General features: G+C 71.0%; 47 protein-coding genes and 2 pseudogenes (2 of these 49 only partly in view). 18 read left to right on the forward strand and 31 right to left on the reverse strand.

Annotated features, from left to right (window positions below):
- Positions 1 to 169, forward strand: partial view of an NAD-dependent malic enzyme gene (locus tag BM290_RS33030; protein ID WP_093619843.1) — the 3' end only. 1292 nt of this gene lie to the left of the window's left edge; 169 of the gene's 1461 nt are visible here — the last part of the coding sequence; its start codon lies beyond the left edge, outside the window; its stop codon occupies positions 167 to 169.
- Positions 170 to 485: 316 nt separating this feature from the next.
- On the opposite strand, the gene BM290_RS33035 is transcribed toward BM290_RS33030, so the two are convergent.
- From BM290_RS33035 to miaA, 3 genes are read right to left on the reverse strand one after another with little or no spacing between them, the layout of a single operon-like run.
- Complete coding sequence (locus BM290_RS33035) at positions 486 to 1208, reverse strand: glycerophosphodiester phosphodiesterase (RefSeq protein WP_093619844.1); 723 nt, start codon at positions 1206 to 1208, stop codon at positions 486 to 488.
- Entirely contained in the window at positions 1208 to 2053 is an 846-nt protein-coding gene (gene dapF, locus BM290_RS33040) for a diaminopimelate epimerase (RefSeq protein ID WP_093619983.1), read from the reverse strand. The genes BM290_RS33035 and dapF overlap by 1 nt, the downstream gene beginning before the upstream one ends.
- 8 nt (positions 2054 to 2061) lie before the next feature.
- Positions 2062 to 2967, reverse strand: a complete 906-nt coding sequence (gene miaA / locus BM290_RS33045; protein WP_373871100.1) for a tRNA (adenosine(37)-N6)-dimethylallyltransferase MiaA — start codon at positions 2965 to 2967, stop codon at positions 2062 to 2064.
- A 180-nt stretch (positions 2968 to 3147) separates the two neighbouring features.
- Between miaA and BM290_RS33050 the strand changes: the two genes are divergently transcribed.
- A complete protein-coding gene (locus BM290_RS33050) occupies positions 3148 to 4356 on the forward strand; it encodes a DUF349 domain-containing protein (protein ID WP_093619845.1) in 1209 nt (402 codons plus the stop codon).
- A gap of 15 nt (positions 4357 to 4371) precedes the next feature.
- Here BM290_RS33050 and BM290_RS33055 read toward each other — a convergent pair whose 3' ends face one another.
- On the reverse strand, positions 4372 to 5310 hold the full coding sequence (locus BM290_RS33055) for a threonine ammonia-lyase (protein WP_093619984.1): 939 nt from the start codon (positions 5308 to 5310) through the stop codon (positions 4372 to 4374).
- 83 nt (positions 5311 to 5393) lie between these two features.
- On the opposite strand from BM290_RS33055, the gene BM290_RS33060 reads away from it, so the two are divergent.
- The gene (locus BM290_RS33060; RefSeq protein ID WP_093619846.1) at positions 5394 to 6305 is read left to right on the forward strand and encodes a LysR family transcriptional regulator; all 912 of its coding nucleotides are present in this window, start codon (positions 5394 to 5396) and stop codon (positions 6303 to 6305) included.
- 162 nt (positions 6306 to 6467) lie between these two features.
- On the opposite strand, the gene miaB is transcribed toward BM290_RS33060, so the two are convergent.
- Together miaB and BM290_RS33070 are read right to left on the reverse strand one after the other, a co-directional pair.
- Positions 6468 to 7967: a tRNA (N6-isopentenyl adenosine(37)-C2)-methylthiotransferase MiaB gene (gene miaB, locus BM290_RS33065; RefSeq protein WP_093619847.1), complete on the reverse strand. Its 1500-nt coding sequence runs from the start codon at positions 7965 to 7967 to the stop codon at positions 6468 to 6470.
- Positions 7968 to 7988: 21 nt separating this feature from the next.
- Positions 7989 to 8462, reverse strand: coding sequence for a hypothetical protein (locus BM290_RS33070; protein WP_093619848.1), 474 nt, complete (start codon positions 8460 to 8462; stop codon positions 7989 to 7991).
- 129 nt (positions 8463 to 8591) lie between these two features.
- On the opposite strand from BM290_RS33070, the gene BM290_RS33075 reads away from it, so the two are divergent.
- Genes BM290_RS33075 through BM290_RS33090 form a run of 4 tightly spaced genes read left to right on the forward strand, consistent with a single transcriptional unit; the run spans position 8592 to position 11955 of the window.
- A complete protein-coding gene (locus tag BM290_RS33075) occupies positions 8592 to 9335 on the forward strand; it encodes an amino acid ABC transporter ATP-binding protein (RefSeq protein ID WP_093619849.1) in 744 nt (247 codons plus the stop codon).
- A 55-nt stretch (positions 9336 to 9390) separates the two neighbouring features.
- Complete coding sequence (locus BM290_RS33080) at positions 9391 to 10269, forward strand: glutamate ABC transporter substrate-binding protein (protein WP_093619850.1); 879 nt, start codon at positions 9391 to 9393, stop codon at positions 10267 to 10269.
- Positions 10270 to 10300: 31 nt separating this feature from the next.
- Positions 10301 to 11011 (forward strand): amino acid ABC transporter permease, encoded by a 711-nt coding sequence (locus BM290_RS33085; RefSeq protein WP_093619851.1) that lies wholly within the window; start codon positions 10301 to 10303, stop codon positions 11009 to 11011.
- A complete protein-coding gene (locus BM290_RS33090) occupies positions 11008 to 11955 on the forward strand; it encodes an amino acid ABC transporter permease (protein ID WP_093619852.1) in 948 nt (315 codons plus the stop codon). The genes BM290_RS33085 and BM290_RS33090 overlap by 4 nt, the downstream gene beginning before the upstream one ends.
- Positions 11956 to 11959: 4 nt before the next feature.
- Here the strand turns inward: BM290_RS33090 and rny are convergent, their stop codons facing one another.
- The 6 genes from rny to BM290_RS33120 form a co-directional block, all read right to left on the reverse strand.
- Positions 11960 to 13684, reverse strand: a complete 1725-nt coding sequence (rny, locus tag BM290_RS33095) for a ribonuclease Y (protein ID WP_093619853.1) — start codon at positions 13682 to 13684, stop codon at positions 11960 to 11962.
- Positions 13685 to 16037: 2353 nt separating this feature from the next.
- Positions 16038 to 16739: a regulatory protein RecX gene (locus tag BM290_RS33100; RefSeq protein WP_093619854.1), complete on the reverse strand. Its 702-nt coding sequence runs from the start codon at positions 16737 to 16739 to the stop codon at positions 16038 to 16040.
- Between the two features lie 14 nt (positions 16740 to 16753).
- Positions 16754 to 17806 (reverse strand): recombinase RecA, encoded by a 1053-nt coding sequence (recA, locus tag BM290_RS33105; RefSeq protein WP_093619855.1) that lies wholly within the window; start codon positions 17804 to 17806, stop codon positions 16754 to 16756.
- A gap of 196 nt (positions 17807 to 18002) precedes the next feature.
- The gene (locus BM290_RS33110; protein WP_093619856.1) at positions 18003 to 18203 is read right to left on the reverse strand and encodes a DUF3046 domain-containing protein; all 201 of its coding nucleotides are present in this window, start codon (positions 18201 to 18203) and stop codon (positions 18003 to 18005) included.
- A gap of 35 nt (positions 18204 to 18238) precedes the next feature.
- Entirely contained in the window at positions 18239 to 18901 is a 663-nt protein-coding gene (locus BM290_RS33115; protein WP_093619857.1) for a UdgX family uracil-DNA binding protein, read from the reverse strand.
- A gap of 138 nt (positions 18902 to 19039) precedes the next feature.
- Positions 19040 to 20386, reverse strand: coding sequence for an aminotransferase class I/II-fold pyridoxal phosphate-dependent enzyme (locus BM290_RS33120; RefSeq protein ID WP_093619858.1), 1347 nt, complete (start codon positions 20384 to 20386; stop codon positions 19040 to 19042).
- Between the two features lie 60 nt (positions 20387 to 20446).
- On the opposite strand from BM290_RS33120, the gene BM290_RS33125 reads away from it, so the two are divergent.
- Together BM290_RS33125 and leuE are read left to right on the forward strand one after the other, a co-directional pair.
- Positions 20447 to 21688 carry a bifunctional pyridoxamine 5'-phosphate oxidase family protein/GNAT family N-acetyltransferase gene (locus BM290_RS33125; RefSeq protein WP_093619859.1) on the forward strand — a complete coding sequence of 414 codons (1242 nt, stop codon included), beginning with the start codon at positions 20447 to 20449 and terminating at the stop codon, positions 21686 to 21688.
- A gap of 26 nt (positions 21689 to 21714) precedes the next feature.
- Positions 21715 to 22368 carry a leucine efflux protein LeuE gene (leuE, locus tag BM290_RS33130; RefSeq protein ID WP_093619860.1) on the forward strand — a complete coding sequence of 218 codons (654 nt, stop codon included), beginning with the start codon at positions 21715 to 21717 and terminating at the stop codon, positions 22366 to 22368.
- Positions 22369 to 22999: 631 nt separating this feature from the next.
- Here leuE and BM290_RS50205 read toward each other — a convergent pair.
- Together BM290_RS50205 and BM290_RS50210 are read right to left on the reverse strand one after the other, a co-directional pair.
- On the reverse strand, positions 23000 to 23758 hold the full coding sequence (locus BM290_RS50205; RefSeq protein WP_239143831.1) for a RodZ family helix-turn-helix domain-containing protein: 759 nt from the start codon (positions 23756 to 23758) through the stop codon (positions 23000 to 23002).
- 1575 nt (positions 23759 to 25333) lie between these two features.
- Positions 25334 to 26314 (reverse strand): annotated as a pseudogene (locus BM290_RS50210) (serine/threonine-protein kinase); the annotation flags it as partial.
- A 317-nt stretch (positions 26315 to 26631) separates the two neighbouring features.
- Here BM290_RS50210 and BM290_RS33140 point away from each other — a divergent pair.
- Positions 26632 to 31167, forward strand: a complete 4536-nt coding sequence (locus BM290_RS33140) for an ATP-dependent helicase (protein WP_093619862.1) — start codon at positions 26632 to 26634, stop codon at positions 31165 to 31167.
- Positions 31168 to 32324: 1157 nt separating this feature from the next.
- On the opposite strand, the gene BM290_RS33145 is transcribed toward BM290_RS33140, so the two are convergent.
- The gene (locus tag BM290_RS33145) at positions 32325 to 33254 is read right to left on the reverse strand and encodes an LLM class F420-dependent oxidoreductase (RefSeq protein ID WP_093619863.1); all 930 of its coding nucleotides are present in this window, start codon (positions 33252 to 33254) and stop codon (positions 32325 to 32327) included.
- Positions 33255 to 33327: 73 nt separating this feature from the next.
- Here BM290_RS33145 and BM290_RS33150 point away from each other — a divergent pair, with 73 nt between their 5' ends.
- The gene (locus tag BM290_RS33150; protein WP_093619864.1) at positions 33328 to 34116 is read left to right on the forward strand and encodes an SAM hydrolase/SAM-dependent halogenase family protein; all 789 of its coding nucleotides are present in this window, start codon (positions 33328 to 33330) and stop codon (positions 34114 to 34116) included.
- Positions 34117 to 34222: 106 nt separating this feature from the next.
- Here the strand turns inward: BM290_RS33150 and BM290_RS33155 are convergent, their stop codons facing one another.
- Positions 34223 to 34960 carry an N-acetyltransferase gene (locus BM290_RS33155; RefSeq protein ID WP_093619865.1) on the reverse strand — a complete coding sequence of 246 codons (738 nt, stop codon included), beginning with the start codon at positions 34958 to 34960 and terminating at the stop codon, positions 34223 to 34225.
- 164 nt (positions 34961 to 35124) lie between these two features.
- On the opposite strand from BM290_RS33155, the gene BM290_RS33160 reads away from it, so the two are divergent.
- Entirely contained in the window at positions 35125 to 35913 is a 789-nt protein-coding gene (locus tag BM290_RS33160) for a DNA-formamidopyrimidine glycosylase family protein (RefSeq protein WP_093619866.1), read from the forward strand.
- Positions 35914 to 36409: 496 nt separating this feature from the next.
- Here the strand turns inward: BM290_RS33160 and pspM are convergent.
- Both pspM and BM290_RS33170 read right to left on the reverse strand, forming a co-directional pair.
- A pseudogene (pspM, locus tag BM290_RS33165) lies at positions 36410 to 37150 on the reverse strand (phage shock envelope stress response protein PspM); the annotation flags it as partial.
- A 30-nt stretch (positions 37151 to 37180) separates the two neighbouring features.
- Positions 37181 to 38041 (reverse strand): PspA/IM30 family protein, encoded by an 861-nt coding sequence (locus BM290_RS33170; RefSeq protein ID WP_093619867.1) that lies wholly within the window; start codon positions 38039 to 38041, stop codon positions 37181 to 37183.
- 494 nt (positions 38042 to 38535) lie between these two features.
- On the opposite strand from BM290_RS33170, the gene BM290_RS48720 reads away from it, so the two are divergent.
- The gene (locus tag BM290_RS48720; RefSeq protein ID WP_177319999.1) at positions 38536 to 38700 is read left to right on the forward strand and encodes a hypothetical protein; all 165 of its coding nucleotides are present in this window, start codon (positions 38536 to 38538) and stop codon (positions 38698 to 38700) included.
- Positions 38701 to 38750: 50 nt separating this feature from the next.
- On the opposite strand, the gene BM290_RS33175 is transcribed toward BM290_RS48720, so the two are convergent.
- The 4 genes from BM290_RS33175 to rimO form a co-directional block, all read right to left on the reverse strand.
- Positions 38751 to 39125 (reverse strand): helix-turn-helix domain-containing protein, encoded by a 375-nt coding sequence (locus tag BM290_RS33175; protein WP_093619868.1) that lies wholly within the window; start codon positions 39123 to 39125, stop codon positions 38751 to 38753.
- A 159-nt stretch (positions 39126 to 39284) separates the two neighbouring features.
- The gene (locus tag BM290_RS33180) at positions 39285 to 39776 is read right to left on the reverse strand and encodes a CinA family protein (RefSeq protein WP_093619869.1); all 492 of its coding nucleotides are present in this window, start codon (positions 39774 to 39776) and stop codon (positions 39285 to 39287) included.
- 44 nt (positions 39777 to 39820) lie between these two features.
- Positions 39821 to 40405: a CDP-diacylglycerol--glycerol-3-phosphate 3-phosphatidyltransferase gene (gene pgsA / locus BM290_RS33185; protein WP_093619870.1), complete on the reverse strand. Its 585-nt coding sequence runs from the start codon at positions 40403 to 40405 to the stop codon at positions 39821 to 39823.
- Positions 40402 to 41859, reverse strand: coding sequence for a 30S ribosomal protein S12 methylthiotransferase RimO (rimO, locus tag BM290_RS33190; RefSeq protein WP_093619871.1), 1458 nt, complete (start codon positions 41857 to 41859; stop codon positions 40402 to 40404). The genes pgsA and rimO overlap by 4 nt, the downstream gene beginning before the upstream one ends.
- Before the next feature lie 88 nt (positions 41860 to 41947).
- Here rimO and BM290_RS33195 point away from each other — a divergent pair, with 88 nt between their 5' ends.
- From BM290_RS33195 to BM290_RS33205, 3 genes are read left to right on the forward strand one after another with little or no spacing between them, the layout of a single operon-like run.
- The gene (locus BM290_RS33195) at positions 41948 to 43141 is read left to right on the forward strand and encodes a glycosyltransferase 87 family protein (RefSeq protein WP_143134023.1); all 1194 of its coding nucleotides are present in this window, start codon (positions 41948 to 41950) and stop codon (positions 43139 to 43141) included.
- Positions 43138 to 43797, forward strand: coding sequence for a helix-turn-helix transcriptional regulator (locus tag BM290_RS33200; protein ID WP_093619873.1), 660 nt, complete (start codon positions 43138 to 43140; stop codon positions 43795 to 43797). Before BM290_RS33195 ends, BM290_RS33200 begins: the two co-directional genes overlap by 4 nt.
- A 32-nt stretch (positions 43798 to 43829) precedes the next feature.
- A complete protein-coding gene (locus BM290_RS33205; protein WP_093619874.1) occupies positions 43830 to 44291 on the forward strand; it encodes a DUF3291 domain-containing protein in 462 nt (153 codons plus the stop codon).
- On the opposite strand, the gene BM290_RS33210 is transcribed toward BM290_RS33205, so the two are convergent.
- Entirely contained in the window at positions 44278 to 46812 is a 2535-nt protein-coding gene (locus BM290_RS33210; protein ID WP_093619875.1) for a DNA translocase FtsK, read from the reverse strand. The genes BM290_RS33205 and BM290_RS33210 overlap by 14 nt on opposite strands.
- Before the next feature lie 86 nt (positions 46813 to 46898).
- Between BM290_RS33210 and BM290_RS33215 the strand changes: the two genes are divergently transcribed.
- A complete protein-coding gene (locus BM290_RS33215) occupies positions 46899 to 47318 on the forward strand; it encodes a YbjN domain-containing protein (RefSeq protein ID WP_239143827.1) in 420 nt (139 codons plus the stop codon).
- Positions 47319 to 47439: 121 nt separating this feature from the next.
- Here the strand turns inward: BM290_RS33215 and BM290_RS33220 are convergent, their stop codons facing one another.
- The 5 genes from BM290_RS33220 to BM290_RS33240 all read right to left on the reverse strand — a co-directional run bounded on the left by BM290_RS33220 (position 47440) and on the right by BM290_RS33240 (position 53708).
- Positions 47440 to 48978 carry a S1 family peptidase gene (locus BM290_RS33220; RefSeq protein ID WP_093619985.1) on the reverse strand — a complete coding sequence of 513 codons (1539 nt, stop codon included), beginning with the start codon at positions 48976 to 48978 and terminating at the stop codon, positions 47440 to 47442.
- A 115-nt stretch (positions 48979 to 49093) separates the two neighbouring features.
- Positions 49094 to 50782, reverse strand: a complete 1689-nt coding sequence (locus tag BM290_RS33225) for a ribonuclease J (RefSeq protein WP_093619877.1) — start codon at positions 50780 to 50782, stop codon at positions 49094 to 49096.
- Positions 50783 to 50795: 13 nt separating this feature from the next.
- On the reverse strand, positions 50796 to 51689 hold the full coding sequence (gene dapA, locus BM290_RS33230; protein ID WP_093619878.1) for a 4-hydroxy-tetrahydrodipicolinate synthase: 894 nt from the start codon (positions 51687 to 51689) through the stop codon (positions 50796 to 50798).
- Positions 51690 to 51715: 26 nt separating this feature from the next.
- Positions 51716 to 52258: a DUF2752 domain-containing protein gene (locus BM290_RS33235; protein ID WP_093619986.1), complete on the reverse strand. Its 543-nt coding sequence runs from the start codon at positions 52256 to 52258 to the stop codon at positions 51716 to 51718.
- A 208-nt stretch (positions 52259 to 52466) separates the two neighbouring features.
- Complete coding sequence (locus BM290_RS33240) at positions 52467 to 53708, reverse strand: winged helix-turn-helix domain-containing protein (protein WP_093619879.1); 1242 nt, start codon at positions 53706 to 53708, stop codon at positions 52467 to 52469.
- 39 nt (positions 53709 to 53747) lie between these two features.
- On the opposite strand from BM290_RS33240, the gene BM290_RS33245 reads away from it, so the two are divergent.
- Positions 53748 to 54332: a GNAT family N-acetyltransferase gene (locus tag BM290_RS33245; RefSeq protein ID WP_093619880.1), complete on the forward strand. Its 585-nt coding sequence runs from the start codon at positions 53748 to 53750 to the stop codon at positions 54330 to 54332.
- Between the two features lie 7 nt (positions 54333 to 54339).
- Here BM290_RS33245 and dapB read toward each other — a convergent pair whose 3' ends face one another.
- The 3 genes in view from dapB to BM290_RS33260 are tightly spaced (at most 32 nt apart) and all read right to left on the reverse strand, a layout consistent with a single transcriptional unit that may run on beyond the window.
- Positions 54340 to 55101, reverse strand: coding sequence for a 4-hydroxy-tetrahydrodipicolinate reductase (dapB, locus tag BM290_RS33250; RefSeq protein ID WP_093619881.1), 762 nt, complete (start codon positions 55099 to 55101; stop codon positions 54340 to 54342).
- A 32-nt stretch (positions 55102 to 55133) separates the two neighbouring features.
- Positions 55134 to 56462 carry a M16 family metallopeptidase gene (locus BM290_RS33255; protein WP_093619882.1) on the reverse strand — a complete coding sequence of 443 codons (1329 nt, stop codon included), beginning with the start codon at positions 56460 to 56462 and terminating at the stop codon, positions 55134 to 55136.
- A 6-nt stretch (positions 56463 to 56468) separates the two neighbouring features.
- A protein-coding gene (locus BM290_RS33260) for a polyribonucleotide nucleotidyltransferase (protein ID WP_093619883.1) crosses the window boundary here: on the reverse strand, positions 56469 to 57671 show its 3' portion. It continues 1122 nt past the right edge of the window; 1203 of the gene's 2325 nt are visible here — the last part of the coding sequence; the start codon falls outside the window, past its right edge; its stop codon occupies positions 56469 to 56471.

The raw sequence follows: 57671 nt of genomic DNA on the forward strand, positions 1-57671 counted from the left end.
CGAGGACAAGATCAACCCCACCGTGATCATCCCGAGCGTCTTCGATCCCAAGGTCACCCCCGCGGTGGCGGCGGCGATCCGGGCGGTCGTCCGAGGCGTGCCCGCCCCGGCCAACCCGGCGGCGGTCCCGGAGAGCGAACTCGACAAGGCCCCGGAGACAACCTTCTAAACCCTTCAGCGGTACGGCTGTCGCGCGCCCGGCCCACACGGATCCCGGGCGCGCCGCCCCCGTATCCCAAGCGAAGCACCGCCCTGTCCCCCTCCGGCCACGCACCGCCGGCCGCAGACCGGGAACCGTCGCCGCGTGCCCATCCGACCACGCACCGGCGTGCCGTAGGCCGGGCGTGCCGTAGGCCGGGCGTGCCGTAGGCCCGTCCAACCAGAGGCCGGCGAACCGTGGGCCGGGCCAACCGTAGGCCGGGCCAACCGTAGGCCGGGCCAACCGTAGGCCGGGGACATGAGCCCGCGACTCGGGGTCGCGGGGTCTAGGCGTTGGCCCAGCCGGTCAGTTCGCCGACCAGGTCGGTGATCAGGCCGGCGACGCCCGCGTCGACCAGTGGGCGCCACTGGGCGATGTCGTTGGGGGTCCACGGCATCACGCCGACCCCGGCCGCGGCGAGGGCGGCCATCGTCTCCGGCCCGGCCAGCACGTCGTCCACCGACGGATTGCAGTAGGCGACGCCCAGCTCCCGCGCCAGCTCGACGGTCTCCGCGTCGAAACGGAACAGCAGCAGGCCCCGCCGCACCTCCGGCGTCACGTCCCGGACCTTGCGCACCACGTCGGCGTCGAAGCTCTGCACCACGGACCGGCCGAGCAGGTCACGCTCGGCCAGCGCGGCGAGGATCGACTTCACCTCGTCCAGCGTGGCGGGCGGCTTGATCTCGACGAGCAGGTCCACCGGGGCGGGCGCAAGCAGGTCGAGCGTCTCGGCCAGGGTCGGCACCCGCAGACCGCTGAACCCGGCGCCGAACCAGGACCCGGCGTCCAGAGCGGCGACCTCGTCATACGTCAGGTCCCACACCCGGCCACGGCCGTCGGTGGTGCGGTTGACCGTCCGGTCGTGGATCACCACCGGCACGCCGTCACGGGTGGCCCGGACGTCGAACTCGACGACCGTGGCGCCGGCGCGGACCGCGGCGGCGAAGGCGGGCAGCGTGTTCTCGGGGGCGACCGTCGAGTAGCCCCGGTGCGCGACACGGGCCAGCATCAGAGCACGGCCGCCGGGTCGACGTCACCGTCGGCGACCAGCACCGCCGGGCCCTCCAGCCACCAGGCGCCGTCCGCGTCGCAGGTCACCCGCACCCGGCCGCCGAGCACGTCGACCGCCACCGAGCCGGTCGTCAGGCCCGCCTCACGCAGCGCGACCGCGCCGACCGCGAGCGCGCCGGTGCCGCACGACTGGGTCTCGCCGGAGCCGCGCTCGTGCACCCGCATCCGGACGTGCCGGTCGACCCCGGCCAGCGGCTCGGCGGGCTCGACGAACTCCACATTCACCCCGGCCGGGAAGACCGCCGGATCGTGCAGCGGGGCGCGGGTCAGATCGAGGGCGGACAGCTCCACCCCGTCGTGCAGGCCGCAGACCAGGTGCGGGTTGCCGCAGTCCACCGCGAGCCCGGGGACGGTCAGGGAGCCGAGAGTGGCGGTGCTCCCCGCGTACACCCTGGGGGTTTTCATCCGCGCGCTGATCGTGCCGTCACCGACGACGGTGACCAGCACCCCCGCCCTGGTCGCCACCGGAAGGCCCGAAGGGCCGGGTGTGGCCAGGCCCTTCTCCAGCAGATAGCGGACGAAGACGCGCAGGCCGTTGCCGCACATCTCGGCGATCGAGCCGTCGCTGTTGTGATAGTCCATGAACCACTCGGCCTCGCCGGCGAAATCGGCGGCCTCGGGGTGCTTGGCGCTGCGCACCACCCGGATCACGCCGTCGCCACCGATCCCCCGGCGGCGGTCGCAGAGCGCCGCGACCAGCGCGGGTGTCAGCTCCAGCTCGCCGTCGGGGTCGGGGAGGAGGACGAAGTCGTTGCTTGTTCCATGGCCCTTGGTGAAACGCACGCGGCCCATCATCGCGCAACGGCCAGGGCATCCGCCAACAGCGTCGGAGCGGCGGCGTCGAGCCAGGTGATCGAGGAGTCGCGGCGGAACCAGGAGCGCTGGCGGCGCACGAAACGCCGGGTGCCCTGGACCGTGTCCGCCTTCGCGGCGGCCTCGGTGAGCTCGCCGTCGATCTGTGCCAGAGCCTGCTGGTAGCCCAGCGCTCGCGAGGCGGTCCGGCCGTCGCGGATGCCGGTCAGGCCGCGGACCTCGTCGACCAGGCCGGCCGCCCACATCAGGTCGACGCGCAGCGCGATCCGCTCGTCGAGCTCGGTGGTGTCGCGGTCCACGCCGATCTGCACGGCGTCGTAGACCGGCCGCGGATCGGGCAGGCTGGCGGTGAACGGGCGGCCGGTCAGCTCGATCACCTCGAGCGCGCGGACGATCCGGCGGCCGTTGCTCGGCAGGATCTTGGCGGCCGCCTCCGGGTCGCGCTCGCCCAGGCGGGTGTGCAGCACGCCCGCGCCGGCCGCGGCCAGCTCCTCCTCCAGCCGGGCCCGGACGGCCGGGTCGGTGCCGGGGAACTCGAAGTCCTCCAGGACGGCCCGCACATAGAGGCCGGACCCGCCGACCAGCAGCGGCACCCGGCCCCGGGCCAGGATGTCGTCGATCGCGGCCCGGGCGAGCCGCTGATACTCCGCGACGGCGGCCGGCTCGGTCACGTCCCAGATGTCGAGCAGATGGTGCGGAACGCCCTCGCGCTCGGCCGGGGTGAGCTTGGCCGTGCCGATGTCCATCCCGCGGTAGAGCTGCATGGAGTCGGCGTTGACCACTTCACCGCCCAGCTCGTGGGCGAGCGCGATGCTCAGGGCCGACTTGCCGGCCGCTGTCGGGCCGACGACGGTGACCACTCGTTGACCTGTCCGGAACGGCACGAACCAACCGTAGGACACCGTTGTGTCACGGTCGTCAGCGGGAGCTTTCCCCTGACCGGGTTGGACCTGTGACAATGCGCGAGAAAGAATGCCGGTGAGAAGTCGGCATTCAGACTGCGCTGTGGCGGTGGCCACGACCCCGATGCGGGCCGTTGACGCCGGGAGAACGAGGATGAGCTCATGAACGACTGGACGGCCTTCGGGCGCGTGGATGCCGACGGCACCGTGTACGTGAAGACCGCTGAGGGCGACCGGGTGGTCGGCTCCTGGCAGGCGGGCACCCCTGAAGAGGGTCTTGCCCACTTCGCCCGGCGATTCGCCGACCTGGTGACCGAGGTCGAGCTCGTCGAGGCTCGCCTCAAGTCGGGCGCGGCGGACGCGGCCCACTCACTCAGCAGCGTGAAGCGGCTGCGCACCCAGCTGGACGAGGCGCACGTCGTCGGCGACATCGACGGCCTGACCACCCGCCTGGAGAAGCTGGCGACGCTCGCCGAGGAGAAGGCCGGCGAGGCCAGGGCCGCCCGCGAGGTGGCCCGGACGGAGGCGCTCGCCCGTAAGACGGCGCTGGTCGAGGAGGCGGAGAAGATCGCCGCCGACGCCACCGGCTGGAAGACGGCGGGCGATCGCCTCAAGGAGATCCTCGACGAGTGGAAGACGATCCGCGGCGTCGACAAGAAGACCGACGGCGAGCTGTGGAAGCGGTTCGCCGCGGCGCGGGACGGCTTCACCCGCCGCCGGGGCGCCCACTTCGCCACCCTCGACGGTCAGCGCAAGCAGGCGCAGACCGCCAAGGAGGACCTGGTCAAGGAGGCCGAGAGCCTGGCCTCGTCGACCGAGTGGTCGAGCACGGCCAACCGGCTCAAGGACCTGATGACCGAGTGGAAGGCCGCGCCCCGCGCCGCCAAGGAGGCCGAGCAGCGCCTCTGGGAGCGTTTCCGGGCCGCCCAGGACGCGTTCTTCACCAAGCGCAGCGAGGTCTTCTCCGCCCGCGACGCGGAGTACCAGGGCAACCTGGAGAAGAAGCAGGCCATCCTGGCCGAGCTGGAGGCCGTCGACGTCGACGCGGACGCCCGCGCCGCGCAGAACAAGCTGCGTGACGCCCAGGCCGCGTGGCACGAGGCCGGCCGGGTGCCGCGGGAGGCGTCCGCCTCGCTGGACCGTCGCTGGCGGGCCGCCGAGGAGCGCATCCGGGTCGCGATGGACTCGGCGTGGCGCAAGACCAGCCCGCAGGACAACCCGCTGCTGCGCCAGATGCGCGACCAGGTCGCCGAGGCCGAGCAGCGGCTGGAGCGGGCCAAGGCGGCCGGCGACAACCGGCGGATCAAGGAGGCCGAGCAGGCGCTCGCCTCGAAGAAGCAGTTCCTCGCCCTGGCCGAGCAGGCCAACTGAGGCCGGCCGGGTTTCTCAACCGCGCCTGAGGGTCGCCAGTTCGTCCGCGTCGGCGTTGCCGCCGGTGCAGACGATGGCGACCCTCTTGCCGTTGAAGAGGTCGGGGCGGCTCAGGACTCCGGCGAGCGCGGCGGCCCCGGCGCCCTCGGCGAGGGTGTGCGCCGTGGTGGCGAGCAGCCGCCGGGCGTGGGTGATCTCGTCGTCGCCGACCAGCAGGAAATCCGCCAGCCGGTCCCGCATGATCCGCTGCGGCAGTGCGAAGCCGCGGCCGGTGGCCAGCCCGGCGGCCGCGGTGCCGTTGGGCCGGGTCACCAGCTCTCCGGCCCGCCAGGAGTCATGCGCGGCGGGTGATGCCGCGGACTGGACGGCGATCACCGGGCAGCCGGCCACCAGGCACGCCGACGCCGCTCCGGTGCCGCTGCCCACCGGCACGACGATCGCGTCCAGGTCCGGCCGGGCCTCGACGATCTCCAGGTAGACGGTCCCGACACCGGCCAGCAGCTCGGGGGTGTCGCCGGGGCTGATCAGCCGGGCACCGCTGCGTTCGGCGTGCTCGCGGGCGTGCCGCTCGGCGGCCTCCAGGCTGTCGCCGTGCCGGATCGCCTGGGCGCCCCACCCCTCGACCGCCCGCGCCTTGGTCCCCGGCGTGCCGGCCGGCATGACGACAGTGCATGCGGCGCCGAAGACGTGGCTCGCGTAGGCGAGTGACTGCGCGTGGTTGCCGGTGGACCAGGTGACCGTGCCGCGCTCGCGTTCGATGTCGCTCATCCCGGCCAGCAGCGTCACGCCGCCCCGCACCTTGAACGCGCCGACCGGCTGGGTGTTCTCGTGCTTGACCAGCACGGTCGCCCCGGCCGCCCGGTCCAGGAGGGGGTAGGACCACATCGGCGTGGGCGGCAGGTGGTCGCGGAGGAGATCACGGGCGGCGTGGATGTCGGCGAGAGTGGGTTCCATGTCCTGATCGTCGGCCGCCACGACCCATAGGTCCAATGTCAATCGTCTCGGAAACCCATAGGCAGGATTGATACGTTGGCCGGATGCTCGACGTCACCCGGCTGACCGTCCTGGCCGCCGTCGCGAAACACGGTTCGGTCACCGCTGCCGCCCGCGCCCTGCACTACGCGCAGCCGTCGGTCAGCCACCACCTGGCCCGGCTCGAGGCGGAGACCGGCAGCCGGCTCCTGCAGCGGGTGGGCCGGGGCGTGCGCCTGACCGAGGCGGGGCGGCTGCTCGCCGATCGTGCCGAGGAGATCCTGGGCCGGCTCGCCGCCGCCGAGGCCGAGCTGGCCGAGCTCGCCGGAGTGCGGGCCGGCCGGGTCCGGCTGGCCGCGTTCCCGTCCGCGCTCGGCACGTTCGTCCCGGTCGCGGCGGCCGGGTTCACCACCGCTCATCCCGGTGTGGACCTGCGGTTCGCCGAGGCCGAGCCGCCCGCCGCGGTCCGGCTGCTGCGCGGTGGCGAGGTGGAGGCGGCGCTGATCTTCACCCATCCCGGCGAGTCCGCACCCGATCTGGACGGCCTGCGGGCCGAGACGCTGCTGGACGAGCCGTCCCATCTGGTCGTCCCGGTGGACTGGCCCGGCGATCGGCTGGCCGATCACCGGGACCGGCCGTGGATCGGCGGCTGCGAGCGGTGCCGCAGCCGTCTGATCGCCGCGTGTGCGGCCGAGGGGTTCGTTCCGGACATCCGGTTCACCACGGACGACTACGTGGCCGTACAGGCGCTGGTGGCCGCCGGCATGGGGGCCACGACGCTGCCGGCGCTCGCGCTCGCCGCCCACCGCCATCCACGGGTACGGACGGTGCCGCTGCCCGGGCCGGGGCGCCGGGTGTTGATCGCGGTGCTCGGCGAGCCGCCCGATCCCCCGGCGACGGCGGCGCTGCTGGCCCAGATCCGCGCCGCGGCCGCCGAGGTCCCGGTAGTGCTCTCACCGGTGTCTCAGACGCGCTGAGACACCGGTGACGACCATAAGGACGTGACGGCGGCGCCGCGATGCCGGTGCGGGCCACCACACGGACCTGGCCCGGCGCCGAGACCGCCGGTGTGGGTCACACGGACGTGACGCGGCGCGGTGACGCCGGGCAGGGGCGCGCGGACGTGACCCGGGGTGGGGTCAGACGGCGCAGCCGTCGGCGGCCGGGGGCAGCGGGGCCGGGACGCCGATCGTCGGCAGGCCCAGCGAGACGCCCTTCAGCTTCGGGGTACGCCCGGCCTCGAAGGCGTCGCCGGCGCGGGTCCGGCGGTGGCTCAGCGGGGCGCCGTCGGCGTTGAGGTGGTGCGGGGCGGCGTAGGTGATCACCGTCTCGACGATGTCGCCGGGGCGCGGGGCGAGGTCGCCGGTCAGCTCGCCGGTCGCGAAGTGCACCAGTCGGCCGTCCCGGGCGCGCCCGCTCATCCGGCCGGTGCGCTCGTCCTTACGGCCCTCGCCGACCGCGACCAGGACCTCCACCTTCTCGCCGACGAGCTTCTTGTTCTCGGCCCAGGTGATCTCCTCGAGCGTGGCGATCAGCCGGTTGTAGCGCTCCTGGACGACCGCTTTCGGGACCTGCTCCTCCATGGTCGCGGCCGGGGTGCCGGGCCGCTTCGAGTACTGGAAGGTGAAGGCGCTGGAGAACCGGGCCCGGCGGACCACCTCGAGGGTCTGCTCGAAGTCCTCGTCGGTCTCGCCGGGGAAGCCGACGATGATGTCGGTGGTGATCGCGGCGTCCGGCATGGCGGCCCGGACCTTCTCGATGATCCCCAGATACTTCTCTTGACGGTAGCTGCGGCGCATCGCCTTGAGCACGGTGTCCGAGCCGGACTGCAGCGGCATGTGCAGTGAGTGGCACACATTCGGCGTCTCGGCCATCGCGGCGATCACGTCGTCGGTGAAGTCCTTCGGGTGCGGGCTGGTGAACCGGACCCGCTCCAGGCCCTCCACCTCGCCGCAGGCGCGCAGCAGCTTGCCGAACGCGAGCCGGTCGCCGAACTCGACACCGTAGGAATTCACGTTCTGCCCGAGCAGGGTCACCTCGAGGACGCCCTCGGCGACCAGGGCGCGCACCTCGGCCAGGATGTCGCCGGGGCGGCGGTCCTTCTCCTTGCCGCGCAGGCTCGGGACGATGCAGAACGTGCAGGTGTTGTTGCAGCCGACCGAGATGGAAACCCACCCCGCATACGTCGACTCGCGCTTGGTCGGCAGGGTGGAGGGGAAGACCTCGAGCGACTCGAGGATCTCGACCTGCGCCTCCTCGTTGTGCCGGGCGCGCTCCAGCATCGCCGGCAGGGAGCCGATGTTGTGGGTGCCGAAGACGACGTCGACCCAGGGCGCCTTCTTGACGATGTCGCCCTTGTCCTTCTGGGCGAGGCAGCCGCCGACGGCGATCTGCATGCCGGGGTTCTTCAGCTTGGTCGGGCGCAGGTGGCCGAGGTTGCCGTAGAGACGGTTGTCGGCATTTTCCCGGACCGCGCAGGTGTTGAAGACGACCACGTCCGCCGCGTCGGCCTCGGTGGCGCGCACATAGCCGGCGTCCTCCATCAGGCCGGAGATCCGCTCGCTGTCGTGCACGTTCATCTGGCAGCCGTACGTACGCACGTCGTAGGTGCGCGGGGCGCCGGTCATCTCGGTAGTCATGGCAATTGACCAGGCTACCCCTCACGCCGCGGCGGGCCGCTCCGGCGTCGGGTCCGGTTTCCACCGCGAACGGTCACAGCCGGCCGGGGCCGCGCACGCCGGATCATGGCCGGTGCAGGGGCGGACGTGCCGCCGCTCGGCGCCGTCGTCGGTCTCCCGCTCGTCGACGTGCACGGGCCGGACCGTGCCGTCGGGCTCGCACAACACGTACCGCGAAGGGTTGAGGGTGTCGTCGGGAAGCAGGACCGCGGCACGCAGCCGGACCGCGACGGCGCTCGCGACGGTCTCCTCGGCGACGCCGGCCGGCGTCAAGTAGATGTCGACCACGGTCGGGAAGTCTCCGCCGACGTGATAGACGTCGCAGAGCAGATCCGCGCCGGCGACCATGCCATGCACGGGACGTTCCAGAACGCCGGCCAGCGCGCCCATGACCCGGTCCGGGCCGACCCGGTCGGCGATGCACCAGTTCCACGGGCCGTCCGCCATGAAGTCCATGGTCCTGACCCCTCTCTCAGCGCAGCGGCTGTGTTACCGCTCCGTGACCATTCTCGACACATTCCGATACGGACGGGCCCATAGGGTGTGTCCATTCGAGTGAACCGAGAACGAGCGGATGGACCAGGGGTGACAGGCGAGGCTCTCATCGTCCTTGAGAACGTCAACAAGTGGTTCGGGCCCTTGCACGTGCTGCAGGACGTCGACCTGTCTGTCGCGCGCGGCGAGGTCGTGGTCGTCATCGGACCGTCCGGGTCCGGCAAGTCCACGCCGTGCCGTGCCATCAACCGGCTGGAGCCGATCGACTCCGGCACGATCACTTTCGACGGGCGGCCACTTCCGGCCGAGGGCCGGGCGCTGGCACGGCTGCGCAGCGAGGTCGGCATGGTGTTCCAGTCGTTCAACCTCTTCGCGCACAAGACCATCCTGCAGAACGTGATGCTGGGCCCGGTCAAGGTGCGCAAGGAGAAGCCCGCGGTGGTGCGTGACCGCGCCATGGGCCTGCTGGAGCGCGTCGGCATCGCCAACCAGGCCGACAAGTATCCTGCTCAGCTCTCCGGCGGCCAGCAGCAGCGCGTCGCGATCGCGCGGGCGCTCGCCATGCAGCCCAAGGCGCTGCTCTTCGACGAGCCGACCAGCGCGCTCGACCCGGAGATGGTCGGCGAGGTGCTGGATGTGATGACCTCACTGGCCCGCGACGGCATGACCATGGTGGTCGTCACCCACGAGATGGGTTTCGCCCGGCACGCGGCCGACCGGGTCGTGTTCATGGCCGACGGCCAGCTCGTCGAGCAGGCGGTGCCGGAGGAGTTCTTCGCGAACCCGCGGAGCGACCGGGCCAAGGACTTCCTTTCCAAGATCCTCACGCACTGAGTGCCTCGGGTCCGCCCCACAACGGTGGGCCCGATCCAACGAAGGAGTACGAAATATGCGTTTCACTCGTGCAGCCGTTGTGGCCACCGCCGCGGCTCTGACTTTGGGCCTGACCGCGTGTGGCGGCGACAAGACCGAGTCGGGTGGCACCGGCACCGCCAAGTCGTTCGCCGCCGGCAGCACCATGGAGAAGCTCAACAAGGCTCAGGCGATCAAGGTCGGCACCAAGTTCGACCAGCCCGGCTTCGGCCTCAAGGGCCTGTCCGGCAAGCCGGAGGGCTTCGACGTCGAGGTCGCGAAGATCATCGTCAAGGAGCTCGGCATCCCCACGGACAAGATCGAGTTCGTCGAGACGACCTCGAAGATCCGCGAGGACGCCATCGTGAACAACAACGTCGACTTCATCGTCGCGACGTACACGATCAACGACAAGCGCAAGGAGCGCATCGCGTTCGCCGGGCCGTACTACGAGGCCGGCCAGAACATCCTGGTCAAGGCTGACGACGCGACAATCACCGGTCCGGACGCCTTCAAGGCCGGCGACAAGAAGGTCTGCTCGGTCACCGGCTCGACTCCGGCCGAGAACATCAAGACGTACGTCAAGGACGTCGCCACCCAGCTGGTGCTCTTCGACACCTACGACAAGTGCATCAGCGCCCTGGACGGCGGCCAGGTCAACGCCGTGACCACCGACAACGTCATCCTGCTCGGCTACGTCGCCAAGAACGAGGGCAAGTACAAGCTGGCCGGCGACAACTTCACCAAGGAGCCGTACGGCATCGGCGTGAAGATCGACGACAAGGACTTCCGGTCGTTCATCAACGACACGCTGGAGAAGGCCTACAAGGACGGCAGCTGGAAGAAGGCCTGGGACGACACCGCCGGCAAGTTCGGCGCCGAGCTGGGCTCCGCTCCGGCCGTCAACCGCTACTGATATCAACCGCTGATCCGGGGAGCTTCCGCCCGTGAGTGTTTGGGTAGACAAGTTCGACGTCTTCGCGGGCGGTTTCTGGCTCACCCTCCAGATCTGCGTGCTCGCCGCGATCGGCGCCCTCGTTCTGGGCGCCGTCGTGGCGGTGCTCCGCATCTCGCCGGTGCCGCCACTGCGCGCGCTCGGCACCGCGTACGTCACGATCTTCCGCAACATGCCGCTGACCGTGGTGATGTTCTTCTCGGCCTTCGCGCTGCCGGCGCTCGGCTCCAACGCCGACTTCCTGCGCATCCCGGGGCTCGAGCTGGTCTTCACACGGCTCGGCACCGACCTGCCGTACTTCCGCTTCGCCCTGATCGCCCTGACCCTCTACACGGCCGCGTTCGTGTGTGAGGCGCTGCGGGCCGGCATCAACGCGGTCTCGCCCGGTCAGGCCGAGGCGGCCCGGTCGCTGGGGCTGACCTTCACCCAGAACCTGCGGTACGTGGTGCTGCCGCAGTCGTGGAAGGCCTCGATCGTCCCGCTCGGTTCGGTGATCATCGCGATGATCAAGAACTCGGCCCTGATCGGCTTCTTCGGCGTCGTCGGCGACCTTTCACAGAGCGCCGACCAGCTCACCTCGGCCGAGGGATACGCCTTCATCCCCGTCGCCATCGGCATCTCGATCGGATACCTGATCATGACCGTCCCCCTCGGGGCCCTCCTCGACCGGATCGAGCGGCGGCAGGCGGTGGCGGCCCGATGAGCAGCGTCCTCTACGACGTACCGGGCCCCCGCCAGCGGCGGCTCACCCTGATCATCAGCCTGCTGGCCACCGTCCTGGTGGCGGTCGGCGCTTACTACCTGATCTACCTGCCCCTGGACGAGAAGGGGCAGTTCTCGATGGATCTCTGGGGGCCGCTGATCGACCCCTCCAACGAGAACTTCACCCTGGTCTGGGAACGGATCTGGGTCGGCATCGAGAACACGCTGATCGCGGCCGCCCTGGCCATCGTCGCGTCACTGATCATCGGCACCCTGCTGGCCGTCCTGCGGCTACAGCTCAAGAGCCTGGCCGGCCGCCGGTACGCCGGGCTGTCGGCCCCGGTCGCCTACCTGCTCCGCGGGCTGGGCAGCGGGCTGGCCGTGCTCACCCGGGTCTGTGTCGAGGTGTTCCGCGGCCTGCCCGTGGTCATCACGATCTTCTTCGTCGCGCGTGGCCTGCCCGAGTTCGGCGTCACCCTCGAGACGCTGTGGTACCTGGTCATCGGCCTGACCGTCTACAACGGTGTGGTCATCGCCGAGATCCTGCGCTCCGGCATGGAGGGCCTGCCCTTCGGCCAGCGGGAGGCCGCCGTCGCGATCGGTCTCTCGCCGTTCCAGACCACCACGCTGATCCTGCTGCCGCAATCCTTCCGGATCATGCTGCCGGCGCTGATCAGCCAGCTCGTCGTGGTCCTCAAGGACACCTCGCTGGGCTTCATCATCAGCTACGAGGAGACCCTCAACATCGGCAAGCAGATCATCGGCGTGCTGAGCAACCCGATCCAGGTCTACTTCGTGATCGCGGTGCTCTTCATCCTGGTCAACTACTCGCTGTCGAAGCTCGCCCAGTACGTGCAGAAGCGGCTCGCCCGCGGCCGCAAGACCGCGAACCTGCCGGCCGCCTCCGAGGTGGCCGCCCCGATCGACGCGGGCGCGGCAGTCTGAGGCCTTACCGGGCCAGCTCCGTCACCCGGGACTCACGGACCACGGTGACCCGGATCTGGCCCGGATAGGTCAGCTCCTCCTCGATCTGCTTCGCCACGTCACGGGCGAGCACGGCGGCGCCGATGTCGTCGATGTCGTCCGGCCGCACCATCACCCGGATCTCGCGGCCGGCCTGCATCGCGAAGACCTTCTCCACCCCGGCCTTGCCGCCGGCGATCTCCTCGATACGTTCCAACCTCTTGACGTACGCCTCCAGGCTCTCCCGCCGGGCGCCCGGCCGTCCCCCGGAACACGCGTCGGCGGCCTGTGTCAGCACCGCCTCGATCGTCTGCGGCGGCACCTCGTTGTGGTGCGCCTCGATCGCGTGGACCACGTCCTCGTGCTCGCCGTACTTGCGGGCCATGTCCGCGCCGATCAGGGCGTGACTGCCCTCCACCTCGTGGGTCAGCGCCTTGCCGATGTCGTGCAGGAACGCCGCCCGCTTCATCGTCGGCACGTCCAGGCCCAGCTCGGCCGCCATGATCCCGGCGATGTGCGCGGTCTCCACCAGGTGCTTCAGCACGTTCTGGCCGTAGCTCGTCCGGTACCGCAGCCGGCCCAGCAGTTTCACCAGCTCCGGGTGGATGTTGGTGATCCCGACGTCGACCAGGGCCTCCTCGGCCGCCCGGTCGCACAGCCGCTCCACCTCGTTCTTGGCGCTGTCGAAGACCTCCTCGATCCGGTGCGGATGGATCCGGCCGTCCAGCACCAGTTTCTCCAGCGTGAGGCGGCCCACCTCCCGGCGTACCGGATCGAAACAGGAGAGCAGGACCGCCTCCGGGGTGTCGTCGATGATCAGGTTGACGCCGGTGGTCGACTCGAACGCCCGGATGTTACGGCCCTCACGGCCGATGATCCGGCCCTTCATCTCGTCACTCGGCAGGTGCAGCACGCTGACCACGCTCTCCGCGGTCTGCTCGCTGGCGATCCGCTGAATCGCGTCGACCACGATGTGCCGGGCCCGGGTGTCGGCGGTGTTCTTCGCCTCGGTCTCGATGTCCCGTACCAGGATCGCGGCCTCCCGCTTGGCCTGGCCCTCGATCGCCTCGATCAGCTCCGTCCGGGCCGTCTCGGCGGTCAGCCCGGCGATGCGCTCCAGCTCGCGGCGTTTCACCTCGTCCGCCTTCGCCAGCTCCGACTCCCGCGACGTCAGCGCCGACTCCCGCTTCGACAGCTCCGCCTCCAGCGTGGCGATCCGGCGCTCCCGCTCCACCAGCCGCTCCACCTCCTCGGCGTGCAGCCGCTCCCGCTCGTCGATCCGGGCGGCACGGCGCTCCACCTCCGCGGCCTGCTCCTTGGCCGTCGCGTTGAGCAGGGCGATCTCCCGCTCCCCGGACCGGCGGGCGGCCGCCCTCAACTGCTCGGCGTCCGTCTCCGCTTGGCGGTGGGCGTGCTCCAGGATCGTGTCGGCCTCACTGTGTGCCGTCTCCAGCACCCGGCGGGCCTCGGCTCGGGCGGCATTCGCCTCGGCCTTCGCGGCGGCGGTCTCCGCCCGTACCGAAGCGGCCTTGGCCTTGGCATCCTCGACCTTCGCCTGCGCGTCACCGACCGCCTGCTCCCGCCGCACCTGGGCGTCCTGCCGATCGGTGTGCAGCACCCGCAGCGCACGCGCCCCCAGGACCAGCCCGGCTATCACCGACGCGGCAAGCACGATGATCGCAACCACGAGCACCCAGTCCACGGGGGTCATCTCGCCGCGTCTCCCTTCGCCGCCGGCGCGGTGCACACGCGCGGGCCTGTCTGCGGGATGCCCGACCAAGGCAGCTGACCGCGGGCGGCACCGGGCCCGGGTATCACGCGCTCCGCCTTCGGCTACCCCGAGCTTCCAGTCTCCGTCCGAGCGGCCTTCGCCGCCTGGCTTCCGTCGGCCGACTGGCCTTGGCCGCCTGGCTTCCGTCCGCCGCAGGGCTTTCGTCCGCCGCCCGACCTTGGCCACCCGGCTTCCGTCCGCCGCAGGGCTTTCGTCCGCCGCCCGACCTTGGCCACCCGGCTTCCGTCCGCCGCCCGGCCTTGGCCGCCGCCCGGCTTCCGGCACCTGCCTGGCTCGACAGTCTGGCTTCCGTCGGCGGCCGGTTGCTCGAGACCGCTGACTTCTGCCCGCCGCCGGTGGCCTGGTCCGGCGGCTTTCACCTACCGGTTCCTGGTCTGCCGTTTGGCTCCGTGCGTGACGTCTCCGCGTCCGTGACGTCTCCGCCGGCTGACGCGGATGCCCTTCAGCGCGGTCCCGGCCGGTGGAACCCGTCAGCCGGAGCCCGTGAGCCGAGGACCCGCCGGACTTCCGTCGGTCGTCGTCCGCCCGGTCCGGCCCGGCTCCGCGACGGGTTTCCGTCCGGATCCTGGGGCCGGCACCGACTGTGGCTTTCGACCAGCGTCGGCTTGAACATCAGCCGGGGTCCGTCGCATCCCAGATCGCGGTTTCCGTCGCGAGCCAGCTCGCGACTTCCGTCGTGTTCCAGGTCGTCGGTCTCGATGGGTCGGCTTCTGTCGGGCCGGCCGTCCCAGGTCGCACATGGCGTCCGTCGTCCGGCTTTCTCCGGCTCAGGGATGACGGCCGCATCGGATGATCACCGTGCGCCCATCCGTGCAGCGTTTCCCTGCGTAGCCTCGCCACCACGGCCGTCTCACCGGCGGGGATCTGTCGTTACAGTCCGTGGGATATGACGATGTCTCGAGCGAACAATGTCGCCCGAGACCCCATCCTGTCCCCCGGCCGGCATCGAAAGGCCCCGCCAGCGAGCCACCCACCGGGCGCTCGAATCAGGAGTGTGTGGAGTTGTGGGGTTGACCGCCGGTATGTCGCCCCGTCAGCCGCGCGGTCAGCGGCCAACGGAGGCATCCATCGAGCGAAAACCGCCCAAGTGATGCCGTAATGTAATGCGATCTATGTTGTGCCTGTTGCATGCGATGGTCGAACAAACCTTGTGTAACGCGAGGCTAGGTCGCAAGCACCGCTTCGGTCAAGGACTCATGATTCGGCAGCGGATAGGACGTACGGCACAGAGATGCTTACGCCCAGCTCACGATCCCAGGGGACAATTCCAGACGTACCACGCGATCACGCCCTTCCCTCTTCGGCCGTAGCCATTATTGCCACCGCCGCCAACGCCGAAGCGCACGACACGGAGCGTGACAACGACCCGAAGTGACGGAACGTGTCAGCCACCGCGACTTCAAAGCCGTCGCGTGATATCGGGCTGAACGGTCACCAGAGGAGCGATCCTCACATCAGGACTATATCGGCGAACGCCCTGCCCACCACACTCAACGGCCGGGCTCCGTGAGCCACGCCGCTTCTCCACCCGACGACGCAGACCCTCGCGAGCCTTCCGCAGCTTCGGGCCCCGCCGCGACAACGGCTTGTCACCCGAACAACCCAAACCCCTCATCCGGTACGCCAACCGACTTCCGCCCGTCGTCCTGTCGGAAAGTCTGCCCCTGACTCGGTTTCTCAGACGGACACCTGGTCCTACCGAAGGGCGCGGCCGACCCGGCTCCCTGCCACGCACGAGCCCCATGCCGGGTGGTGCGACCACCGAACCGGCCCTCCACCGGGATACGAGCCCCGCGCCCAAAGCGCAGCCACCCACCGAACCGGCCTGGGCCGCGACACGAGCCCCACGCCCAAAGCGCAGCCACCCACCGAACCGGCCTGCGCCGCGACACGAGCCCCACGCCGAAGCGCAGCCACCGAACCGGCCCTCCGCTGCGATACGAGCCCTCACGTCGGAAGCAGCACCACAACCTGGCCGGCCGCCACGACACGTATCCGGTGTCGGACGGCACCACCGCAAGCCATCCCGTTCGCTGCCGCACGTGTTCCGTGTCGAAAGGCACCCGCGGTAATTCGGCCCTCCGCCGCGGCATACGCCCCTACACCCGCGGAGCGGGCCCTGGCTCAGCCATTCAGCCGTCGCTGCCTGCGAGCCCCAGGATTAAGGCCGTCGCGGACCCGCGGCGCTCTCAGCAGGGCCGGCTCGGACCACCGCGCGTAGGTCGCCTGCCACGGAAGTCGCCCGGCGGAGCGTGCGGACCACGGGACAGTCTCAGGACTGGAGGTCCTCGTCGGCGAGGGCGTCCGCGTCGATCGCGTCGGCGAACTCGGCTGCTTCGGCGTCACGGGCGGCCAGCGCGTCCTTGACCGCGCGGATGGCGATCCCCGCTGGGTAGCCCTTTCGGGCGAGCATCGCGACCAGCCGGCGGAAGATCGCGTCGGGGGTGCCCGTTGCGCTGCGGAGCCTCCGGTCGACCAGTGCCCGCGCCGCTTCGGCCTCGGCATCGTCGTCCACGGCCTCCAGAGCCTCGCCGGCGATCTCCGCGTCGACCCCGCGCTGGCGCAGCTCGTTGGCGAGCGCCCGACGGGCCAGCCCACGGCCGTGGTGCCGGCTGGAGACCCAGGCCCGCGCGAAGGCGGCATCGTCGATGATCCCGACCTCGTCGTAGCGGTCGAGGACCTCGGCGATCACCTCCTCCGAGATCTCCTTTCGGAGCAGCGCCTTCGTCAGCTCGGCTCGCGTCCTCGGACGAACCGCCAGCTGCCGCAGACAGATCTCCCGGGCGACCTCGGACTCACTGCGCGGTGGCGCCGCATCGGCGGATCCTTCGGAGGACGGATCGCCGCGGCGGCCGCGACGCCCCGTGGACCGTCGCGACTCGCCCGCGTCATCGCCTGCTGTCGTGCCGGCGCCGGTCCGGGGTGGAATGGCATCCCATCCTCGCCCGGACCGTGCGCCGCGCCTTCCGGCCATCGTGGCTTACCGGATCAGAAGTCGACCGGCGGCAGCTCGGGACCACCGGCGGCGTCGCCGGCGCCGGCCTGGCCGACACCGAGCTTCTCCAGGATCTTCTTCTCGATCTCGGCAGCCACGTCCGGGTTCTCCTTGAGGAACTCCCGGGCTTTCTCCTTGCCCTGGCCGAGCTGGTCGCCGTCGTAGGTGTACCAGGCACCCGACTTGCGGATGATGCTCTGCTCGACGCCGACGTCGATGAGCGAGCCCTCCCGGGAGATGCCCTTGCCATACATGATGTCGAACTCGGCCTGCTTGAACGGCGCGGCCACCTTGTTCTTGACGACCTTGACCCGGGTCCGGTTGCCGACGACATCGGTGCCGTCCTTCAGGCTCTCGATCCGCCGGACGTCGAGACGAACCGACGCGTAGAACTTCAGGGCGCGGCCACCGGTCGTCGTCTCGGGCGAGCCGAACATGACGCCGATCTTCTCGCGCAGCTGGTTGATGAAGATCGCCGTGGTGCCCGAGTTGTTGAGGATACCGGTGATCTTCCGCAGTGCCTGGCTCATCAGACGGGCCTGCAGACCGACGTGACTGTCACCCATCTCACCCTCGATCTCGGCACGCGGCACGAGGGCGGCCACCGAGTCGATGACGATGATGTCGAGCGCGCCGGAGCGGATCAGCATGTCCGCGATCTCCAGGGCCTGCTCACCGGTGTCCGGCTGGGAGACCAGGAGGGCGTCGGTGTCCACACCGAGAGCCCGCGCATACTCCGGGTCGAGGGCGTGCTCGGCGTCGATGAACGCCGCGATGCCACCCGCCTTCTGCGCGTTGGCCACCGCGTGCAGGGCGACCGTGGTCTTGCCGCTGGACTCCGGCCCGTAGACCTCGATGACCCGGCCGCGCGGCAGACCGCCGACGCCGAGGGCCACGTCGAGGGCGATGGAGCTGGTGGGGATGACGGCGGTCTGCACGACCGGCCGCTCCCCGAGCCGCATCACCGAGCCCTTGCCGAACTGCTTGTCGATCTGTGCCAGCGCCAGTTCGAGCGCTTTCTCCCGATCAGGTGTTCCTGCCGCCATTCCCGCCACCCCTGTATTCGACTTCGCGTTCTTCGTCGACGAGCTTTTGTTCACCACGGTCGACACGTTAGGCGAGGGGTACGACAAAAATCCTCCGCCCTGTCGCGTGCTGTGGATGACCGAGCCGCTGTGGACAATAGCCGAACACCTGTACGACGATCGAGTGACACGCCAGAACAGGCGTACTAAAAGCAGCTCAGCGCAGCCGAGATGGCACCCGATCGGGGTACGCGGTCACGACGGCGCGCCAGATAGTAGCGGTTTCGACACCGTGAGCAATGGCGTCGTCGATCGTTCGCCCGCCGAGTTCCGTGAAGGAGTGGTCGGCCGCGATGCTCCGCGCGTAGGCGGAGCCGAAACTCTGTTCCAGGCGTTCCCAGAAGTCTGTCAACCGCACCGCAGAAGGGTACCCAGAGGCGGCTCCGCCTCACCTCAGGCGACCGCCGCGGCGGCCACCCGCAGATCGTCGACGAGTCCCCGATACGCCGTCTCGCGGTCGTCGGCCCGCAGGACCGCCGACGGATGAATCGTGGCCAGCGCCTGGATCTCCGCGACCGGGAAGTCCTCCGGGTGCTGGGCCGAGACCGGCCACGGCATCAACCGCCCGCGCGACCGGGTCACCCGGAAATCCGGGCCGAGCAGCGCCTTGCCCGCGGACGCGCCGAGAATGACCACGAGCTCCGGCTTGAGCAGCGAGAACTCGGACACGAGCCAGGGCCGGCAGGCTTCGATGTGGGCCGGACCCGGAGTCTGGTGGATCCGCCGGCTGCCCCGGAGCTCGAAACGGAAATGCTTCACCGAGTTGGTGATGTAAAGCTCAGCCGGGTCGATGCCGGCGTCGTCCACCGCCTCCCGGAGCAGGCGGCCCGCGGGCCCGACGAACGGCAGCCCGTGCCGGTCCTCGACGTCACCGGGCTGCTCACCGACGAAGACGATCTTCGCGTGCGCGGCTCCTCGGCCGAACACGGTCTGTGTCGCGTTCTCGTGGAGCTCGCAGCCCTGACAATCCGCCGCCGCCGACTTCAGCTCCTCGATGGTCCGGGGGCGCGGCGGCACCCATTGCTGCGCTCCGACGGGGGCCTGAGTCCGTGACATGGGACTGTTCTACCCGTACCCCCCGACAAAATTCCCGCCGGAGTCCTCCTCCCGAAGGACTCTCGCCGGCCGGGCTCCCCCATGTCGTACCGAGAATCGGTCTCTCCGGCGGATGCCCTGTCCAGCCGAGGCGGGCGGTCATCGCATCGGAGGAGCGAGGGTGGCCGGGTGGATCACCGACGCCACCGCGCGGGCCAGCGCCGGCGCCTCCTCGGTGGCGAGCGTGCTGATCGTGATGCGGATGCCGGGTGGGGAGTCGAGCCGGAAGATCGCCCCGGGCGCGACCGCATAGCCCCGATCGCGGAGCCCCGCGACCGCGTGTGTCTCGTCGGGCACCGGGACCCAGACGTTGATGCCGGTGTCGCCGTACGCCTCGACGCCCTGGGCCCGCAGCGCCGCACGCAGGGCACGGCGGCGCGCGCCGTAGGTCTCGGCGGCCCGGTCCACGAGCGCGGTCGTCTCCGGGTCACGCCACAGCCAGAGGAGGATCCGCTGGAGCACGGTGGAGACCCAGCCCATGCCGATCCGCATCCGGCCGGCCACCCGCGCCACGGTCGTCTCGTCACCGGCCAGGACGGCGATACGCAGGTCGGGGCCGAAGGGTTTCGAGGCGGAGCGCACGAACGCCCACGAGCCGGTGACCGGGCCGATGCAGTGTGGTGGGCGCTCGGCCAGCTCGGCCGCATGATCGTCCTCCACGACCAGCACCCCCGGATGATCGCTGAGCAGCTCACGGAGCCGGCGGGCCCGCTCCGCGCCGACCGCGGCGCCGGTCGGGTTCTGAGCGCGCACGGTGACGACCACCGCCCGCGCTCCGGAACGCAGGGCCGCCGCGAGAGCATCCGGGTCGGGGCCGTGCTCGTCGACCGCGACCGGGGCGGCCCGCAGGCCGAGCGCCGCGAGCAGGTCTATGAGAGCGGCCCAGCCCGGATCCTCGATCGCGACGGTGTCACCTGGTCGGAGATGGGCGTTGAACACGCGCTCGATCGAGTCGAGCGCACCCGACGTGACGATGATCTCAGCATCGCCGACGGGAATGCCCTCGGCGTGGAGCCGGGGACGTGCGGCGTCCACCAGCTCGGGCATGGTGACCGCTGACGCGTACCCCTGAGGGGGTTTTCGCACTGCCGCCGCGGCGGCCAACGCCGGCATCAGGGGCGGCAGCAAGCTCAGGTCGGGCTCGCCGGTGGAGAGGTCACGCAGGCCGGGTGGGATCGGCGTGTGCAGGCCGGAGCGCCGCACGGCCACCGCAGGCCGGGACCTGACCCGGGTGCCGCGGCGGCCCTCGGTCTCGATCACGCCGCGCTGACGCAGCTCCTGATAGGCCTTCGCCACCGTCGCCGGGCTGACGTGCAGGCTGCCGGCGAGCACGCGCACCGAGGGAAGGGACGAGCCGGCCACCCAGAAGCCCTGGAGCACGCCCGACTCGATGCTCGCGGAAATCTCTGCGGCACTGCCACCGCTCACCTGGTACTGTTCTGCCACAGACGAGATTCTGTACTAGCACAGATCAGGATGCAAGCAGCACACGCCGGGGAGGCCCCGATGACCGACCTCTACGCTCCCACGCCGCGCACGACAGCCACCCGCACGCGTAAGCGGATGCACTACGAGCGGGAGACGGCGCACGCGATCCTCGACGAGGCGTTCGACTGCTCGGTCGGCTTCGTCGTGGACGGGGAGCCACGTGTCCTGCCCAACCTGCACGTCCGCATCGACGACACCCTCTACCTGCACGGGTCCACCGGCGCGCGTCTCGGTCTGGCGGCCCGCGGCGACGGCGTGCCGGTATGTGTGACCGTCACCATCCTCGACGGGCTGGTCTACGCGCGCTCCCAGTTCAACCACAGTGCCAACTACCGGTCCGTGGTCGCTCTCGGGACGGCGCGGCCGGTCTCCGACGACGACGAGAAGCTGCGGGTGCTGTTCGCGCTGGCCGACAAGGTGGGTCAGGGCCGGTCCGCCGACAGCCGCCCACCCACCCGGCAGGAGCTGGCCCAGACCACCGTTCTCGCGCTGCCTCTGGCCGAGGTGTCGGTCCGCTCCCGCTCCGGCGGCGTCGGGGACGACCCGGAGGACCTGGCGCTGCCGCACTGGGCCGGCGTGCTCCCGCTGCGGACGGTCGCCGGGCCGCCGGAGACCGATCCGGGTGTCGCTGCCGCGCCTCCGGCCTACCTTCCCGGCCACCCGTCGGAGTGGCAGACCCCGGTCGTGATGGAGGGCCGGCACGTGCGCCTGGAGCCGCTGACCCCCGGGCACGCGCCGGCGCTGTTCGAGGCCCTGGACGACGAGGAGGTCTGGCGGCACATCCCGTTCCCGCGGCCACGGACGCCGGAGGAGTTCCTCAACGGCGACATCCTGGGCGTGCTGCGCGGCCAGTGGCTCGGCCAGCGCTCCGGATGGGCCCAGGTCGACCCGGCGACCGGAGCGGTGATCGGGATGACCACCTACCACGACATCGACACGAATCTCCGTTCCCTCGGCATCGGGCACACCATGGTCGGCAAGAAGTGGTGGCGTACCGGCGTCAACACCGAGGCGAAGCTGATGCTGCTCGAGCGGGCCTTCGACGTGCTCGGCGCCGAGCGGGTGTTCTGGTACACCGACGTTCGCAACGAGCGCTCCCAGCAGGCCATCGCACGGCTGGGCGCCAGTCGCGACGGGGTGATCCGGCGTCAGCGCAGGCGGCCCGACGGCAGCTGGCGCGACACCGTACTCTTCGCGATGACCGCGGACGAGTGGCCAGCCGCTGCTCAGCGCCTCCGGGACCGGCTGGCCGCCGGATGAGTTCCTTGATCGAGAAAGGCTGACCGATGCTGGGCATCACCGATTTCTGGACGTACGTGCTCGGCGTGGTCGCGATCATCCTCCTGCCTGGCCCCAACTCGATCTTCGTGCTTTCGGTGGGCGCTCAGCGCGGTGTCCGCGCCGGTTATCAGGCGGCGGCCGGGGTGTTCCTCGGCGACGCGGTGCTGATGATCCTCTCCGCGACGGGGGTCGCCTCGCTGCTGAGCGCCTATCCCCCGCTGTTCCTCGTCCTGAAGTACGCGGGCGCCGCCTACCTCGGGTGGGTCGGTGTCAACATCATCCGCAGCGCGTGGAGCAGGTGGCGCAACCGCGCGGAGATCGCACCGGTCGCCGCCGAGGAGCCACCGGCCGAGCTACAGCGCCCGTTCCGCCGGGCCGCCGTGATCAGCCTGCTCAACCCCAAGGCGATCCTGTTCTTCGTCTCGTTCTTCATCCAGTTCGTGGAGCCGGGGTACGCCCATCCCGCGCTGTCGTTCCTGATCCTCGGGGCGGTGGTGCAGTTCTTCAGTGCGCTCTACCTGTCCGCGCTGATCTTCGGAGGGCGGTACCTCGCCGGGCAGTTCCAGCAGCGGCGCCGCCTCGCGACCGGGGCGACGACCGCGGTGGGCGCCTTGTTCGTCGGGTTCGGCATCAAGCTGGCCACCGCCAGCGTCGGGTGACTGCGATCCGGCCGAACACGTCGGCCGGACGGATGGGATCCGCCTGCTCGGGGCGACCCGAAGGTCCGCGACCGCATCCGCGAGTCCCTGGGCCTGCTGCTGTCCCAGGGACAGCCGGCGACCGGTTGGGCAGGTTGACCGCCGTGCCGCGACCGCTCGACTTCCGCATCGCCGGCTTGGCATCGATGCGGGGGCGCAGCCGGGGCGGGAACAGCGGGCAAGCGGGCCGCAGCCACCGATCCATCATGGGCCGGCATGCCCGGGGCGCTCGGCCTGTTCGAGCGGCTCGGCGCGATGCCGCCGATGAACCGAGGAATGACCGGCGCGAGCGGTTCCGTGTTCGGCACGCCAGGGTCGTCCGACCCACGATGACCGTGCCACAAGCGACCTGGTGGTTCGACATGCTGCGTCCACACCACGAGCGATCGTCTGAAGCGCCTCGCGAACCGGCGCCCCGCAGCCGTCCGGCCCACGAAACAGCCGTCACGAGCGGCCCCGTGGAGCGGCCGGCGGTCGCCCAACCCACGGATTGGCCGCCTGGCGGACGTCCCTGCCACCTGGACAGGCTCGTCGCGGGTGTTCGGGAGGGCGCCATGCCGGCGGATGAGCGCGATCAAAGACCGAACGGGAGTCAGGAGCTCGAACTGGACACAGGCGATGGCGGTGACGAAGTGGAACGGCTCGAGTAGAACGTGCTGCGGATCAACTGGATCTTGATGAGGTCGGTGTTCCAGGCCTTCTCCGTGGTGGTCCAGCCCAGGACGTAGGCGCGGCCACCCATGACGAACCACCGGAAGACGGCATGCCGGGCGGCGCCGCTCGTGGACTGGTAGCGGTACTCCCAGTCGGCCGCCTTGTGCAGCAACGGCACCGGGGTGACACCGATGAGCTCGTAGCCGGGCAGACCACCCGACGTGGCAAGGCGGCTCTCCTCGGCGCGGGCCACCGCCACCTGATCAGCGGCTGGATCACCGGCGGTATCCAGGGTGATCGTTCTGGTGCTGCGGGTGGCACGGAAGCAGTGGGTGGTGCCGATCCGCTGATGGGACCACCCGTCCGGCAGGGCGATGTGGAAACCGGAACCGTCGGTGAAGTAGGACCAGCCGGCCTGAAGGTCCCAGCCGTTCACACCACGGGCGGCGCCGTCCAGCGGTGTGACGGGCAGGTCGCCGGGAGGTGGCGAGTCACAGTGAGACGGGGAGAAGGCGGCGGAGGTGTCCGGGCCGGACGAGCCCGTCGAGGACGGGACGCCGGTCGGTGCCGGTGGGCCGAGTGGTGAGGAGTTCGGCGCCGGGTTGGATGTAGCCGTGACCGGTGGATCCTGGTTCGTGTCGGTGGACAGCGGCGACGGGACGAAGACCCGTGGACGGGCCGAGGTCAGCTCGGCCACGTATCCGGCCAGCAGGCTGCCGACGACAAAGAGGACGACGAGGCCCGTTACGGCAAGTCGTGCCTGCGTGACGCGTATCGAGGTCCGGCGTGGGCGCTTCCGCCGGGAGGGAGGAACGTGGAACGGCACCAGCTCCTGACCGGGCGGACGGACCGATCGTGGTGTGTCCGTTCGCGTCGGGCTCGTCTGCGGATCAGGGGACTTCGCGCCCTCGACAGCGGTCTCACGAGCCGCTCCTGGAAGCCGATCGGCAGCGGCCACGGGCACAAGTTCGTAACTGCGAATCGCGGAGCCGGCTTCCGAAGTTCCGTCGATGGCTCGTGTCGCGGCAGGTCGATCGGGCTCGGCGAACTGGCCGGGTTTCGCACCACGGCCTGGATCGGAACGTCGTTGACCATCCGGCTCCAGGTCGATTCCGGAGATCCGGGGCTCCGCTGGAGCAGCTTCTGGACTCCGGCCGATGACCGATGATGGCTGAGCAGGCGAATCGCCGCCGTCACCCGGAGCATGGGCGACATCGCCGCCAAGGGCGACATCCGCACGACGGTCGGGGTCCGACTGCGGCCCCGGATCATCCTCCGAGGACCGGCTCGGGTGGGTAGCCGGGGCCTGCGCAGCTTCCCGATCCTGGCCAGCCGGAGGGGTCACGGCGGCAGGAGCCGTCACGGACCGTGAGGGCGCGTCGGCGGGAGCGGTCACAGCGGATCGAGAGGACGCGTCAGCGGGAGTGGGCACAGCGGGCCGAGGCGGCACGGTGTAAGAGGGCGCAGCGGACCGAGGCGGCACAGCGGTAGGAGGAGGCACGGCGGGCCTAGGCGGCACGGCGGCAGTAGGAGGCACGGCGGCAGTAGGAGGCACGGCGGGCCTAGGCGGCACGGCGATAGGAGGAGGCACGGCGGCAGGAGGAGGCACGGCGGCCGGAGAGGGCGCGTCGATCTGAGAGCCCCGGGGCGAAGATGCCGCCTGATCGGATTCCGACACGGGACCGAGGGCGGGACGGTCCCGGTGGTGCTCATCGGTCGTGGCCTCACGCGCTTCCGGCAAGGCTGTGGACGAGGAGTCACGAACCGATGCGCTGTCGGGCACGACGGATTCCCCCGGAACCCGCTTCGCCGGGTCTTGCGCCTGCCCCTCAGTACCAGCGGACCGGGAGGACGGCCGGCCCAGACGCGGTGCACCCCGATCATCTTCGGACTCGGCACGGCGCTGCCGCGGCGGCACGATCCTGGTCCCGGAAGAAGGCCCCGCGGGCGGCGAGGACGCAACCGAACCGCCCTCCGATGCTGGAGCCGCAGCCTCGGGACCGGCCGAGGAGGTGACCGACGGCGGCGGCGGTTCGGGCACCCGAGGCTGCCCGGTCCGCGACGGCGTGGGCACGGATACGCGGGCAGCGGAGGGTCCTGGGGTCGTCCGCGGGTGCGGAGCGGGCCGGGTCTGAGCCGGAGGATTGCTGGGCACGGTTGCCGTACCGCGATGCGGTCCGGGAAAATCCCCGGAACGTCCTGATGCCACCGGATCGGGAAGCCGGACGCCGGCGCTTCCCCGGGGACCGTCCGAACCCGCCTCAGCCGGCCACGGCCCGGTGGACTGAGACGGAACCGACTGGGCAGAAACGGACTCCGGCGATGAAGCTTGCGACGGAATCGGACGCGCCGAAGAGGACGCCGGTGGAGACGCGGGCCTCGGGGCCGCGACTCGGCCGCCCCGCCGAGTGGGCAGGAACGGGATCTCCTGCGGATCGCTGAAGACGATCATCCGAAGCCGGCGTTCGGTCTCCGAAACGGTCAGCCGGGCAGCCGGCTCATACCGGAGCAGACCGTCGAGCACCGCAGCGAGCGGCCCGGCCCGGACCGGCGGATCGGGCGGATCGGTGGCGAGGGCGGCCAGCGTCGCCATCGCGGACTCGCGAGCATACGGCGACTGCCCCTCGACCGCCGCATACAGCGTCGCCCCCAGCGACCACAGATCGGATTCGACAGTGGATGCTCCGTTACGGGCACGTTCCGGAGACACATACTGCGGGGACCCGACGATCAGCCCGGGAGCTGTCACACCACCGTCGTCCACGAACGTAGCGAGACCAAAATCGGTCAGCACGACACGCCCATCGGTGCCGATGAGAACGTTGTGCGGCTTCACGTCCCGGTGCAGCACACCGGCTCGGTGCGCGGCGGCGAGGGCATCCAGCAGCGCCAGCCCGATCCGCGCGGCAACCGCCGGCTCATACGGCCCGTCCTCGTTCAGCACCTGGTAGAGCGATCGCGACGGCACATACTCCATGACGATCCAGGACTGCCCGCGAGTGTGCACCACGTCGTAGATGCGCACCACGTGCGGATGGTTCAGGCGGGCGGCGCTCCGCGCTTCCCGCAGCGTCCGCTCATGCAGACGGTGCTGTTCAACATCGGACATCCACTCGGGCGGCACGATCTCCTTGACCGCCACGTCGCGGTGCAGCATCTCGTCGCGAGCCAGCCAGACCCGGCCCATCCCGCCCGCGCCGACCGGTTCCAGAAGACGGTACCGGTCCGCGACGAGTTCCTGCCTGACCGCCATCGGCACCCACCCATCACGTCGGGTATCAGGATAATCAGCCACAGACCGCCCAAGGAACGACGATCACCCGGTCACCGCTCAGAACACCCAAGATTAGAAAAACCAGGAGGTGTACGGGCAATCGCCCCCCGTTGTCGCGCAAGAGGCAGCCACGGGGCACGCACCGTGGCAAGCGTCACCGGCGGGGGCGGTACGGCGTACATCTGACGAAGCGAAAGGTGATCGAACCGGCCGAACCGGGAAATCTCTCGTCGGAGGCGCGTCCGCGCCCCGGTTTTCTGTCGTACCCCCGAGGCAGGATGTGAGGCGTGCGAGACGTGCTGGAGAGGTTCGGGCCGGCCACCCGGGAGTGGTTCACGGCCGCCTTCGCCGCGCCCACCGCCGCTCAGGCCGGGGCGTGGCAGGCGATCGGCGCGGGGCGGCATGCCCTGGTCGTCGCGCCGACCGGGTCGGGCAAGACCTTGGCGGCCTTTCTGTGGTCGCTGGACCGGTTGTCCCGTGAGCCGGTTCCCGAGCAGGTCCGGCAGCGCTGCCGGGTCCTCTATGTGAGCCCGCTGAAGGCGCTGGCGGTCGACGTGGAGCGCAACCTGCGGGCGCCGCTGACCGGCATCCGGCAGGCGGCCGGGCGACTCGGTCTGCCACCACCGGAGATCACCGTGGGCATGCGCACCGGCGACACGCCGGCCGAGGAACGGCGCGGGTTCGCGCGGACCCCGCCGGACATCCTGATCACCACGCCGGAGTCGTTGTTCCTGCTGCTCACGTCGGCCGCGCGGGATTCGCTGCGCGGCGTCCAGACGGTGATCATCGACGAGGTGCACGCGGTCGCGGCGACCAAACGCGGCGCACATCTGGCGCTGTCGCTGGAGCGGCTGGACGCGTTGCTGGAGCGTCCGGCGCAGCGGGTGGGCCTGTCCGCGACCGTGCGCCCGATCGACGAGACCGCGCGGTTCCTCGGCGGCGCGCAGGAGGTCGAGATCGTCCAGCCACCCAGTGCCAAGACGATCGAGGTGACCGTCGAGGTCCCCGTGGAGGACATGACAAGGCTCGACGAGGTGCCCGATTCTGATCAGGATGATTCGGGCGCCGGGCGGCACACGCCGTCGATCTGGCCGGCCGTCGAGGAGCGCGTGCTCGACCTGATCGAGGCGCACCGGTCGACGATCGTCTTCACGAATTCGCGGCGCGGGTCCGAGCGGCTCTGTGCCCGTCTCAACGAGCTGGCCGCCGAGCGCGCCGATCCGGAGGCGCACGTGCCCGCCGGTTCCCGGATGCCGGCGGAGATCATGGCGCAGGCCGGTGGCACCCGGGGCGCGCCACCGGTGGTCGCCCGCGCCCACCACGGCAGCGTCTCCCGGGAGGAGCGCAAGCAGATCGAGGAGGCGCTGAAATCCGGGCGGCTCCCGGCCGTGGTGGCGACGTCCAGCCTGGAGCTGGGCATCGACATGGGGGCCGTCGACCTGGTGGTGCAGATCGAGGCGCCGCCGTCGGTCGCGGCGGGCCTGCAGCGGATCGGCCGGGCCGGCCATCAGGTGGGCGCCGTCTCGCGCGGCGTGGTCTTCCCGAAGCATCGCGGTGACCTGCTGTCCTGCGCCGTCGTGGCGGAGCGGATGGGCGACGGCGCGATCGAGGAGCTGCGCAGCCCCCGCAACCCACTGGATGTGCTGGCCCAGCAGATCGTCGCGATGACCGCTCTCGACGAGTGGCAGGTCGACGACCTGGCGACGTTGGTCCGGCGGGCTGCGCCGTTCGCCGAGCTGCCGTCGTCGGCGCTGCACGCCGTGCTCGACATGCTGTCCGGCCGATATCCGTCGACCGCGTTCGCCGAGCTGCGGCCACGCCTGGTCTGGGATCGGGCCACCGACGTGCTCACCGGCCGCCCGGGCGCCCAGCGTCTCGCCGTGACCAGCGGGGGCACGATCCCCGACCGCGGCACGTTCGGCGTGTTCCTGGCCGGCTCGGAGCGCGCCTCGCGGGTCGGCGAGCTCGACGAGGAGATGGTGTATGAGTCTCGCGTCGGCGACGTGTTCCTGCTCGGGTCCACGTCCTGGCGGATCGAGGACATCACCCCCGACCGGGTGCTGGTCTCGCCCGCGCCGGGAGCACCCGCGCGGATGCCGTTCTGGAAGGGTGACTCACCCGGCCGTCCGATCGAGCTGGGCCGTGCGATCGGCGCCCGGCTGCGGGCGCTGGTCAAGGCCGGTGACGAGGCGGCGACCGCGGCGCTGCGCGAGTCGGGCCTGGACGAGTGGGCGGCCGGTAACCTGATGGCCTACCTGCGCGAGCAGCGCGAGGCGACCCGTCATCTGCCGGACGACCGGACGGTCGTGGTCGAGCGGTTCCGTGACGAGCTGGGCGACTGGCGGATGACCGTGCACTGTGTGCTGGGCGCCAAGGTCAACGCGCCGTGGGCGCTGGCGATCGCGCGCCGGCTCTCCGAGCGGTACGGGGTGGACGGCCAGGTGATGCCCTCCGACGACGGCATCGTGGTGCGCCTGCCGGACACCGCTGACGAGCCACCCGGCGCCGAGCTGATCGCCTTCGACCCGGAGGAGATCGTGCAGCTGGTCGAGGAGTCGGTCGGCACGTCGGCGCTGTTCGCGTCCCGGTTCCGGGAGTGCGCCGCCCGTTCCCTGCTGCTGCCCCGGCGTGACCCGCGCCGCCGCCAGCCGCTGTGGCAGCAGCGACAGCGTTCCGCCCAGTTGCTCGACGTGGCCCGTGAGTTCGCCGACTTCCCGGTCACGCTGGAGGCGGCCCGCGAGTGCCTGCAGGACGTCTTCGACGTGCCCGGCCTGACCGGGTTGATGCGGGAGATCTCCGGCCGCAAGGTGCGACTGGTCGAGGCGGAGACCGCGCGGCCGTCACCGTTCGCCCGGTCGCTGCTCTTCGGCTATGTGGGCGCTTTCCTCTACGAGGGCGACGCGCCGCTGGCCGAGCGACGGGCCGCCGCCCTGACCCTCGACTCGACGCTGCTGGGCGAGCTGCTCGGCCGGGTCGACCTGCGCGAGCTGCTCGACCCGGAGGTGGTGGCCGAGACCGAGGCGCAGCTGCAGTGGCTCACCACTCAGCGCACCCCGCGGGACGCCGAGGACGCGGCCGAGTTGCTGCGGCTCCTCGGTGACCTGTCGGCGGACGAGCTGGCCGTGCGGGGTGTCGCCGGCGAGTGGGTGGAGACGCTGGTGGCGACCCGGCGCGCGGTCCTGGTGCGGGTCGCCGGCGAGGACCGGTGGATCGGCATCGACGACGCCGGGCGCTATCGGGACGCGCTCGGGGTGGCTCTGCCGGTCGGCATCCCGGAGGCGTACCTGGAGCCGGTCGCCGATCCGCTCGGCGACCTGGTTGCTCGTTATGCCCGGACGCACGGGCCGTTCGCGGCGGCGACGTGCGCGGCCCGGTTCGGGCTCGGAGTCTTCGTGGTCGAGCAGGCGCTCAAGCGGCTCAGCGCGACCGGGCGGGTCACATCCGGCGAGTTCTCCCCCGGCGGAGCCGGCACCGAGTGGTGCGACGCCGAGGTGCTGCGGATGCTGCGGCGGCGCTCGCTGGCGGCGCTGCGCCGCGAGATCGAGCCGGTCCCGCCGCGGGTGCTGGCCACCTTCCTGCCCCGGTGGCAGCAGGTCGGTGGGAACGCCCGCGGCGTCGACGCCCTGGCCGCCGCGATCGAGCAGGTCCAGGGTGTCGCGGTGCCGGCGTCCGCGTGGGAGCGGCTGGTGCTGCCCGCCCGGGTGGCCGACTATGCGGCGCCACAACTCGACGAGCTCTGTGCGTCCGGTGAAGTGTTGTGGGCCGGATCCGGGTCGATCTCCGGTGGCGACGGCTGGGTGACGCTGGCCTATGCGGAGAGCGCACCGTTGCTGCTGCCACCTCCCGACGACGAGTTCGCGGCCACACCGCTGCATCAGGCGGTGCTCGACGCGCTCGACGGAGGTCAGGCACTGTTCTTCCGGTCGCTGTCCGACCGGGTCGGCTCGACCGACGACACCGAGCTGGCCGCGGCCGTGTGGGATCTGGTGTGGGCCGGCCATCTGACCAACGACACGTTCGCGCCGCTGCGGGCCCTGCTCGGCGGCAGTGGCGCGCACCGGGCTAAAGCGGCGCCGGCCCGCTCGCGGTACCGGCGTCCCGGACGGCCACACATGCCCGCCCGGGGTGGGCCGCCGAACATGGCGGGCCGCTGGTCACGGCTTCCCGATCGCGATCTTGACCCGACCCGCCGTGCGGCGGCGGTCGCTGATCTCCTGCTCGAACGGCACGGTGTGGTGACCCGGGGCGCCGCCGTGGCCGAGGGGGTGAGCGGTGGTTTCGCGGCCGTCTACCCGGTGCTGGCGGCGCTGGAGGAACGCGGGGCGGCCCGGCGGGGCTACTTCGTCGAAGGGCTGGGCGCGGCACAGTTCGCGGTGCCGGGCGCCGTCGACAGGTTGCGCGCCCTGAACGAGCCGGACGATGAGAGACGCGGCGGCCCACCAGCCGTGGTGCTGGCCGCGACCGACCCGGCGAACCCCTATGGCGCGGCTCTGCCCTGGCCGGACCGCATCGTCGACAGCGGCGACGGGGAGCCGGTGGCCAAGGCCGGCCACCGCGCCGGCCGGAAAGCGGGCGCTCTGGTGGTGCTGGCCGGCGGCGACCTGGTCCTCTACGTCGAACGGGGTGGCCGGACCCTGCTGTCCTTCACCGACGACCCGGAGTTGCTCATCCACGGCGCTCACGGTCTGGCGGGGGCGGTGCGTTCCGGAGCGCTCGGCGCCATGTCGGTCGAACGCGCCGACGGCGAGTCGGTACACGCATCACCGTTGCGAGACGCGTTGACGGCGGCCGGGTTCCGCACCACTCCGCGGGGCCTACGCCTCCGCGCCTGACCCGCACCCGCCCCATCGCGGCTCGGGACCGCACCGCCATCGCGGCTCGAAACCGCACCGCTACAACGGCTGGGGCCTGCACCGCCATAACGGCTCGAAAGCGCACCGCTACAACGGCTTGGGGCTGCGCCGCCATAACGGCTCGAAAGCGGACCGCCATCGCGACTCGAAACCGCACCGCTACAACGGCTCGGGACCGCACCGCCGGGCCGCCGACAAACCTCCGCAAGAACCCGTCGTCATCCGCATATCGGCCTCACGGTGATCAACGCCCTTGACCTCAGCTCCCGCTGCGCCCGGGACTTCGCCACCGCAAGCCGTCCCGGCCGCCACAACGCCAGCCCGGTCACGCCGTCACAGCAGACCGAGTCATGCCGTTGCGGCAGAAGGGAATCCTGCCACGAGTGAGCTGTCGCGGAAGGAACCGAAGCCGGTCACGAGGGAGTACGTCGCGGAAGGAACCGAAGCCGATCACGAGGGAGCGCGTCGCGGAAGGAACCGAAGCCGATCACGAGGGAGTAGGTCGCGGAAGGAACCGAAGCCGATCACGAGTGAACGCGTCGCGGACGGAAGGCGGAGGCCGCCTCGCATCGAAGGACCAGCGGCCGCGAACCGAAAGAGGGACCTGCCGCAGATCGAAAGAGCGAGTCTCGCGGAATGAAGATCAAGCTTGCCGCAAAAGCGAAGGAAGCGCTCGTCGCCGAGGACAATTCAGCAGGATGGCCGGCTGATGACACCTAACAATCAGGACTGCCGGGATCAACGTGAGACACCCCTGGTCGACCGGCGGGCCGAGCTGACGATCGACGGCAGGTTCGGGTCGCGGCTCAGCGCGACCCGAAAACCCGCCCGTAGTTCCGGCGACCGGCGTGAAAGATCGGTTGGAAGCACCATTCACGGCGGGCACAAAGGAGACCGGCTGGACGTCATGGCCGTCACAAGGGACCCGAGACGGCTCTGACGTCCAGCCGGGAAACGCCCGCGAGCGGAGGCGAACATCAGCCGCGGCACGCATAGGAGAGCCGGCTACGCGAGCCGGCCCGATCGGGGGCTACCGAACGAACGCGTAAGGAACGGGCCGACCGGCCGTCAGGGCTGCCATGAGAAACGTGGGACAGACCTGACGGTCGACGGGTCGGTGGGAGGCCGCGGCCGGATCAGAGCTTCGGCGCGACCTCGGACGCGACCAGCTCGACGTGATCCAGATCGGACAGGTCGAGAACCTGGAGGAACAGGCGGGAGGCGCCGGCTTCCGCGTACCGCTTGATGGTTTCGACGGCTTCGGCCGGGGTTCCGACGATGCCGCCGTTGGCGCGCATCTCGTCGGCTTCGCGGCCGATCGCGGCGGCGCGCCGGTTGACCTCGGCGTCGTCGCGGCCCACGCAGAGGACGGCGGCGGCCGAGTAGGTGAGCGGCTCGGTACGCCCGAGGGCCTCGGCGGCGGAGCGGACCCGAGCGTACTGTGCCGGAATGTCCTCGATCTTGGCGAACGGGACGTTGAACTCGGTGGCGTAGCGGGCGGCCAGGTACGGCGTGCGCTTCTTGCCGTGGCCGCCGACGATCACCGGCACGCGGGGCGTCTGGACCGGCTTGGGCAGCGCCGGCGAGTCGACGACCTGGTAGTGCTTGCCGTCGAAGTCGTACCGGGATCCGGCCGGGGTCGCCCACAGACCGGTGATGATCTCCAGCTGCTCCTCGAGGCGGTCGAAGCGTTCGGCGACGGGCGGGAACGGGATGCCGTACGCCTTGTGCTCGCTCTCGAACCAGCCGCCGCCGAGCCCGAACTCGATCCGCCCGCCGCTCATCGCGTCGACCTGGGCCGCGGCGATCGCCAGCGGGCCGGGCAGCCGGAAGGTGGCGGAGCTGACGAGCGTGCCGAGCCGGATCCGGGAGGTCTGCACGGCCAGCGCGGCGAGCGTGATCCAGGCGTCGGTGGGGCCGGGCAGCCCGGACCCGTCGCCCATCCTGAGGTAGTGGTCGGAGCGGAAGAATCCGTCGAATCCGCCGTCCTCGGCGGCCTTGGCGACCCGCAGGAGATCGTCGTGGCTGGCGCCCTGCTGGGGTTCGGTGAAGATCACGAGACGCATGGCTCAACACTGCCACGAAGGCCCGGCGCGCCAGTGGCCTATCGGCCATCGACAGGCAGTAACGTTGCCCACCATGGCCGGTTATGGATGGATCAGCTTCACGACCGATTATGGCACCTTTGACGGCTTTGTCGCCGCTTGCCATGGCTCGATCGCCCGGGTCGCCCCGGACATCAGAGTGATTGATGTCACTCACCACGTGCCGCCCGCCGACGTCGCCCGCGGCGCGGCCGTGCTGGCACAGACGGCGCCGCACCTGCCGGCCTCGGTCCATCTCGCGGTCGTCGACCCGGGTGTCGGCACCGCCCGCCGCGGCGTCGTGCTGGTCACGCCGAAGGGTCTGCTCATCGGCCCCGACAACGGCCTGCTCATCTGGGCGGCCGAGGCGCTCGGCGGCATCACGGCCGCCTACGAGCTGGACAACAAGGACTGGACGCTCGGCGACGTGTCCCGCACCTTCCACGGGCGTGACGTCTTCGCTCCGGCAGCGGCCCGGCTGGCGCTCGGCGCGGCCCCCGAGGAGGCCGGCCCCGCCGTCGATCCGGCCGCCCTCACCCGCCTGCCCGACCCGAACGTCACGATCGGTGACGGCTGGATCGAGGCCGAGGTGCTCACCGTCGACCGCTTCGGCAACGTGCAACTCGCCGCGGACGGCTCCGCCCTCTCCGGCCTCGGCTCCGAACTGCTGGTCAACGGCGGTGTCCGGGCCCGGCGGGGCACCACGTTCGCCGATGTGAACGTGGGCGAGCTCCTCGTCTTCGCCGACTCCGCCGACCGCGTCGCCATCGCCGTCAACAACGGCCGGGCCGTGGTCCTGCTCTCGGTGGTCCCCGGCGACACGGTCCGCATCGCCGCACGCTAGATCCATTCACGGTACGGCTACGAAAAGCCCCGAATCTCGCGCCGGACGGCCGGGGCGTCACCTCCCGGCCGTCCCCCGCCGCCGGCTCATGCGTGCCCGTCGCGGATCAGATGCGGTGGTGGACCCAGACGTTGGGCTCGACATAGACGGCGTGGTTCTGCGTCACGTCGCAGTGGATCGGGTTCAGGGCGCCGGGCACCTCGACGGGGCCGGTACGGTCGAACGGCAGGCCGGTCCACGAGCGCCACTCGGCGAGCGTTCCCGCGTACGTCATGCTGTAATGCGCCACGTTGACGATCGAGGCGCCGGCCCTGACGTGTACACGCAGCCACGGGTCGACGGGCAGGCCGTCGGAACGGGTCGCGTGGGCGTACACATCGATGGGCTCTTGAATGTGGGCGGGTTTGCCGCTGGGCCGGACCGGCGCGACCAGGTCGGTGAATCCGTGCCGCGCCGCGTTGTCGCGCATGGCCTTCAGCATCACGCTGGAAAGCCCGCTGCCTCGCAGGTCGGACCGGATGTTGATCTCCAGGGCGGAGATCATGGTGGGTTTGACGCCGCCGAGATGGTCATGGGTGGCCGTGCGGATCACCCAGTCCCAGCCGCCCTCCGGCAGCCCGTCCGCGATGTCCCCGTCATAGGCGAACGGCACGGAATGCGCCTTGGCCACCGCCCGCCCGGTGTCCCGATCGACCGCGAGCATCGAGAACTCGGGCCACAGCCGATCCATGTGGCGGTAGTAGAGACCGCCGGTGGGGTCCTTCGACATGAATACCGGCCAGCCTCCGTCGAGTTCCTGGAAGAGTTCCGTCCGGTCCCCGATGGGTGCGATATCCAGATCCATGCGGGCAGAATCCCAGCCGATCCGATCCCCGGTCATCCGATTTTCCCCAGCGCGAAGAGGCAGCGACGGCCGGAGGCGAGCCAGGCCCCAGCAAGCAGCGACAGCCGGAGGGGGCCGACGGCCGGTGGAGGACTGAAGCCGGCGGTACGGGGAAGAATGGGGCCATGCCGGAAGGGGACACCGTCTGGAACACCGCCCGCGTGCTGGAGAAGGCGCTGACCGGGGCGACGTTGACCGGTTCCGACTTCCGCGTGCCCCGGCTGGCCACCACCGACCTGACCGGCTGGTCGGTCGCCGAGTCGGCGAGTCGTGGCAAGCATCTGCTGCTGCGCCTGACCCGGGAGGGCCGCCCGCCGCACACTCTCCACTCGCATCTGCGGATGGACGGCGCCTGGCGGTCCTACGCCCCGGGGGAACGCTGGACCGGCCGCCCCGCCCACCTGATCCGCGTCGTGCTGCGCTCGGCACGTTCCGTCGCCGTCGGATACCACCTGCACGAGATCGCGCTGCTGCCGACCACCGAGGAGGAGACGATCGTCGGTCATCTCGGGCCGGATCTGCTGGGCACGGACTGGGATCCGGCCGAGGCGGTCCGGCGGATCTCCGCGAATCCGTCCGCCACGATCGCCGAGGCCCTCCTCGACCAGCGCAATCTGGCCGGGGTCGGCAACCTGTACAAGGCGGAGACCCTGTTCCTGCGCGGTCTGTGGCCGTGGACCCCGGTCGCCGCGGTGACCGACCTCACCGGCACGGTGACGATGGCCCAGAAACTGGTGGCCTCCAACCGGGGCCGCTGGACGCAGACCACCACCGGTTCGCTGCGCAAGGGCGAGACCAGCTATGTGTACGGCCGTCGCGCTCAGCCGTGCCGCCGGTGCGGCACGGCGATCCGCAAGGCCGAACAGGACGAACGGGTCACCTACTGGTGCCCCCGCTGCCAGCCGGAGCCCTGACCCCACCACCCCGCTGCCAACGGGATGCCTACCCCACCACCCTGCTGACGCCCTGCTGCCGACCGGATACCTACACCCACCACCCCGCTGACTCCCCTGCTGCCAACCGGATCCCGTCCTTCAGGCATCCCCTCTGCCAACCGGACCCCTCCCTCAGGCATCCCCTCTGCCGACCGGGCCCCATCCCGCAGGCACCCCCACTGCCAACCGAGCCTTCGGCGGCAACATCCGGGAGGGAACCGATCCAGGATGCGGGTCAGCCCGCCGCCGGAGATCGGGTGCCCGGTGGGGTGCGGAATGCGGTGGTCCGCGCCTCGGACAGCTCACCGAGATCGGGATCCGCCTGCTTCGGCGCCGCTGGAGAATCGGCGGCCGAGGAAGAGGAAGAGGAGGAGGAGGAGGAGGAGGCAAAAGACGAAGAGGAGGCGAACGACGAGGAGGACCGTGGCGCCGACGTGGTCGGGGACGGCGAGGTGGCCTGGAACGGGGCGCGGAACTCGGTGGTCCGCAACTCCGCCAGGCCGTCGGCTATGCCCCGGAGACGGTCGGCTGCGTCGACGAGCCCGAAATACGCCGGATGACGGCTCTCGGCGACCGGGTGCCCGTCCTCCGCCACGTAGCTCGCGGCGGCGGCGACCAACTGCTCATACGCCTCGACGCCCTCGGTGAACTGCTCGGCCAGGCCGGCGTGCGACTCGACCAGCGCGTCACGCTGACCCGGCTGCGCCAGGGGAATGGCCCGCTCCACGCTCGCCACCCGCTGGCCAAGGTCACGTAGCCACTGCTCGGCGGTGGCCGCCTCCAGCATCGCGGTCTCCCCCGGACCGGTCAGCCGGCCGGCGAGCCCCACCATGGCCTGCGAGGCCCGGTCGAGACGGTCCCACGCGTCGGCGATCGCCGAGCCGCGCAGCGCGTAGCGGCTTCGCTGACGCCGCACCTCACGCAGCACCGTCTGCCCGGCCGGGAACCGCTGCAGGGCCTTGGTGAGCTTGTCCTCGGGAAGCGCGGGCGGGGGCGCCGGGGTGGCGGCGAGCTCACGATGGTCCTTCCACCGCCACACCGCGAGGACGACCGACGCTCCGGCCGCGGCCGCCCAGCCCGCGTCGCCGGCGCCGATCCCCGCATACGGGGTGAGGACGGCTGCCGCCGCGGTCAGGCCACCACCCAGCACGCTCCACCGCCGCGCCGAACCCCGCAGCCGCTTGAGCCGCCGGAAGTACCTGGACCGCTCGTCCACCGTCGCTCCCCTCGTGTCAGCCGGGACCGGTCAGCCGGCCGCGCTGGTGTCGCCGCGCTTCTGGTTCATGCTGGCGCGGATCTCGTCGAGACGGGCCACGCTCGCCGCGTCGGCGGCCGGGGTGGCGGTCTGCTCGACGGCCGGCTGGGAGGCGGCGCCGCCCAGTTTCTCGCCCGCCATGCTGGAGCGGATCTGCTCCAGGCGGGACGCGCCGGCCAGGTCCAGGCTGGACTTCTGCACCTCCAGCATGCGGCCCTCGACCGAGTTGGACGCCAGCTCGGCACGGCCCATCGCGTTCGCATACCGCTGCTCGATCTTGTCGCGCACCTGGTCCAGCGACGGGGTGTTGCCCGGCGCGGCCAGCTGCGACATCGACTCGAGCGACTTGGCCACGGTCTCCTGCATCTTGGCCTGCTCGAGCTGGCTCAGCAGGCGGGACCGCTCGGCGATGCGCTGCTGCAGCAGCATCGCGTTGTTCTCGACCGCCTTGCGGGCCTGGCCGGCGGCGCCGAGAGCCTGGTCGTGGAGGGTCTTCAGGTCCTCCATCGACTGCTCGCCGGCGACCAGCTGGGTGGCCAGGGTCTGCGCGGTCTGCTCGTACTTCTGCGCCTCGGACTCGTCACCGGCGGCGCGGGCCCGGTCGGCGAGCACCAGGGCCTGTCGTGCCATGCCCTGCAGCTTCTCGACCTCGGACATCTGCCGGGACAGCTTCATCTCGAGCTGACGCTGGTTGCCGATGACGGCTGCGGCCTGCTGCACGAGCGCCTGGTGCTGACGCTGGGCGTCCTCGATGGCCTGCTGGATCTGGACCTTCGGGTCGGCGTACTCGTCGATCTTCGCGCCGAAGAGCGCCATCACGTAATGCCAGCCCTTGACGAACGGATTCGCCATCTCGTGGTGTCCCCTCAAATGTCGCTCCGTCGGACGCGTCACCGCGATATCGAATCGGTGACGCGAAACCATCGTGACAGCCGGACGCCAGCCGCGTCACGGGTCCTACGGGGGATCTCAGGGTCTCCCCTGGCATCGAGGCTACGCTCCCCTGACCTTCCGCGGCGAGGCACGAAACGCCTGCCGCAGCGAGGCACGAAACGCCTGCCGCACCGAGGCACAAAACGCCGATCGCGGCGCGCCCCGAAACGCAGAACCCACCGCGCCCCGAAACGCCCCCCGCGACGCACCACCAAACGCAGAACCCGCCGCGCCCCGAAACGCCCCCCGCGACGCACCACCAAACGCAGAACGCGCCGCGCCGCGGAACATCGATCGTGGGGCGGCTCGAAATGCGGATCCTGAGGCGTTGTGAAGCGTCTGCCGCGGCGAAGCACGAACCGCCCGCCGCGCCGAGCCGCAAAGCGCCTGCCGCGACCCGGCACAAAAGCCGCGTGGCACGATCGCGAGCCGGCACCGGGACGAGCCGGCACACCAGCGGCACGAAGGCGAGCCGGCACACCAGCGGCACGAAAGCGAGCCGGCACACCAACGGCACGAAAGCGAGCCGGCACACCAGCGGCGCGAAAGCCGAGCGCCCCGGAGACGACGCGGCCTGAAACAGGCCGGACCGCTCCCAGGGAGCGGCCCGGCACAGACGTATTCATGATCAGGCGGCGTAGACGATGTCCCGCTTCGGCTTACGGGTCGCGTGCAGCGTCGCCTTGAGCGGCGACTCCTGGCGCACCGACACGGCGACGTCCCCACCGGACGCCTTCTCGTCGATCGGGACGAGCACACCCTCCATGTTCTCCGCGAGGGCCAGCGTGTTGCTGACCTCACTGAGCAACTCGGAGAGGCGGGCGCCGAGAGCGTCACAGATGGCGGCGAGAAGCTCGCTGGACGCCTCTTTCTGCCCACGCTCGATCTCGGACAGATATCCGAGGCTGACGTTTGCGGCGGTCGACACCTCGCGCAGCGTGCGGTGCTGCCCCTGCCGGCGCGCACGAAGAGCGTCGCCGATAACGCGGCGTAGCAGGACCATGGCACCTCCTCCTGCGGGCGGGGCCGCCGGCTGACGCCGGAGGCTTCCCGCAACCGTACCTGGCGTTAGCCGCGGCGACATCCCGCCCCGCCGAATTCCCGGGCCGACCGCCCCGCGACCGAACCGGACAACAGGCACACGAACGGATGTATTCCCAGCTCAGAGACGCGCGGGCGGCTCCCGGAGAGAGTCGGTCAGCAATTGCAGGACGGCCGTCACACTTTCGGTGCGGATGGCCTCGCGGTTTCCGTCCAGTTTCAGCTCGCGCACGGTGGCCCCGGCGTGCCCGGCGACCGCGACGAAGACGAGCCCGACCGGCTTGCCGTCCTGCGGCTCGGGGCCCGCGACACCGGTGGTGGCCAGCCCCCAGTCCGCGCCGCAGCGCTCCCGCACGCCCTCGGCGAGAGCGGCGGCCACATCGCCGTCGACCGGGCCGCGCTCCGCCAGCAGGTCCTCCGGGACGCCTGCGAGGCGCGCCTTGAGATCTGTCGCATACACCACGAGGCCGCCGCGGAAGACGGCGCTCACCCCGGGGATCTCGACGATGGTCGCGGCCACCAGACCGCCGGTGAGCGACTCGGCGCTCGCCAGGGTCTCCCGCCGCTCGACGAGCGCGTGCACCGCCGCGGCGGCCGCCACGGACATCTCCATCGGACCTCCTGTGCCAGCACCTGTTCGAAAAAGGCCCGGGAACCCTACGGCCGGGCGTCGCGCCGCAGCCTCAGCGCCTGGAGGACGTAGTCGGCGCCGGTGACCACGGTGACCACCAGGGCGGCGCCCATCACGACGACACCGACCAGATGGAAGGGTTCCGGCACCGGCCACAGATACCAGGCGATCGCGAGGGTCTGCAGCCCGGTCTTGAGCTTGCCACCCCGGGAGGCCGGGATGATGCCGTACCGGATGACCCAGAAGCGCAGAGCGGTCACGCCCCACTCGCGGATCAGGATGGCCACCGTCACCCACCACGACAGCGGGCCGTAGAGGGAGAGCAGGACCAGTGCGGTGCCGGTGAGCGCCTTGTCCGCGATCGGGTCGGCGACCTTGCCGAACGAGGTGACCAGATGCCATCTGCGGGCGATCCAGCCGTCCGCGAAGTCGGTCGCCGAGGCGACGCAGAACGCGAGACAGGCGGCCATCCGCCAGTCGGGGTCGGTCATCTGCGAGACGACGACCAGGACGAGGAAGACCGGCACCAGCACGATCCGGACCACGGTGAGCGCGTTGGCCGCGTTGTAGAGCGACACCACGCGCGGCGCGGGCACCGGCTCGTCGGTCACCGGGTCACCGGGGCTGCCGAGATCATCTCCACCGGCACCGCGATCAGGTCCACGCCCTCGGTGCCGGTGACGCGGGCGCGGACCAGGTCGCCGGGGCGCAGCATCGACAGGTCGACCCCGTCGTCCCCGGCGACCAGGGTGGTCGATCCGTCGACCTCGGGGGCCTGGTGCTCGGCGCGGCCCTCGATCTCGCCGTCGTCGGTCGAGTCGACGAGGACCTCGACGGTCTCGCCGAGCCGGTCCTCGGCCCGCTGGGCGCAGAGCTCCTCGGCGAGGGCGACCACCTTCGCGTACCGCCGCTTGATCGTCGCGTCGCTCAGCTTGCCGGACAGCCCGGCCGCCTCGGTCCCGTCCTCGTCGCTGTAGTCGAAGACGCCGATGGCGTCGAGGCGCGCCTCGGTGAGGAAGCGGATCAGCTCGTCCACGTCCTGCTTGGTCTCGCCGGGGAAGCCGACGATGAAGTTGCTCCGGGCGCCGGCCGCCGGGGAGAGCTTGCGGGCCGAGTCGAGCAGCTCCAGGAAGCGGTCGGTGGAGCCGAACCGCCGCATCCGGCGCAGCACCGGCTCGCTGGAGTGCTGGAAGGAGAGGTCGAAGTAGGCGGCCACGCCGGGTGTGGTGGCGATCGCCTCGACCAGGCCGGGCCGGGTCTCGGCGGGCTGCAGGTAGCTGGCCCGGACCCGGACGATGCCGTCGACCGCGGCCAGCTGCGGCAGCAGTTTCTCCAGCAGGCGCGGGTCGCCCAGGTCCTTGCCGTAGGACGTGCTGTTCTCACTGACCAGCACCAGCTCGCGGACGCCGGACTTGGCCAGCCACTCCGCCTCGGCGAGCAGCTCCTGCGGGTCGCGGGAGACGAACGCGCCGCGGAAGGCCGGGATCGCGCAGAACGCGCAGCGCCGGTCGCAGCCGCTGGCCAGCTTGAGCGAGGCGACCGGGCCGCTGTCGAGCCGGCGGCGCAGCACCTTGCGCAGGTGGGCCGGGGTGTGCTCGTCGACGGTGGCGTGGCCGGGCACCACGACCTTGGCGGCGTGCCGCTCGACCGGGGTGATCGGGAGCAGCTCACGCCGGTCGCGGGGGACGTGTGAGACGTGGCTCTCGCCGCGCAGCACGCTCTCCAGGCGGTCGGTGATGTCGGTGTAGTCGTCGAAGCCGAGCACCGCGTTGGCCTCGGGGAGGTTGTCGGCGAGCTCTTTGCCATACCGCTCGGCCATGCAGCCGGCGGCGACCACCTTGGCGCCGGTGTCGGCGGCGGCGAGCAGGGTGTCGATCGAGTCCTGCTTGGCTTTCTCGACGAAACCGCAGGTGTTGACGACGACCACGTCGGCGCCCTCGGCGTCGGTGCCGACCTCCCAGCCGCCGGCGTCGAGGCGGGCGGCCAGCTCTTCCGAGTCGACCTCGTTACGGGCGCAGCCCAGGGTCAGCAGGGCGACACGGCGGGTGGGAGGAGTTCCAGACACCCGACAAGGTTACCGGGCCGCCGCTCCGCGCCCTTCCTCCGCTCGGCCGGTCTCGAAACATCCTTTTCGCCCGGTATCGTCCGTGCTCGTGCCCCCTCTTCGTGATCCACAGCGGCGCGCGGAGCTGTTCCTGACCGGATGCCTGCTGGTGGTGGCCTTCGCGGCGCGCTACGCGGGCCGGTCCGAGACGACCCGCGACATGCGGATCTTCTTCGAGTGGCACGAGCAGCTGGAGCGGGCCGGCGGCTGGCGGGGGCTGGGTGAGGCGATCGGCAACTACAACGCGCCGTACCTGTATCTGCTCTGGTTGGCGTCGGTGCTGCCGGTCCCGTTGCTGATCGGGATCAAGCTGGTCCACGCGGTCTTCGACCTGCTGCTGGCCTACTGGGTGTTCCGGCTGACCGCGATGCGCCGGGGCCGCCGGGCCGGGATCGCCGCGGCGCTCGTCGTGATCCTGCTGCCCACCGTTGTGATCAACGCCTCGGTCTGGGGGCAGATCGACTCGATCTGGGCGTCGTTCGCGGTCGGTGGCGTGTGGATGCTGGCCCGTGGCCGAGGCTGGCCGGGTGTCGCGCTGTGCACGCTGTCGCTGGCTTTCAAGCCGCACGGGATCTTCGTCTTCGCTCTGGTCGCGGTGCTCGTGCCGGCCGGCCGGCTGCGGGCAAGGACGCTGCTGGCGGTGCCGGCGGTCTGGCTGACGGTCAGCCTGCCGGCGCTGTTGCTCGGGCGCTCGCCGGGCGAGTTGCTCACCGTCTACAGCCTGGACCGGCAGGCCGGGGTCATCGACCTGCTGACCGACCGGGCACCGTCGATCTTCGCGTTCCTGGCGGGCACCCGCCGGCTGGACACCGCCCGGCAGCTGGGCTACCTGCTGACCGCGGCGCTGGTGCTCGGCGTCGCCCTGCTGGTGGTCGCCCGGCGGGTCCGGCTGGAGGAGACCCGGATCGTGACGCTGGCGGCGCTCTTCGCGATCCTGATCCCGTTCGGGCTGCCCGGGATGCACGAGCGGTACTTCTATCTGGGTGACGTGCTGACCGTGGTGCTGGCGTTCCACCTGCCGCGGCTCTGGTTCGTGCCGTTGCTGGCGCAGGCGGCCTCGCTGGGCGCCTATACCTACTTCCTGTTCGGCCAGACCGAGCAGCAGCTGGACCTGCAGGCGCTGGCGGCACTGATGCTGGCCGCGCTGGTCGCCGTCGGGCACACGCTGATCCGGGACGTCCTGGCCGAGCGGCCGGGCACGCCTCTAGCACCAAAGCCGGTTGGCAATACGATGGCGGAGTGACGACACCCGACCATCTGGACGATCTCGACGCCGTGAGCACCCTCGCCGACCGGGTGAGGCGGGCGGCGTACCGAGCGGTGGCCGACGCGGCGCCGGATCCGGCCGGGCGCGACGAGGTGGCCGAGGCGCTCGGCGTGGGCCGTACGCTCGCCGCGTTCCACCTCGACAAACTGGTGGACGCCGGGTTGCTCGAGGTGTCGTACGCCCGCAGGTCGGGCCGGAGCGGGCCGGGCGCCGGACGTCCGGCCAAGCTGTACCGGCTGTCCGCGGCGGAGCACGCGGTGAGCGTGCCGCCGCGCGCCTACCGCAGCGCCGCCGAATTGCTGGCCGAGGCCCTGGAGCGCTCCGGCGCCGAGGAGACCCTCTACCGGGTGGCCGAGGAGCACGGGCGCACGGCCGGGCCGGAGCCGGACGTCACGGCGTTGCTGACCGGCAACGGCTACGAGCCGGCCACCCGCGGCGACGGGCGGATCGAGCTGCGCAACTGCCCCTATCACCGGGTGGCCGAGCAGTTCCCGCCGCTGATCTGCGGCATGAACCTGGCGATGCTCAACGGCCTGCTGGAGGGCGCCGGGCTGGCCGGCGAGTGGTGCGCCCGGATGGATCCGGCGCCGGGTCGCTGCTGCGTCACGGTCTCTAAAAACAAAACCGATTGACTTTAAAAACCGTGGCTGGTGGAGTGACAGGCATGACCGACTTCCACCTCGCCCAGATGAACGTCGCCAAACTCCGTGCCCCGGAGGGGGATCCCCTGGTCGCCGAGTTCACGGCCGGCGTCGACCTGATGAACGAGCTGGCCGACCGCTCCCCCGGCTTCGTCTGGCGGCTCAAGGAGGAGGACGTCGACCTGGAGGCGCTCGGCATCCAGCCCGCGCCACCCGAGATGATCGCCACGATGTCGGTCTGGGAGTCCCTGGAAGCGCTCCGGGGGTACGTCTACCACTCCACCCACCTCGACTACCTGCGCCGCCGCCGGGAGTGGTTCGTCCCGGGCGAGTCGGCGATGGTCCTGTGGTGGGTGGAGGCCGGCCGCATCCCGACGCTGCGGGACGGCCTCCAGCGTCTGGCCCTGCTCGGCGCGGAGGGGCCCGGGCCGCGGGCCTTCACGTTCCGCCGGCCCTACCCCGCGCCGGTGCTCAGTCGACCCTGAGGGCCGCCAGCGACTCCTCCAGTTCGTCCGGCTTGACCAGCACGTCACGGGCCTTCGACCCCTCGGACGGGCCGACGATGCCGCGGGTCTCCATCAGGTCCATCAGGCGGCCCGCCTTCGCGAAGCCCACCCGCAGCTTGCGCTGCAGCATCGAGGTCGAGCCGAACTGGCTGGACACCACCAGCTCGATCGCCTGGATCAGCAGCTGGAGGTCGTCGCCGATCTCCTCGTCGATCTCCTTCTTCTTGCTCTGCGGGACCTCGGTGACGTCCTCACGGAACTCCGGCTCGCGCTGGTCCTTGCAGAACTTGACGACCGCCGCGATCTCCTTCTCGTCGACCCAGGCGCCCTGGATACGGGTCGGCTTCGAGGCGCCCATCGGCAGGAAGAGACCGTCACCGCGGCCGAGCAGCTTCTCCGCGCCCGGCTGGTCCAGGATGACCCGGGAGTCGGCCAGCGAGGAGGTGGCGAAGGCCAGACGGGACGGCACGTTCGCCTTGATCAGGCCGGTGACCACGTCGACCGAGGGCCGCTGGGTGGCCAGCACCAGGTGGATGCCGGCGGCCCGGGCCAGCTGGGTGATCCGGACGACCGAGTCCTCCACGTCACGTGGCGCGACCATCATCAGGTCGGCCAGCTCGTCGATGATCACCAGGAGGTACGGGTACGGCTTCATCTCCCGCTCGCTGCCGGGTGGCGCGGTGATCTCGCCACTGCGGACCTTGCGGTTGAAGTCGTCGATGTGGCGGACCCCGTTGGCGGCGAGGTCGTCGTAGCGCATGTCCATCTCGCGAACCACCCACTCCAGGGCGTCCGCGGCCTTCTTCGGGTTCGTGATGATCGGCGTGACCAGGTGCGGGATGCCCTCGTAGGCGGTCATCTCCACCCGCTTCGGGTCGACCAGCAGCAGTCGTACCTCATCCGGGGTGGATCTGGTCAGGAGCGACACCAGCAGCGAGTTGAGGCAGGAGCTCTTGCCCGCGCCGGTGGCGCCGGCGATCAGGATGTGCGGCATCTTCGCCAGGTTCGCCACGACGAACCCGCCCTCGATGTCCTTGCCGAGCGCCACCACCATCGGGTGGTGGTCGGAGGCGGCCGCCCGCGAGCGCAGCACGTCACCGAGCGACACGTTCTCCGGGTCGGTGTTGGGGATCTCCACGCCGACCGCGCTCTTGCCCGGGATCGGGCTAAGGATCCGCACGTCCGGCGACTTCACCGCGTAGGCGATGTTGCGGGACAGCTGCGTGATCCGCTCCACCTTGGTGCCCGGGCCGATCTCCACCTCATACCGCGTCACCGTCGGGCCACGGGTGAAGCCGGTCACCACCGCGTCCACGTTGAACTGCTCGAAGACACCGGTGAGCGCGGCCATGATCTCGTCGTTGGCGCGGCTGCGGGCCTTGGGCGGGGCGCCGGTGGCGAGGATGTTCGCCGGCGGCAGCCGGTAGTCGCCCTTGACCGCCGAGATCTCCAGCTGCTCGGCCCGGGTGGGCGGCATCGGCGAGTGCTCGGGCGGCTTCTTGCGCGTCTTCGGCAGCTTCGGCAGCGCCACCGTGTCGTGCAGGATGATCTCTTCGTCGAAGTCGTCCGGCGGCTCCTCGTCGGCGAGCGGCGTGATCGGCGCCGCCTGCGAGGCCTGGCGGCGCCGGGCCGGACGGCGCGGCTTCGCCGGCTCGTCCTCGCTCTCGGTGTCGTCCTCGTCATACTCCGGGCCGGCGAGCGGCGGCGGGGGCAGGTGGCGGCCGGACCGGCCGGAGACCAGGTCGAGCAGGAGCGCGACCCGCTCCGGGATCTTGGCGATCGGCGTCGCGGTGATCACCAGAAAACCGAAGACGAAGAGCAACAGCAGCAGCGGTACGGCCACCCAGGCGGTCACCGCACGCTCGAGCAGCCCCCCGATCCCGAACCCGAGCAGGCCACCGGGGTTGTCGACCCCCGGTTGCTCGGTGTCCGGACCGGAGATGTGCAGCAGCGCCGCGGTGGCGACGATGATCGTGGTCCAGCCGACGAGGCTGCGCCCGCGGTGCTCCGGGTCGGCCGGCTCACGCATCAGGCGGATCGCCCCGTAGAAGAGCAGCAGCGGCAGGAGCACCGCCAGGCTGCCGAGGAACAGGCGCACCATGTCGGCCACCCACACGCCGACCGGGCCGGCGCTGCCCGCCCAGACCGCGACCGCGATCAGGATGGCGACGCCGAGCATGAAGAGCCCGGCCCCGTCCCGGCGGTGCTCGGGACCGATCGACCGGGCACTGGCCGCCTGACGACCGGCGCCGCGGGCCAGCCAGCCGACGCCGCCGGCCACACCGAGCCAGAGGTTGCCGAGGCCGCGGGCGACGCCGGGACCGATCGCGGGCGGCGCTTTGCGCACAGCGGGGCGCCGCGCGGCCGGTTTGCGCACGGCTGCCTTGCCGGTCGTCTTACCGGTAGCCTTACGTGCCGGTTGCTTGGCACGGTTGACCGCCGCGCCCCGAGTCGTGGACGCGGCGCGGCTCCGGCCCGCCGGAGGAGTTCGGCCCGCCATGGATGTCACCGTAGCCGGGCCGGGCCGCTCTGCCGAGAAGGCGCACCGCGACTGCTTTTCACTTTCCCGGCATTTACCATCGTAAGGTGCAACCTCTCAGCAACGACTTGATCAAGGCCGCGCTGGACGAGCGTGGTTTCTCGTACTTCGTCGATGCCGACGGCGACATCGCCGGCAACTTCCAGGGCAATCTCATCTACTTCTTCCGCCTCGGTCAGCGGCAGGAGATCCTCCAGGTGCGCGCCATGATGCAGCACGTGTTCTCGGTCGAGGACGTGCCGAGGCTCTACGAGTTCTGCAACACGTGGAACCGGGATCAGCTGTGGCCCAAGGCGTATGTGCAGGTGACCGACGACGGGCAGGCCATCGTGGTGGGCGAGGTGACCACCGACTGGGAGCACGGCGCCACCCTCCAGCAGATCGACCAGGTGATCCTCTGTGGGGTCGCCACCGGGTGCCGGCTCGGCGACGCGCTGGGCGAACTGAAATCGGGGTCCTCACGCTGACGCGTGAGGACCCCGATCATGTTCGCCGGATCACGGAGTCCCGGCCGGGCTGAGGCCCCCGGGCCCGGCGGTGGGACCGGTCCGGGCGGCTTCCACGCCCGGACCCGTCCCGATCAACGCATTACCGGACGTTGAAGCCCAGGCTGTACGCGCCGGTGCCGGAGGTGGCCACGACGACGTACCGGTAGGTGCCGGCACCGCCGGTGAAGGACAGCGTCTTGTCACCGGCGCCGGTGGACTGCGCCACGGTCTTGAACTGGCCGCGGTTGTTCGCCTTCTGCAGCACCAGGTCGAAGTCGGCGCCGTTCGGGGCGTCGAGGCAGGCGGTGTGCGTGCCGGCCCGGGCCCGGTAGGCCCCGCCGTTCGGCTGGGCCTGCGCCTGGCCGGCCCGGTTGATGGCGCCGTCACGCTGGACCGGGAGGGCGTCGCAGTCGGAACCCTCCTCCGCCGGCGGCGCGCTGGCCGGCGGCGCCTCGCCACCGGTGCCCTCGGTGGTGACCAGGGTCAGGTTCTGCGCCGCCAGGATCTCGTTGAGCGGCTGGAAGAAGGTCTCGCCGCCGGCCGTGCAGTCACCCGAGCCGCCCGAGGTCACACCCTGGGCCTGGTCGCCGGAGAGCCACGGGCCGCCGGAGTCGCCGCCCTCGGCGCAGACGTCGGTACGGGTCAGGCCGGTGACCTGGCCCTCCGGGTACTGGACGGTCTGGTTCTTGGCGAGGATCGTGCCGCAGAAAGTGCCGGTGGTGGAGCCGGAGCGACAGATCGCGGCGCCGACCGGGGCCTCGGTGTTGCCGGCCACCGGCAGCTCGTTGCCGTTGAAGTCGTTGACCACCGGACGCGGGGTCCAGTCGTCGTTCACCGCGACGAAGCCCATGTCGGCGTTGCCCGGGAAGACCGAGAACTCGACGGTGCCCTGCGCCTGGTTGTTGAAGCCGGTGGTGGCGGTGCCCTCCTCGCCACAGTGGCCGGCCGTGACGAAACCGGTCGTCACCGAGAACCCGATCGAGCAGCGGGCCTGGCCACCACCGATGTTGATGAAGTACGGGTCCGCGCCGCGCACGTCGAACAGCGGCTTCGGCTTGGCCTTGCTGACCTTCACGGTCACCGCTTCGGTGGAGAGGCCGGCCCGACGGGCGACAGCCAGCGCCTCGGCCTTCTCACCGGGCTGGGCGACCACGACGAGCTTGTTGGTGGGCACGTCCACGTACCAGCCGGTCAGGCCCTTGACCTTCGCCGCTGCCTCGTCGAGCTTGGTCTTCAACGCGTCCAGCTCGGCCTCGCTCCGCTTGACCAGCACCGGTACGGCACCGGCGGCCTTCACCGCCGACGCCGCGTCGGAGTCGGTCACCGCGACCTTGAGCGTGGTGCCGTCGGACGCGAGCCACGCGCCACCGAAGTCCTCACCGGTCTGCGCGGCCAGCGTCGCCGAGACCCCGCCCGCCCATTCCGAGCGGGCCAGCCGGGTGGCCGCCTGTTCACCGCTGAGACCGAGGTCACGTTTCATGGCCGACAGCAGCTCCGGGGAGAGTCCCCCCGGAGTGCTGTTCGAACTCTTCGACCCACCGGTCTCTTCGGTGCCGGCGAGCGACGGCAGGGTGAAGGCGACCGCCGCCGCACCCGCCACCGCAACAACCGCCCCTACGGCGATCGCACTGCGCTGCATCTGGAGAACTCCCTCCGCCACGGGTGCCGTGGGGGCGGCACCGGTGCCTGGGAGTACGCAGCTCGACCCAAGAAGGTTGAAACGGACGCGTGACTCTTATGGATTCACAGGATTCTCAGACTTCGACAACCGTCGGCACGATCATCGGCCGGCGGCGATAGGCGTCGTTCACCCAGCGGCCCACCGTCCGCCGCACCACCTGTTGCAGCTGGTGGGTGTCGGTGATGCCGTCCTCCGCCGAGCGGTGCAGGGCAGCGGTCAGCAGCGGGACGACCGGGTTGAACGCCTCCGGGTCCTCGGAGAAACCCTTCGCCGAGATGACCGGCTCGCCGACCACCTTTCCGGTCACCGAGTCGATGACCACGGTGGCCGCGATGAACCCGCCGTCACCGAGTATGCGACGCTCGGTCAGCAGCGACTCGCTCACGTCACCGACCGCGAGACCGTCCACGTAGACATACCGGCTCTTCACCCGGCCGACCACGCGAGCGTGGCCCTCGACCAGGTCGACCACGTCACCGTCTTCACAGAGCACCACCCGGTCCGGGGCGACCCCGGTCTCGATGCCGAGCTGGGCGTGCGCGCGCAGGTGACGCCACTCGCCGTGCACCGGCATCAGGTTGCTCGGGCGGGTCACGTTGAGCAGGTAGCGCAGCTCGCCGGCGGGCGCGTGCCCGGAAACGTGCACCTTCGCCGTCTCCTTGTGGACGACGGTGGCGCCGGCCCGGGACAGCTGGTTGATCACCCGGTAGACCGAGGTCTCGTTGCCCGGCACCAGTGAGCTGGCCAGCACGACGGTGTCGCCGGGATTGATGGTGATGTGCCGGTGGTCGCCCGTGGACATCCGGCCCAGCGCGCTCATCGGCTCGCCCTGCGAACCCGTCGACATGAAGACGATCTCGTCCGGCGGCAGGTGGGTCGCCTCGTCCAGCCCGACGAGCAGGCCCTCCGGGATGCGCAGCAGACCCAGGTCACGGGCGATGCCCATGTTGCGCACCATGGAGCGGCCGATCAGCGCGACCTTGCGGTCGAACTCCCACGCCGCGTCCATCACCTGCTGCACGCGGTGCACGTGCGAGGCGAAGCTTGCCACGATGATCCGGCCGCGGGCCTTGCCGAAGATCGAGCTGAGCACCGGGCCGATGTCGCGCTCCGGCGTCACGAATCCGGGCACCTCGGCGTTCGTCGAGTCGGACAGCAGCAGGTCGACGCCCTCGGCCCCGAGCCGGGCGAAACCGGCCAGGTCGGTGATGCGGCCGTCCAGCGGCACCTGGTCCATCTTGAAGTCACCGGTGTGCAGGACAAGGCCCGCCGGGGTACGCACGGCGACCGCCAGAGCATCCGGGATCGAGTGGTTCACGGCGAAGAACTCGCACTCGAACGGGCCGAGCCGCTCCACACCGCCCTCGCGGACGGTCAACGTGTACGGGTCGAGCCGTCGCTCGGCCAGTTTCGCCTCCACCAGCGCCAGCGTGAACTCCGAGCCGACCAGCGGGATGTCCGGCTTGTGGGCCAGAAGGTAGGGCACCGCGCCGATGTGGTCCTCGTGACCGTGGGTCAGCACGATCGCCTGCACGTCCTCCAGCCGGTCCAGGATCGGCGCGAAGTCGGGCAGGATCAGGTCCACGCCGGGCTGCTCGACGTCGGGAAAGAGCACCCCGCAGTCGACGATGAGCAGTTTGGAGTCATACTCGAAGACCGTCATGTTGCGGCCGATGGCGCCGAGCCCGCCGAGCGGAATGACGCGCAGGGCGCCCTCCGGCAGCGGCGGCGGCGGACCCAGCTCGATGTGAGCGTTAGTCATACGCCTCTTCCTGTCAGAGCACGATGCCGGCCGCGGCGGCGTCCTGGCGCAGTTGGTTCAATTCCTCACCGGTCGCGTCGACCAGCGGCGAGCGGACCGGCCCGGCGGGCAGCCCGAGCGCCCCCAGACCGGCCTTGACCAGCATGACCCCCTGCGTCCGGAAGATGCCGGTGAACAGGGGCAGAGCCTTACGGTGCAGGGTGAGCGCGGCAGCGGTGTCGCCACGCTCCCACGCCTCGATCATCTCCTTGGCGAGCGAGCCGGTGAAATGCGTCGACGTGCCCACCAGGCCGACCCCGCCGATCGCGAGCAGCGGCAGGGTGGCCGCGTCGTCGCCGGAGTAGTAGGCCAGATCACTGCGCGCCAGCACGTGCGAACTCGCCACCAGGTCGCCCTTGGCGTCCTTGACCGCGACGATCCGCTCGTGCTCGGCGATCCGCACCATGGTCTCGGTGGCGATCGCCGTGCCGGCCCGGTGCGGGATGTCGTAGACCATGATCGGCAGGCCGGTCGCGTCGGCGACGGCGCGGAAATGCCGCTCCACGCCCGCCTGCGGCGGCTTGCTGTAATACGGCGTGACGACCAGCAGGCCGTGCGCCCCCGCCTTCTCCGCGGCGTGCGCCAGCTCGATGGTGTGAGCGGTGTTGTTGGTGCCCACACCCGCCAGCACCTGCGCCCTGTCCCCGACGGTCTCGATCACGACGCGGAGCAACTGCTCCTTCTCCGCGTCGGTGGTGGTGGGGGACTCTCCGGTGGTGCCGCTGATCACGAGAGCGTCGTTGCGCTGCTCGTCGACCAGGTGGGCGGCGAGACGGGCCGCGCCCTCCAGGTCCAGGGAACCGTCCGGGGTGAACGGGGTCACCATGGCGGTCAGCAGCCGTCCGAAGGGCCGCGGGTCGTGCGTCATACCTGACAACCTATCGGACGGCCCGGTCACACGTAGAAAGCGGTGAACGGCGCCCATGGGAGGTTACGCAGGATGCTCCAGACGCCCCACACCGCCATGAATGTGATCATGACGGCCGGACTGATCGTGAGCTCCGGCAGCCGCCAGCGGAACACCTTACGCCCGGCCCAGGCCACGTAGAGATAGATCAGGAACGGCACGGCGAAGACGAAGAGCAGGTGGTGCCGGGCCGCGGCGGGCAGGTCGCCGTGCAGCAGGAACCACGCCGCCCGGGTGCCGCCGCAACCCGGGCAGACGAAGCCGGTCAGGTATTTGAGCAGGCACGACGGCGGCTCGCCGGGCTCGGCCGAGGCCGGGTCGCTGATCAGCGTGTAACCCACCGCGGCGCCGGTGCAGGCCAGGACAGCCAGCGGGGCCAGCCAGATCGGCGACCGGGCCGCCAGCCGGTTGAACAGGCGGGTGATCCGGTCGGGCTCGGGCGCCCGGTAGTGGTGGAACCACTCCGGTGGCACCGGTGGGCCCTGGACCGGCTGGTCGGCGAGCCACAAGGGCAGCCCGGCAACGCTCATGACCGCCACGCTACACCGGAGGCGCCCGCACCCCGGAGCCGATCATGGCGGCGCCACATCTGCCCACCGCGCTCGCCGGCGCGATCGATCGTGACGGCGCCAACCGCGCGCAACGCGCTCACGGCGCGACCGACCAAGACGGCGCCACCCCCAAGCAACGCGCTCACGGCGCGACCGACCAAGACGGCGCCACCCCCAAGCAACGCGCTCACGGCGCGACCGACCAAGACGGCACCACCCCCGTGCGCAACGCGCTCGCCAGCGGGGCCAGCAGGTCGCCGCGCTCCGGCAGCGCCACCGTGTGCAGGCCCAGCCAGCCGGCCAGCCGGGACAGCTCGGCCGCCAGCGCCACGGCCGTCTCCTCCGGGTCGGCGCCCGGCTCCCGCCAGGCCGCCGGGACCTGCAGCTCACCGGACCGCCGGTCGGCCTTGAGATCGACACGGGCCGCGAATCGATCGCCCAGGAGGAACGGAAGGACGTAGTAGCCGTACAGCCGCTGGGGTTTGGGCACGTAGATCTCGATCCGGTAGGTCATGCCGAACAGGCGCTCGGTGCGCGCCCGCTCCCAGATCAGCGGATCGAACGGGCTGATCAGGGTGGCCGCCGTCACCCGGCGGGGCAGGCGCGCCTCGTGGTGCAGCCACGCCGCCTTCCACCCGGGGACCGTCACCGGGCGCAGCACCCCCGCCTCGGCCAGCTCGGCGATCGCCGCCCGGCACGGCTGCAGCGGGAGCCGGAAGTAATCGCGCAGCTCCGCCTCGCCGGCCACGCCGAGAGCGCGGGCGGAGAGCTCGACCAGGGCACGGAACGCCTCCGCCGGCGACGGGTCGGGCGCGGCCAGCACGGCCGGCGGCAACACCCGCTCGGGCAGGTCGTAGCGCCGGGCGAACGACGTGGTGCGCTCGGCAGCGGTCACCTGGCCGGTGTAGAAGAGCCACTCGAGCGCCTGCTTGACGACCGACCAGTTCCACCCCCAGTGGTCCTTGGAGCGGGGGGCGTCGTGCTCGATCTCGGCGGCCGTGATCGGGCCGCGGGCGCGCACCTCGTCGAGCACCCAGGCCACCAGCTGCGGCTGCTCCTCGGCGATGCGGCGCATGTTGCCCCAGGCGAGCTCGTGCGCCCGGGCCATCCGCCAGCGGAACAGCGGCTGCAGGTCGGTGCGGATGAGCGACGCCTCGTGGCCCCAGAACTCGAACAGCTCACGCGGCCGTCGATACGCGGCCCGCTCCAGCAGCCCCGGATCGTAGGGCCCCAGACGGCTGTAGAGCGGCATGAAGTGGGCGCGCTGCAGCACGTTGACCGAATCCATCTGGATCAGGTGCAGGCGGCGCAGCACACGGCGCAGGTGGCGCATGTCGGTGGCGCCACCTGGCCGGGGGTCGAGAAAGCCCTGGGCCGCCAGCGTGATCCGGCGGGCCTGGGCGACGGAGAGCGATTCGGGCACGGCCACCGGGGAAGACTAGGTGACGGGTATGACAAAGTTGCCGCCATGGCACTCGGCTTCGTCCGTCCCGCCCGTCCCGAGGACGCCGCGGAGATCGCTCGCATCCAGCTCTCCACCTGGCGCACCGCGTATCGGCGGATGTTCCCGCCGCACGTGCTGGAGAACCTCGACGAGGGTTACCTCGCGCGCGGCTGGACCGAGGCGATCACCGCGCCGCCGTCCGCCCGGCACCGGGTCCTGATCGCCGTCGAGCAGGGGGAGAGCGCGGCGCACGTGGTCGGCTTCGCCGCCTCCGGGCCGGCCGACGAGCAGGCCCTGGCGCCCGAGGAGAAACCGCTGCCGGACGACGTCGCGGCCGTCACCGACCTGCTCATCGAGCCCCGGTGGGGCCGGCGCGGGCACGGCAGCCGGCTGCTCGCGGCGGCGGTCGACAACTGGCGTGACGACGGGTTCCGTACCGCGGTGGCCTGGGTTTACGACGCGGACGCGGCGATGCGGAAATTCCTCACCTCGACCGGCTGGGAGCCGGACGGGGCGGGCCGGGCCCTGGACGTTGACGACCTCCTGGTGCCGCAGCTCCGCCTGCACGTCGCGGTGACGGCCGAGGACGCCCCGGCCGAGGGCGCCTAGGCCCCGCCTAGCCCTCCAGGAGCGGGTCCAGGCCGATGGTCAGGCCCGGGCGGGTGATCACGTTGCGGACGGCGAGCAGCACGCCCGGCATGAACGACGACCGGTCCAGCGAGTCGTGCCGGATGGTCAGCGTCTCGCCCGAGGTGCCGAAGAGCACCTCCTGGTGCGCCACCAGGCCGGCGGCGCGGATCGAGTGGACCCGCACCCCGTCGATCTCGGTGCCGCGGGCGCCGAGCTGCTCCTCCTTGGTGGCGTCGGGCATCGGCCCGAGCCGGGCTGCGGCGCGGGCCTCGGCGATCACCTTGGCGGTGTGCATCGAGGTGCCGCTCGGCGCGTCGAGCTTGCGCGGGTGGTGCTGCTCGATGATCTCGACCGACTCGAAATAGCGGGCGGCGCGGGCGGCGAACTGCATCATCAGCACCGCGCCGATGCCGAAGTTGGGCGCGATCAGGACGCCGACGCCCGGTTGGGCGGACAGCCAGCCGCGCACCCGGTCGAGCCGCTCCTCGGTGAACCCGGACGTGCCGACCACCACGTGAATGCCCTGCTCGATCGCCCAGCGCAGGTTGTCCATGACCACGTCGGGGTTGGTGAAGTCGACGAGCACCTGCGCGCCCGCGTCGGAGGCCTGGAACAGCTCCTCGCCCTGGTCGATCATCGACACCAGGGCGAGGTCCTCGGCGGCGTCGACCGCCCGGCACACCTCGAGGCCCATGCGGCCCCGGGCGCCGAGAACACCGACACGGATGGATTCAGGCAGCTCAGTCACACCGTCAACTTAACGTACCGCCCGGTCGCCCCCTAGGCAGGCAGCTCGTCGTCGTCGAAGGGCCCGACCACGGCCAGTGACAGCGGGCCGGAGAGCAGCTGGGTCGCGACGGCGTGGACCTCGTCGAGGGTGACCGCGTCCACCCGGGCGAGCATCTCGTCGACACCCATCAGGTCGCCGTGCAGCAGCTCCGACTTGGCCAGGCGGCTCATCCTCGACCCGGTGTCCTCCAGGCCCAGCACGTACGCCCCCTTGGTCATGCCCTTGCCCCGGACCAGCTCCTCCGGCGTGATGCCGGCGCTCGCGACCCGGTCCAGCTCGACCCGGATCAGGTCCAGCACCTCGCGCGCCTTGGCCGGGGCGCACCCGGCGTAGACCCCGAACAGGCCGCTGTCGGCGTACTGGCCGGCGTACGAGTAGACCGAGTAGGCGAGGCCGCGTTTCTCCCGGATCTCCTGGAAGAGGCGGCTCGACATGCCGCCGCCGAGCACGTTGTTGAGCACGCCCATGGCGAATCGGCGCTGGTCGTGCCGGCCCAGCCCGGGACCGCCGAGCACGATGTGCGCCTGCTCGGTGTCGCGGTGCAGGACGACGTCGCGGGCCTTGCGAACCCGTACCGCCTTGTCACCGGATCGTGGCGGCGCCGGATCCGCCGGCCCGGTGTCCAGCGGGGTGCCCGCCAGGGCTTTGCGGACCAGCCGCACCACCGTCTGGTGGTCGAGGTTACCGGCCGCCGCGATGAGGATCTCCGGCGCCGTGTAGCGGCGGCGGTAGAAGCGGTTGATCTGGTCCCGGGTCATCGGGGTGATCGACTCCGGTGTGCCGGAGATCAGCCGGCCGAGCGGGTGGTCGCCGTAGATCGCCTCGGCGAAGACGTCGTGCACCTCGTCACCGGGCTCGTCCTCGTGCATGGCGATCTCCTCGAGGATCACGCCACGCTCGGTCTCCACGTCCGCCGGGTCGAGGATCGAGTCGGCCACCGCGTCCACCAGCACGTCCACCGCGAGCGGCAGATCGGCGTCGAGCACCCGCGCGTAGTAGCAGGTGTACTCCTTCGTGGTGAAGGCGTTGGTCTCACCGCCGACCGCCTCGATCTGCGCCGAGATGTCCAGGGCGGTGCGTTTGTGGGTGCCCTTGAAGAGCAGGTGCTCGAGGAAGTGCGAGGCGCCGTGCAGCGACGGGGTCTCGTCACGGGAGCCGATGCCGACCCAGATGCCGAGGGAGGCGCTGCGGGTGGTCGGGATCGCCTCGGTGATGACGCGCAGGCCGCTGGGCAGGACGGTCTTCTTGACACCGTCCTGCAGGGTCCGGGTAGAGACGCGGGCCGGCCTAGTGGCCGGCCCGCGGTCCTGATCTGTCACAGGTGTTTACTCGCGACGCTCGCCGCGGTCACCACCGGCCGAGCGCGACCGGCGACGCCGGGGCTCGCCCCCACCCTCACGGGGAGCGCGCTCCTCGCGGGGCGGACGGCCCTCGGCGGGGGCGGCGGCAGCGGCCGGCGCCTCCTCGCCCTCCGGGCGCACCTTGTCCAGGTAGATCTTGCCGCGCTGGTCGATGTCCGCGATGGACACCTCGACCTTGTCACCGACGTTGAGGAAGTCCTCGACCTTCTCGACCCGCTTGCCGTCGCCCACCTTGGAGATGTGCAGCAGGCCGTCGCGGCCGGGCAGCAGCGAGATGAAGGCGCCGAACGCGGCGGTCTTCACCACGGTGCCGAGGAACTTGTCGCCGACCTTCGGCAGGGTCGGGTTGGCGATCGCGTTGATCCGCTCGACCGCGGCCTCGGCGGCCGGGCCGTTGGTCGCACCGACGTAGATGGTGCCGTCGTCCTCGATGGAGATGTCGGCGCCGGTCTCGTCCTGGATCGCGTTGATGGTCTGGCCCTTGGGGCCGATCACCATGCCGATCTTGTCGACCGGGATCTTCACGGTGGTGACCCGCGGGGCGTGCTCGCTCATCGCGGCCGGGCCCTCGATCGCGGCGGTCATCACCGACAGGATCGTGGCGCGGGCCTCGTGCGCCTGCTGCAGAGCGCCGGCCAGCACGTCCGACGGGATGCCGTCGAGCTTGGTGTCCAGCTGCAGGGCGGTGACGAACTCAGCCGTGCCGGCGACCTTGAAGTCCATGTCGCCGAACGCGTCCTCGGCGCCCAGGATGTCGGTCAGCGCGACGTACTCCGTCTTGCCGTCGACCTCGTCCGAGATCAGGCCCATGGCGATGCCGGCGACCGGCGCCTTCAGCGGCACACCGGCGCTGAGCAGGGCCAGCGTCGAGGCGCAGACCGAGCCCATCGAGGTGGAGCCGTTGGAGCCGAGGGCCTCGGAGACCTGCCGGATCGCGTACGGGAACTCCTCGCGCGACGGCAGCACCGGCACCAGCGCGCGCTCGGCGAGCGCACCGTGGCCGATCTCACGCCGCTTCGGCGAGCCGACCCGGCCGGTCTCACCGGTCGAGTAGGGCGGGAAGTTGTAGTTGTGCATGTAGCGCTTGGTCTTCTCGGGAGCGAGAGTGTCCAGCGACTGCTCCAGGCGCAGCATGTTCAGCGTGGTGACACCCAGGATCTGGGTCTC

Origin of the sequence: Actinoplanes philippinensis (genome assembly GCF_900113015.1) — a bacterium.
GTDB lineage: Bacteria > Actinomycetota > Actinomycetes > Mycobacteriales > Micromonosporaceae > Actinoplanes > Actinoplanes philippinensis.

Excerpts from the sequence above, each read along its gene's own strand:
- BM290_RS33035 (WP_093619844.1), bottom strand. The coding sequence starts at position 1,208 with ATGCTGGCCCGTGTCGCGCACCGGGGCTACTCGACGGTCGCCCCCGAG.
- BM290_RS33050 (WP_093619845.1), top strand. The coding sequence starts at position 3,148 with ATGAACGACTGGACGGCCTTCGGGCGCGTGGATGCCGACGGCACCGTG.
- BM290_RS33055 (WP_093619984.1), bottom strand. The coding sequence starts at position 5,310 with ATGGAACCCACTCTCGCCGACATCCACGCCGCCCGTGATCTCCTCCGC.
- BM290_RS33060 (WP_093619846.1), top strand. The coding sequence starts at position 5,394 with ATGCTCGACGTCACCCGGCTGACCGTCCTGGCCGCCGTCGCGAAACAC.
- miaB (WP_093619847.1), bottom strand. The coding sequence starts at position 7,967 with ATGACTACCGAGATGACCGGCGCCCCGCGCACCTACGACGTGCGTACG.
- BM290_RS33070 (WP_093619848.1), bottom strand. The coding sequence starts at position 8,462 with ATGGACTTCATGGCGGACGGCCCGTGGAACTGGTGCATCGCCGACCGG.
- BM290_RS33080 (WP_093619850.1), top strand. The coding sequence starts at position 9,391 with ATGCGTTTCACTCGTGCAGCCGTTGTGGCCACCGCCGCGGCTCTGACT.
- BM290_RS33090 (WP_093619852.1), top strand. The coding sequence starts at position 11,008 with ATGAGCAGCGTCCTCTACGACGTACCGGGCCCCCGCCAGCGGCGGCTC.
- rny (WP_093619853.1), bottom strand. The coding sequence starts at position 13,684 with ATGACCCCCGTGGACTGGGTGCTCGTGGTTGCGATCATCGTGCTTGCC.
- BM290_RS33100 (WP_093619854.1), bottom strand. The coding sequence starts at position 16,739 with ATGGCCGGAAGGCGCGGCGCACGGTCCGGGCGAGGATGGGATGCCATT.
- recA (WP_093619855.1), bottom strand. The coding sequence starts at position 17,806 with ATGGCGGCAGGAACACCTGATCGGGAGAAAGCGCTCGAACTGGCGCTG.
- BM290_RS33115 (WP_093619857.1), bottom strand. The coding sequence starts at position 18,901 with ATGTCACGGACTCAGGCCCCCGTCGGAGCGCAGCAATGGGTGCCGCCG.
- BM290_RS33125 (WP_093619859.1), top strand. The coding sequence starts at position 20,447 with ATGACCGACCTCTACGCTCCCACGCCGCGCACGACAGCCACCCGCACG.
- leuE (WP_093619860.1), top strand. The coding sequence starts at position 21,715 with ATGCTGGGCATCACCGATTTCTGGACGTACGTGCTCGGCGTGGTCGCG.
- BM290_RS33145 (WP_093619863.1), bottom strand. The coding sequence starts at position 33,254 with ATGCGTCTCGTGATCTTCACCGAACCCCAGCAGGGCGCCAGCCACGAC.
- BM290_RS33150 (WP_093619864.1), top strand. The coding sequence starts at position 33,328 with ATGGCCGGTTATGGATGGATCAGCTTCACGACCGATTATGGCACCTTT.
- BM290_RS33155 (WP_093619865.1), bottom strand. The coding sequence starts at position 34,960 with ATGGATCTGGATATCGCACCCATCGGGGACCGGACGGAACTCTTCCAG.
- BM290_RS33160 (WP_093619866.1), top strand. The coding sequence starts at position 35,125 with ATGCCGGAAGGGGACACCGTCTGGAACACCGCCCGCGTGCTGGAGAAG.
- BM290_RS33170 (WP_093619867.1), bottom strand. The coding sequence starts at position 38,041 with ATGGCGAATCCGTTCGTCAAGGGCTGGCATTACGTGATGGCGCTCTTC.
- BM290_RS33175 (WP_093619868.1), bottom strand. The coding sequence starts at position 39,125 with ATGGTCCTGCTACGCCGCGTTATCGGCGACGCTCTTCGTGCGCGCCGG.
- BM290_RS33180 (WP_093619869.1), bottom strand. The coding sequence starts at position 39,776 with ATGGAGATGTCCGTGGCGGCCGCCGCGGCGGTGCACGCGCTCGTCGAG.
- BM290_RS33205 (WP_093619874.1), top strand. The coding sequence starts at position 43,830 with ATGACCGACTTCCACCTCGCCCAGATGAACGTCGCCAAACTCCGTGCC.
- BM290_RS33210 (WP_093619875.1), bottom strand. The coding sequence starts at position 46,812 with ATGGCGGGCCGAACTCCTCCGGCGGGCCGGAGCCGCGCCGCGTCCACG.
- BM290_RS33220 (WP_093619985.1), bottom strand. The coding sequence starts at position 48,978 with ATGCAGCGCAGTGCGATCGCCGTAGGGGCGGTTGTTGCGGTGGCGGGT.
- BM290_RS33225 (WP_093619877.1), bottom strand. The coding sequence starts at position 50,782 with ATGACTAACGCTCACATCGAGCTGGGTCCGCCGCCGCCGCTGCCGGAG.
- dapA (WP_093619878.1), bottom strand. The coding sequence starts at position 51,689 with ATGACGCACGACCCGCGGCCCTTCGGACGGCTGCTGACCGCCATGGTG.
- BM290_RS33235 (WP_093619986.1), bottom strand. The coding sequence starts at position 52,258 with ATGAGCGTTGCCGGGCTGCCCTTGTGGCTCGCCGACCAGCCGGTCCAG.
- BM290_RS33245 (WP_093619880.1), top strand. The coding sequence starts at position 53,748 with ATGGCACTCGGCTTCGTCCGTCCCGCCCGTCCCGAGGACGCCGCGGAG.